Below are 54,275 nucleotides of genomic sequence, written 5' to 3'. Positions count from 1 at the left end.
AAGCCCGGAAAGAGAGAGTTAAGTTGAAGACCTCAGGCGGCTTTTTTGAGCTTGCCGTTCTCGCGGTAAATCTGCTCGGCAGCTGTCGTGATCGGTTCGACCGCCCTGTAGACGGCAGGTTCCTGAATGTTCAGAAGCGAGCGGACTTCGGAGAGCGGCTTCGCGAGCATCGATTCCCAGTCCGTCTCCGGCAGCCATCCCGCCTGCTTGCCATGCCGGTAGCCCTCACGCACCACGCGCCAGATACCTGCGTTCGGAACGTGTTTCGCCGTGACGCGGGCACCCACCAGAACGATGAAGCCGATGCCGCGATTGCGGGTCTGTGCATAAGTGAAGGCAAGCAATGCGAGTTCGCCGAGGCCGTCGCGGCCATAACCGGTCGTCACGTGCCAGAGATCGTGCTGATCGCGCAGGCGCTCGCCGAAAATGCGCTGCGCCTCCGGACGCTCTTCGAGAACACGCACTTCCTGACTTGCGGCAACGAGACCGTCGGCCGTGAGGTTTTCCCCGGCCATGAATTCATAATAGGTCCGGCCCAGCGTGCCTTCCGGCAGGCTGGAGAGATAAGCGCGGTCGTTGAGCGCGGCGATGAGATCGCGCTTCTCGGCGACGATACGGCGGCCGTTTTCCGTCGCGATGAAACGCTGGAACTGCCTGTCGATGGCGCCGCCGGAAAGGGCATCGATGATCTTGAAGACCTGACCGGTATCTTCCTTGTCAGCGATAAGGGCGCGGATCGCGCGCAGAGCCTTCAGCGGCTCGATGCGCTTGCGGCGAGATTTTGCCACAACCTTGCCGTCAAACTCTGTTGGGCTTGCAATCGTCATTGAGAGTATCCCGTTGCTATAATGGTTCTACGCCATCAGCCTTGAGCAAGAAATAAGATATACTGACATTGTTGTCAATATAAATCGGACCTGAAAAGGAGCCTTGTGTGTCCAGCGTTGCGAAAAGTCCTGCCGCAAAAGCCGCTCTGCCTGAAAAAACGGCGGAAAAGGCGCCTAAAAGGGTCCGGCGCACGGCAGAGGAAGCGCGCCGTCTGATCCTGGATGCCGCCGAGGAGCGACTGGCAAAGCAGGGCCCGGAGGGGCTCCGCCTGCAGGATATCGCTCGCGATGTCGGCATCTCGCATCCGGCGATTCTCCATCATTTCGAAAGCCGCGAAGGGCTGGTCCGTGCATTGATCGCGCGGGCCAACAAACAGCTTCGAGACACGATGCTGACGGCGCTCGGCGGCGGGCATGTCAGCACGGACGCCGCCGACCACATCGACCATGTCTTCAGAGCCCTGAGCGATCGCGGCACGGCCCGGCTCCTGTCCTGGCTGCTGCTTACCGGTCGCGCTTCGGAAAGCTCGGATGCCCACAACATCATGGGGGAGATCGTCGCGGCACTTCAGGCGCGGCGCGAGGAATATGCCGAGATGAAAGGCAAGCCCGCACCGGACAAGGAAGACACATTGTTCATGGCGATGCTGACGGCGAATGCCGCTTTTGGAGAAGCGATCGTCGGCAGGCAACTCGCGGAAGGCGCCGGCCTGGATCAGGATGGCATAAAGCGCTTTCGCGCCTGGTTCGCCAAGCTGCTGAACGACCATTGGGACGGCGACAGGTAAGGCGGCCTTATTTTCCCTTCCGCCCAAGCAGACGGCGCATCGCCGCCACGAGCCGTTCGGAATCGAGTTCCGGCCTGATCACGCGCGCGACCATCAGGCCGTCGAGAAAGACAGACACCAGACTTGCAAGCTCGGCAGCCTCCGGCACGGCGATATTGCCTTCCTGCCGAAGGGCGCTCGCGAGCAACTGGACTTCCGTGTCGTAGAAGCGGGCGATCGCTTCATCCGTCCTGGGCGAACGCCGGCCTGAATGCGCATAGTCCAATATGATTTTCAGAAAGCGCGTGATCTCGCCGAACAGAAGAAGATTGCTCGAAAGCCAGGCATCCAGACTGTCGATGCCGCCGCGCTCGCGCCTTATCTCTTCATAGGCGGAAAGCGCGTCCGCCAGCGCCTTGCGCACCACGAACTGGAAGAGATCGTCCTTGTCCTCGAAATAATAATAGATCAGCGCGGGATTGATGCCCGCCGCTTCGCCGAGCTCCTTGTTCGATACAGCGGCGAACCCCGACTCCGAGAACAATTTGAGAGCGGCCGCCGCAATCGAATCGCGGCGTTCTTCGTTCGGGCTTTCCACAGGCGGCCTACCTGCCTTGCGGGCTTTTCCACTCCCGGCTGCTGTCGCGATATCGGACTTCCGACCAGGCTTCTTCATGACCCGTTTCTTCTCGTTGGACGGCGAGGCGCATCATCGCATTGCGGGACGAGGGATGGCCGGCCATGCCTCTTCCTCGGCTTGCTTCAGCATAGTTTCGAGGTCCTGGATGAGTCGGTCCAGCATTTCCCGGCCCACGGCGGCGGAAGAGCCCGAGGGCTGCCCGACGACGCCGTTCGGGGTCACCGCCGGCATGGCGTAGCGCCATATCAATCCCACCGTGACGTCCTCTACATCCTCCGCCCTTTCCATCTGGACGCTGTCCGGATCGATGGCCATTACCATCGAGGTCTCCGCCACATTCGCGTGAATGTCGGCGGCGTCGGAGGTGTAGAGACGAAGAGCCTCGTCGGAAATTTCCCAAAGCCCCCGCGTCGCAAACCGCGCATGGGGATATTCATAGCGAAGCTGCAGAATGGCGCTTTCGATGGAAGGTCCGTTCGTCGCGTGTCCCGAGATGAAAAGAAGCCGGTCGATGCCCGAATTATCGATGGCCCAGCGGGCGAGCTCGCAAACCACCCTCGTCAGCGTCTCCGGCGAGAGCGACAGCGTGCCCGGCCATGCGTTGGTGTGGCCATAGGAACAGCCATAGGGAAGCGCCGGCAGCATCGGCACGCCGCGCCTCCGGCACGCTTCCCGGCAGATCGTGTCGGCGAGAAGCGTGTCGGTGCCGGTTGCAAGGTGAGGCCCGTGCTGCTCGGTAGCGCCGATCGGCAGGACCGCAAGCGAACGTCCTTCGGTTTTGACCAGATCGCCCAACTGGGGACCTGTCAATTGCGCCCAGGAAGTCATTGTCGCGCCTCCTCTTTCGATCTCTCAGACAAAAGTCAGGTATTGATCCCGTTCGGCGGGCGAGACCGCATAGAACTGCGCCTCCCATTCCTTCTTCTTCTGCGCGGCGAAGATATCGACGAAGGCGTCGCCGAGCATTTCCCGCGCAAAGACGCTCGCCTCGAATGCTTCCGTCGCCTCCAGCAGGGTGCGAGGCAGCCGCCGGACATTCCGGCCCGCCCTGAGCGACGCTTCCAGATAGAGATTGTCGTTGAGCGGCTGACCGGGGTCGATCTTCCGATCGAGACCATCAAGCCCCGCATAGAGGCTCAAGGCGGAAGAGAGATAGAAATTGGCGCTCATGTCCGGGGCACGGTTTTCGATGCAAGGCCGGTTCATCGGCAGTCGCAGCATCGCTGAGCGGTTGTTTCTGCCATAGGCCTGCAGCACCGGCGCCCATGACATATCCGGCATGTCGCCGCGCGCGATCAGGCCCTTGTAGGAATTGTGCGTTGGACAAGTTATCGCGCAAAGCGCTTCGGCATGTGTGAGCAACCCGCCGGCGAAATGGAGCGTCTCGTCCGTTGCGTCGAGACCGTAGCCGCGCGCGATCTCACCGGCCTGGCGCGCCTTGGCATCGAACAGATGTTCGCCCGTCCGCGTATCCATCAGCGACATGTTGTGATGCGCGCCGGACCTGAAATCGTTGCTGAAGGGTTTGGGCATGAAGCTCGCGACGGCGCCATGCGCGCGGGCGAGACTCTTCACCATGAAGCGGAAGAAAGTGAGCCGGTCCGCCGTCGTCAGTGCATCGGCATAGCCGAAATCGATTTCGAACTGGCCGTGTCCGCCTTCCTGATCGAAAGAATAGAGCCCCCAGCCCAAATCTTCGACATAGCGCGTCAACTGTTCGAGAAACGGCCCGGCGAGAGATATCTGGTGGAGATCGTAGGCGGGCGTCGGACCGTGAAAAGCCTCGTGCTGAAGAGGCGCGAGACCTTCCGGCGTTCGCCGGTAGACATAGAACTCCGGCTCGATGCCGAGATTGAATTTCAGGTTCTTCGCCGCGGCTTTCGCCAGCGCCTTCTTGAGAATGATGCGGCTGCAATTCTCGTAGGGCGCGCCGTGGAAATAGAGGTCGGATGCAAACCAACAATACTTCCTGTCCCATGGCAGGATCGTCGCCGTCGCGAGATCCGGAACGGCGGCGCATTCATCGAAATGCGGCCCGACAAGCCCCATGCCTTCGAGCGCGCCGACGGTAAAAAGCTCCGATCCCCGCACCATGTCGGCAAGATGACTGATGGGAACGCATTTCGTCTTCGAAATGCCGTGCACGTCGACATAGGTCGCAAAGCAGTATTCGACACCCTCGCGGGCGAGACGTTCTTGCAGGTCCGTTGCTTGTTGCGGGTCGGTCATCGTCAGTCCCTTTGTCGGCCGCTTACGCTGTTGTGCACTCACCCCAGACGCGCCCGGGCCGAGGCGTATCGATCTGGTAGTCGGTGGCGTGTCGTGTGAAAAAATCCCGTCCGAATTGTTCGGCGCTTGCCAGTGGCCGATGCGGATCCCGTCCGACGTCGCCGCGCGCATTGCCGTAGCCGTGAACCGTTCCGGTGAAGGTCGATTTCGTGTAGCGGCTGTATTCCTGAATCTGGTGGACGATGCCCGCCGCAACCGTCGGGAACGTCTCTTCGGAACTCAACAGAAGCCCGACCCGCTTTCTCGTCATCCGCTCGACGACCGAAGACGACTGCGGATGAGACGCCGCGACGTAACAGAACATTCGGTCGAAGAAAGCCTTGAGCTGAGCCGACATGCCGTACCAATAGACGGGTGTCGCCACGATAAAACCGTCCGCAGGCAGAAAGTCCTCGAGGAAAATCGCGCGGAAGCCATCGTCGATACCGCATTCGCCGTCCGCTCTGCGGCACTGACGGCAGTCCCTCAGGAAACGCGCGACGGCATCGTCAGCGAAAATGAACTTCGTCTCGTGGCCGGCTTCGATCAGTCCCTTTTTCACGGCCTGCGCCAGCGCGGCCGAATTGCCGTTCCGCCGGGGGCTGCCATTGAGGATGAGGGCTTTCATCGCTTCTCTCCGAATTCCGTCGCCGGTTTCGGAGTCGTATTCTAATTTAATTAATCAGTCAATTAAATATATGACCGGCTTCTGCAAGGTTGATTCAGGGGACGTTTGGCCGAGTTATCCCGCGACTGTCATCAAACTGTCATCGAACTGTCACAAGTACACTTCCATCCGTGCACAGATGATATTTCGGGGATAAACCCTGCTCGAAACCGGCCCGCCGGACCGCCGCGCCCGCCGGCAAAAACCGGGGACAAGTTTCATTCACGGAAACTTATCCAGCAAAAAGACCGTCTCCTGCCAAACCGGGTGGAATGCGGTCAGAGCGGCACGGGGAAAAATCCGGATGGGCCCGGACGAATGGCGAGCCACGGCTCGAACCATCGAAAGGATTGGTGCCCCTGGCCGGACTCGAACCAGCACGTTGTTGCCAACAACAGATTTTGAGTCTGCCGCGTCTACCATTCCGCCACAGGGGCCCTGAGCGCGGGCGCATCATAATGGGCTGGCCCGCGCCTTCAATCGAAAAGAAGGCGGGGCCGATATGCGGCGACAAGGCACGGGACAAGGGGCGGGGCCCGTGCTTGAATGCCGCCCATGACGGAACGCATCCCCTCGAACGCCATCCCCTGGATCCTGATCGCCGTGAGCGTCGCCACCCTCGCGGGCGCGCTCTTTTTCGAGCATGTGCTTGGATATGTGCCCTGCTCGCTCTGCCTGCAGGGCCGCCAGCCGCATTATTTCGCCATCGGGGCGGCGCTGATCGCGGGCATCCTGTCGCGCGAGGCGAATATCGGCATCGGCGTCCTGGTCTTTCTCGGGCTCTGCCTGCTGGCCTATCTCGCCGGGGCGGGCCTGTCGTTTTACCATGTGGGCGTCGAGTACAAATGGTGGCCGGGACCCGACACCTGCGGCGCCGGCGGCCTCGTCGCCAACTCGCTCGAGGATTTGCAGTCGGCACTCCATGGCGGCGCGAAGGCACCGCGCTGCGACGATGCCGCATGGCGGCTGTTCGGCATTTCGCTGGCGGGGTTCAACATGCTCATCACTTTGGCGCTCGCCGCCCTTTCCGCCCTGCCCCTGCTGCGCTATTTCCGTGAGAGCAGAGGAGAGGTCTGATGCCCGCCACGCCGAAAACGCCCCGCGTCTCCGCGCAGCCCGGCCGCGCGCGCGATGCCGCCATCGAGGAAATGATCCGTGTCGACCACGCGGGCGAGTATGGCGCGGTGCGCATCTATGAAGGCCAGCGCGCCGTCTTCCGCTACCTGCCCCACAAGCAGGAAATCGCCGCCGCGCTCGAGCGCATGGCGAAGGACGAGGAAGTCCATCTCGCGCGCTTCAGCGAAATCGTGAACGAACGCGGCGTGCGGCCGACGGCCTTCGCGCCGGTCTGGCATGTGGCGGGCTTTGCGCTCGGCGCAGCAACGGCGCTGCTCGGCGAGAAGGCTGCGCATGCCTGCACCGCCGCCGTGGAAGAAGTGATCGACGAACATTATCGGTCGCAGGTGAACCGGCTCGACCAGATGGGCGAAGAGGAGGAGCCGCTTCGCGACACGATCGAGAAGTTCCGCCTGGAAGAAGTACAGCATCGCGACGAGGCGATAGAAGCCGGCGCGAAGGAAGCGCCCGCCTATCCGCTGCTGTCCGGCGCGATCAAGGCCGCCTGCCGGCTTGCGATCAAGGTCTCCGAAAAAGTCTGACGGGCCTTACGGCTCCAGCTCGCTGTCCCAGTAGAGATAGTCCTGCCAGCTCTCATGCAGATAGTTGGGCGGGAACGCGCGGCCGTTCTTGTGCAGATCGCTCACCGACGGCCGGAACGGCGCCTGCATCGGAAACATCGCCGCCTGCTCCGGCATCTTGCCGCCTTTTTTGAGATTGCAGGGCGCGCAGGCCGTGACGACGTTTTCCCACGTCGTCTGCCCGCCGCGCGAGCGCGGGATCACGTGATCGAAAGTAAGCTCGTGCCGCGCGGTGCAATACTGGCAGGTGAAGCGGTCGCGGAGAAAAAGATTGAACCGCGTGAACGCCGGAAAGCGCGTCGGCTTCACATAGGATTTCAGGGAGACGACGCTCGGCAGTTGCATTTCGAAGGTCGGAGAGCGCACAAGCGTTTCGTAGGACGAGACGATGTTCACGCGGTCGAGAAACACCGCCTTGATCGCGTCCTGCCATGACCAGAGCGACAGAGGGTAGTAGCTGAGCGGCCTGTAATCCGCATTCAAGACAAGAGCCGGACAAGCATCCGGCGCGGCAAACGTTCCGTGCACGCCACCCTCCTGAGGCCATAGGGCTTCAAAACGACCGGCCTCTCAACTGCCTGATCTTACTATATCTGGTGCGACGGCTTTGTGAAGCCGCCAACTCCTGGTCCCCGGCTCAACCCGTTACAGCCGCGCCGGCCAGCCTGCCGGCAAAGGCGTCGGCAAGGAAACGCCCGCCGAGGTCGAGCCCTGTCTGGTCGATGCTGTGTCCGAGGCCCCGCGACACATGCCATTGCACCGAAAGCCCCGCCTCTCCCAGCGCCTGAACCGCCTGATGCATGCGCGAAACCGGCAGCATGTCGTCGATATCGCCATGGACCATCAGGACCGGCGGACGGCACCTGAGGTCGGCGGCGAGACGCTCGGGAGCGGCAAGGGCGCCCGAATAACCGAGGATGCCGACCGGCGCGATCTCCCGCCGCAACCCCACATGAAGCGCCATCATGGTGCCCTGGCTGAACCCAACAAGAGCGAGTTGCGACCCGTCGAGCCCGCGCAGCTTCAACTGATCGTCGATGAACCGGTCGAGCAGCGGCGCGGCCGCATCGACCCCGCGCTCGATCTCCGACGGATCGAGCCGCGAGATCGGAAACCATTGGTAGCCCATCGGATTGCCGTCGCAGCGCGCGGGCGCGTTGGGTGCGACGAAGGCGGCGTCGGGCATCAGCCGCTGCCAATAGGGCGCGAGCGAAATGAGGTCGTCGCCATCCGAGCCATAGCCGTGACAGAGGATGACAAGCTGCTTCGTCCGGCCGCTTGCCGCCGCCACGCCCGGTCCGCTCAACGTCATCGTTCCACGCCTCCTCTTCCGCCACGCGCCCATGCGGGCTATCAATGCGGCCCACACTAAGCCTCTCGAAGCCGGGGTTTCAATGCAGGAGAAGACAGGCGGGCCCGAGGTTCTGCGCTTTGCGCCGAGCCCCAACGGCTGGCTCCATCTCGGTCATGCCTATTCCGCGCTTTTCGCCTTCGATCTGGCGAAGACGCTCGGCGGACGCTTCCTGCTTCGCATCGAGGACATCGATACCGGCCGCTGCCGCCCGGAATACGAGCAAGGCATTTACGACGACCTCGCCTGGCTCGGCATCGAATGGGAACGGCCGGTACGCCGTCAGTCGGAACATTTCGACGATTACGAAAAGGCGCTGAGGCGCCTGCAGCAACTCGATGTCGTCTATCCCTGCTTCGCGACGAGAAAGGAAATCAACGACGCCATCGCCGCCTCCGGCATTCCCCTCCGGAACTGGCCGGTGGACCCGGACGGCGCGCCGGTCTATCCGGGCATCTACAAGGAAATTTCGCGCGAGCGCCGCAACCATCTGATGTGGGAAGGCCGCAGCTATGCCTGGCGGCTCGACACGGAGAAGGCGCTTCGCATCGCGGAAACGATGACGGGTGCGCCCGTGACCTTTCACGAGGAAGGCATCAGTCCGGGCGGAGACAACGGCACGCTGGAGGTGAAGCCCGAACTCTTCGGCGACGTCATCGTCGCCCGCAAGGATGTGCCGACGAGCTATCATCTGGCGGTCACGGTGGACGATGCGTTGCAGGGCGTGACGCTCGTGACGCGCGGCCAGGACCTGTTTCCGGCAACCTACATTCACCGCATCCTGCAGGTGCTGCTTGGCCTGCCCGAGCCCCGCTATCGCCATCACGGTCTCATCCGCGACGAAACGGGGCGGCGCCTGTCCAAAAGCGCGAAGGACATGGGCCTGAGGGAACTCCGTTCCGCCGGACATACACCGGTGGAGATCCGGCGGATGGTAGGTCTTTAAGCCGCCCTTAACCATGAACGCCCGGCCCGCCCGTCTGGCGCGAAAGCTGCTTCTGAAGCTTCAAGAACCGGTTTTCATCCCCCAAAGGGACAGAAACCGTATTTTTTCGAGCCTCAGGAGCCCTCAATGGCCGGCGCAAGCACATCGGTTGTTTCGAAACAGCGCATTAACTGGATCGATACGGCAAAAGGCCTGACGATCATTCTGGTCGTGATGGAACACACGACCTTCGGCGTTTCGAATGCCATCGGCCATATGCCGCTCGTTTTCGGTGCGATCGCGGAGTTCGCGAAACCTTTCCGGATGCCGCTCTTCTTCCTCGTCGCCGGCCTCTTCGCCTACAAGGCGCTGTTCGGCGACCTGCGGAAATTCGTCGACGGCAAGATCGTCCATTTCGCCTATTTCTACGTGCTCTGGTCGGTCATCCAGATCGGCATCAAGATGATCCCCCATGAAGGCGCATGGCAGGTCACTTATGTCGACCTGCTGATGATCCCGATCCAGCCTTTCGCCGTGCTCTGGTTCATCTATTCGCTCGCGATGTTCTTCGTCACCATGCGGCTGCTGCGCGAGGCGCGGCCTTTCTTCGTCTTCTTCTTCGCTCTCGCGCTTTATTTCACGCGGCTCGATACGGGCTGGATGCTGCTGGACGAATTCGCCTGGCGCTTCATCTGGTTCGTTACCGGCGTCTATGGCGCAAAGCAGATATTCCAGATCGCGGACTGGGCGCGCGTCTACCCGGCGAAGTCGGCGGGTCTTGCGGGCCTCATGCTTGCCTGCGTCGGCACCGTCGTCTTCTCGCATCTGGTCGACATCCGCGCGCTCGAGTTGCTGATGGGCTTCGCCGGCGCGGGAAGCGCGATCATGCTGGTAAGTCTGCTCGCATCGCGCGGGCTTGCCGGACCGATCGCCTATGTCGGCCGTCATTCTCTCTATGTCTTTCTCACGTTCTTCCTGCCCATGGCGACCATGCGCATCGTCCTGACCAGGCTCGGCCTCGACAATGGCGATCTCATTACGCTGATCTCGACGACGATAGCCGTCGTGACGCCGATCCTCGCCTTCAGGCTGGTCGAGAATACGCCGCTCGGTTTCGCCTTCGTCCGGCCGGACATGTTCCGGCTGACGACACCGCGCGCCCGCAAGCCGAACATCGTGATGGCGGCCGGCGGCGACTGAAATCAGCCGAGGAAATATCCGAGCAGGATCGTCAGCGTGACGAGACTGATGCCGGTCGAGAGCACCACGGTGCTCGACGCCGCGCCCGGCGCCGCCCGGTATCGGTTGGCGAGGATCGAGGAATAGACCCCGGTCGGCATGGCGGCAAGCAGCGTCGCCGCCGTGACCCAGAGCGGCTCCAGCTCGAACACATACTGCGTCATCGCGAAGACAAGCGCGGGATGAACCGTGAGCTTGAAGAAGGTCGTGATGGAGGCGGCGCCGACCGAGCGGCGGATGCTGTAGCGCGTGAGCATGGCGCCGAGCACGAACAACGCGCAGGGAATGGCCGAGCGCGCGATCATTTCAAGCGTCGTGTCGACGATGCCGGGAAGCGGCACGCCGAGTTGGCCGTAAACGACACCGCAGGCAATGCCGATGATGACGGGATTGCGCGCCGTGTTGACCAGACCCTCTTTCAGAATTGCCCCGAAACTCGGCAACTCCTCGCCCTCGCGCGTACGCGTCAATTCCAGCAGGAAGGTCGCGATGGTGAAGAGAATGATCCCGTGGAAGGCGAGAATGAGGAAGACCGGCGTGCCCGCTTCCGGTCCGAAGCCGGTGAGGATGATCGGCAGGCCGAGCATGATCGTGTTGCCCTGGCCGCAGCCGAAGCCGAGCATCACCGCATCGGAAGCCGGACGGCGAAGAATGAAAAGCGCGATCAGCGACCCCGCCGCCCAGACGGCGAGCATCGCGCCGTAATAGGAAATCCAGAGACCCCAGGGCAGCGACGATGGAAATTCCGTTCCCGCGAGATTGCGGAACAGCAGCACCGGCATGGCGAAGGTGAAGACATAGGTGTCGAGCCCGTCGACACCCGCATGGCTGATGAGCTTCGTGCGGGCGCCGAAATAGCCGAAGGCGATGATGCCGAAGATCGGCAGCACGAGGCTGAGGGCAACATTCATCGGGTGTTCCGGGCGGCGGGTGAAAGGCGGGCGGACCTTATAGGCCGCCATTCATGCCGTCAAAACACTACCAGTCGTAGAGACCCGTGAACTTGCGGAAGCCCGCCGCCTCGGCCCAGCCCGCCCATTGCTCTTGCACGCGCCTGGTGACGGCGGGGCTGCCGCCGCCCTGCCCGACACCGAGCATGAGAAGTTCGCCGCATCCGGCAAAGATCGGTTCCGGCTTCGGCAGCGAAGCGCCGCGCTGCATACGGGCGATCGTCGAATCCTCGATACCGTCCGTCAGCAGGATGAAGCGGACATCGCCCGCCGAGCAGTCGACCTGCTGCGACATGGTTTCCATGAAAGACACGATATAGGTCCAGTCCTGTGCCTGGAGCTTGCCCTCTTTGACGAGCTGCGGCATGGCCGCGACAAGCGCGGATACGCCTTCGGCCACCGTCTCCGGCCGGGCGCGCGCCGAAATCACCTCGTCGATCTTGAGCGGATTGGCGCTTGAATCGTAAGCGCCGAAAGTCCGCACCATGAGGCGCGAGCGAACGGGCAGCTTGTCGATCTCGGCGGTGAGGCGCTTGGCGACACGCGCCGCATAGGCCGGATCCTCGACCAGCGGATTGCTCTTTGAAATATCGAGTCCGACCACGACGGTCTGCGGCGGCGCGGGCGCATCGACGGCCGCGGCGGCGCCTGTCAGCGCCCATGCAAACAGCACCCCTGCAAACAAGGTCCGCCCGTGACGCATGCTCATTCGCCGGCCGTGAAGCTGGTTGTCTGGCCCGGAATGCGGCGCGGTCCGCTGCTTGGCGGCAGCAGTTCGCCGATCGGCTCACGCACCGCCTCGAGACGCGCGGGCCCAGCCTTCATGGCATTGCGCGAGCGCCGCGCCCACCAGTCGTCGAACAGCTTTTCATAACGCGCGAGATGCCGCGATTCCTCGCAGGCCTTCATCCGGTCGGAGAATTGCGAGGCCGCGCCATTGAGGAGCGCAGGCTCCTTGCGCCGGCCGAGGAAGCCGCGGCCGCCGGAACCGTTCGAAAGCGCCGTCTTGCCCTGCCGCCGCGCCTCTTCGAGGCCCTGCTCGTAGCTCCGGCATTCGCGCATGAGGCCGGTCCACAACAGATGCCGCCGGTTCTCGGGGCCTTCCATTTCGGAAAGCGAATGGCGATTGCCGTCATACTCCGCTTCCAGTGCGGCGAGCCGCTCCATCTCGACGCGGCGGTGCTTGAAATCGCGCGCCTGGAATACGCGGCGAAGCGACTGCACCGCATAGTGGATGCAAAGAGCGGCAACGCCCGTGACGACGAGGAAGACGATGCCGAGAGAGGCCATCCACGCAAGAGGCTGCCAGCCGCGCATCTGATCGACTTCGCTGGCCGTGCGCGCCGTTTCCTGCGTCGCCTCGGTCGCGATGCCGAGGCCGGCCAGCGCGTTGCCGAGCGACGAGCCGACGCCGCCGTCGCTTGTCGCCGCGACGCCGTTCGGCAGCGACATCAGCGCCAGCAGAAGGCCGACGCCGAGCAGCATGGCGAGCGCGAGCACGAAGACGATGCGCACGAAGAGCGCCTTGCCGAAGGCGCCGAGCTGCTCGTAGAGGATATGCGCCGCGACGGTGGCGAAGAGAACCTGCATCGACTTGAAGGCGACGGAGGAACCGAGCGCGCCCGGCAGTTCGAGGAATTCGTTGGCGAGCGCCCGCGTCCAGAATTCGCTGACGATCATGTAATCGACGACCAGCGCGCCGAGCGCAATGAGACCGACGATCAGGAAGGCCAGAAAATGGAAACTGGCGAACCGCGCCTCGCGCTCGCTCGCCACGTAATTGCGCGTCATCTGTCCGCGCATGTCTTCGGAGATGAGAGAGACCCGGCTGTTCATGCCTTCGCCCTCCGGCCGAAGAAGCCCTTGCGCTTGGGCGCCTCCGCGACCGCCCCTTCGAGCGGCGCGGCGAGACGTTTCGCGAGTTCGAGAATTTCCCTTTCCAGTGTCTCCTGCCGCGCGCGACGCCGGGCAAGCTCGGAGGCATAGGCGGAGTCGAGTTCCGAAAGGCGGGAGAACACGTGAAGCTCGGGAAGAGGCTCGACGCTGCGCCCATAGGCCCATGCCGTCTGGTTCTGGCCCGTCTGGTTCTGGCCTTGGGGGCCCTTGCCGCTACTCGTCTCGAAGCCGTCGCTCATCAGCCCGGTCCTTTCCTGACACATCCCGCGTTAATACCCGAAAAGTGTAACACCGGAAGAAAGGCAAGCGGACTCCGCGAAAAATCGGATCGTCGAGAGAGGAGAAGCCCGCCACACCTTAACAACCTGTCCCATTGAAGGACTCCAATGCGGCGGAAACATTATGGGAATATGGCAGGAATGTGATCGCGTCCGGGACGCGTCACGCCGCCTCGTCCGTGTTGTAGTCCACGAGGCGGACCACATCGGCCATGATGTCGTTGATCTGGAAATCCTTCGGCGTGTAGATCGCGGCAACGCCGGCGGCGCGGAGTATCTCTTCGTCGTCCGGCGGGATGATGCCGCCGACAACGACCGGGATGCCGGAGAGGCCCGCCTCGCGCATGCGGTCCATCAGTTCCGTCACCAGCGAGACATGGCTGCCCGAGAGGATCGAGAGGCCGACGACATGGACCTCGCCGTCCTGCGCCGCTTTCACGATCTGCTCCGGCGTGAGGCGGATGCCCTCATAGACGACATCCATGCCGCTGTCGCGGGCGCGCACAGCGATCTGCTCGGCGCCATTGGAGTGGCCGTCGAGGCCCGGCTTGCCGACGAGGAATTTCAGCGGGCGCCCGAGCTTGGACGAAACCGCCTCGACCATTTCACGCACCTTGTCGAGATCGCCCGGTGCATTGCGCGCGGCCTTCGAAACACCCGTCGGTGCGCGGTACTCGCCGAAGGTCTCGCGGAGCGCCGTGCCCCACTCGCCGGTCGTGACGCCCGCCTTGGCGCAGACGATCGAGGGCTCCATGATGTTGCGGCCTTCTTTCGCCGCGCGGCGAAGATCGGCAAGGGCGGCTTCGACCGCGGCGGCGTCGCGCGTCTCGCGCCACTTCTTCAGCGCCGCGATCTGCTCCGCCTCGACGCCTGCATCGACCACATGGATCGAGCCCGCGCCCGTGGAGAGCGGCGACGGCGCCGATTCCTCGTATCTGTTGACGCCGACCACGACCTGCCGTCCGGCCTCGATTTCTTCGAGCCGCGCGGAATTGGATTCGACGAGACGCTCTTTCATGTAGGCGCTCTCGACGGCGGCGACCGCCCCGCCCATCTCCTCGATGCGCGCCAGCTCCTCGCGGGCCTCGGCCTTCAGCGCCTCGACCTTCGCATCCATCACCTTCGACCCGTCGAAGATGTCGCCATATTCGAGAAGGTCGCTTTCATAGGCGAGGATCTGCTGTGCGCGGAGCGACCATTGCTGGTCCCATGGACGCGGCAGGCCGAGCGCCTCGTTCCATGCCGGAAGCTGCACGGCGCGGGCACGCGCGTTCTTCGACAGCGTGACGGCCAGCATTTCGAGCAGGATGCGGTAGACGTTGTTCTCCGGCTGCTGCTCGGTGAGGCCGAGCGAATTCACCTGCACGCCATAGCGGAAGCGGCGGAGCTTCGCGTCCTCGACGCCGTAGCGGTCGCGGCAAATCTCGTCCCACAGATCGACGAAGGCCCGCATCTTGGCGATCTCGGTGATGAAGCGCACGCCCGCATTGACGAAGAAGCTGATGCGGCCGACGACCTGCGGAAAATCCTTCTCCGGCACCTGCCCGCCTGCCTTGACGCGGTCGAGCACGGCCTGCGCCGTCGCCAGCGCAAAGGCGAGTTCCTGCACCGGCGTCGCGCCCGCTTCCTGCAGATGATAGGAGCAGACGTTGGTGGGGTTCCACTTCGGCACTTGCGTGTAGGTGTAGGAGACGATGTCGGTGAGGAGCCGCATCGAGGGATCGGGCGGAAACACGTAAGTGCCCCGCGAGAGATATTCCTTGATGATGTCGTTCTGCACTGTGCCCTGGAGCTTCGCGCGGTCCGCACCATGCTCGTCGGCGACGGCGATATAGAGCGCCAGCAGCCAGGCCGCCGTCGCATTGATCGTCATGGAGGTGTTCATCTGCTCCATGGGAATGCCGTCGAACAGCGCCCGCATGTCGCCGATATGGGAGACAGGCACGCCGACCTTGCCGACTTCGCCCTTCGCGAGAGCATGATCGCTGTCGTAGCCCGTCTGCGTCGGCAGATCGAAAGCGACCGATAGACCCGTCTGGCCACGCGACAGGTTCGTCCGGTAAAGCTCGTTCGAGGCCTTGGCCGTCGAATGGCCGGCATAGGTGCGGAAAATCCAGGGCTGGTCCTTTTTCGGACCGCCCGCGCCGTTTTCACTACCCTTGCTCATCGCCTGACCTCGCGTCCCACACATCTTTGTCATGCCATTATCACAGGCTTTGCTGCGCTGCAAAAGAGCCAAGGGACAGCCCCGTCCGGCAATCGGCGGAACGCGCGCCGCAATAAATTCCTTATCGCGTCCTGAAGCGCTACCCTGCGCAAATCAGAACTGAAATCACAATGAATGGACGGAATTCATGTCAGACCTCGACCAGGACCTGTTTCAGCTTGCCATGTCGGAAGAGGCGCGGCCTCTCATGGCCGCCGTGCAAAAGCACATCGCCGAAAACGTCGATCCCATCACGGAGGAGTTCTTCCGCCTCCAGGACGAAAAGACCGACCGCTGGAGCTGGCATCCGCGCCAGCTCGAACTGCTGGAAGGCGCGAAGAACAAGGCCAAGGAATCCGGCCTGTGGAATTTCTTCCTGCCGGACTCCGAAATCGGCTCCGGTCTCACCAATCTCGACTACGCCTATATCGCCGTCGAACTCGGAAAATCGCCGCTTTCTTCCGAATCTCTGAATTGCAGCGCGCCCGACACGGGCAACATGGAAGTGCTGGAGCGCGTCGGCACGCCCGCGCAGAAGAAGAAGTGGCTGGAGCCGCTGCTCAACGGCGAAATCCGCTCGGCCTATGCGATGACCGAGCCGGATGTTCCGAGCTCCGACGCGAAGAACGTGCGCACCAGCGCCGTGCTCGATGGCGACGACTGGGTCATCAATGGCGAGAAGTTCTATATTTCCGGTGCCGGCGACCCGCGCTGCAAGATCATGATCGTGATGGTGCGCACGAGCCCGGACGCCCCGCCCAGCAAGCAACAGTCGCAAATCCTCGTGCCGATCGACACGCCCGGCGTCGAGATTCTCGAAGGCATGAAGGTCTTCGGCAAGGATCACGCGCCCTGGGGTCACATGCACATCCGCTTCAACAATGTGCGCGTGCCGAAGGAAAACATCCTGCTCGGCGAAGGCCGCGGTTTCGAAATCAGCCAGGTGCGCCTCGGCCCCGGCCGCATCCATCACTGCATGCGCTCGATCGGCAAGGCGGAGAAGGCGCTGGAACTGATGGTGAAGCGTTCCGCGACGCGCCAGGCGTTCGGCAAGCCGATTGCGAAACTCGGCGGGAACCTCGAGATCATTTCGCGCGCCCGCATCGAAATCAACGCGATGCGTCTCGCCGTGCTTCAGGCCGCGAGAGCCATGGACGTATTGGGCAACAAGGAAGCCCGCGTCTATGTGAGCGCGGTGAAGGCGATGGTGCCCGAGAAGGTGTGCCTCATCATCGATCAGGCGATCCAGATGCACGGCGCCGCCGGCATCTCACAATGGACGCCGCTCGCCGACATGTATACCGACATGCGCCACCTGCGCTTTGCGGACGGGCCGGACGAAGTGCATCACATGGTCGTCGGCCGCGCCGAAGTGCAGAAGCACGGTCTCTGGTAAGACCGGCCCGCCAACCGGATATCCGCCGGAAAAGCCGCTATGTGGAGAGCCTCCGCATAGCGGCTTTTTCGCAGATTTCCGCCATATTCTACCGCCTCTCACAGTTTCCGTTGCATCGCGCCTCAAGATCGGAAGAATAGAAAAAAATAAACTGACAAATTATCATATTGGAAACGCCCCGATGAACACGACGACAGAGACCACCGCGCCCGCCCGCACCCCGTTCGACAAGGAAGCTCTGCTTGCGCGTTACCGTGCGGAACGCGACAAGCGCCTGCGCGACGACGGCAACGATCAATATCTTCAGATCAAGGACCAGCTCGCGCATTACCTCGACGATCCCTATATGCCGCGCGTCGAGCGCGAACCGAAAACGGATCACGTGACGTTCGCTTTTGTCGGCGGCGGCTTTGCGGGTCTCGTCACGGGCGCGCGTCTGGTCGAAGCCGGCATCACCGATGTGCGCATCATGGAGAAGGGCGGCGATTTCGGCGGCACCTGGTACTGGAACCGCTATCCGGGCGCGCAATGCGATACGGCATCCTTGATCTACATGCCGCTGCTCGAAGAAACCGGCCATATGCCAAGCGAGAAATACGCCCACGCCCCCGAAATTCTCGCCCAGTGCCAGCGCATCGGCAAACAATACGGGCTTTATGAAAACGCGCTGTTCCATACCGAGGTGAAAAACCTGACATGGGACGGCGAAGGCTCCCGCTGGGTCATCGAAACCGACCGGGGCGACCGTTTCACCGCCGACTATGTCGGCATGGGCACGGGGCCCCTGCATGTGCCGAAACTGCCTGGCATTCCGGGCATCGAGGATTTCAAAGGTCATTCCTTTCATACGAGCCGTTGGGACTACAACTACACGGGCGGCGATCCCAAGGGCGCGCTGATGGAGAAGCTCGCGGACAAGCGCGTTGCGATCATCGGCACAGGCGCAACCTCGGTTCAGGCCGTGCCGCACCTCGCCAAGGCATGCAAGACGCTCTATGTCGTCCAGCGCACGCCCTCATCCGTCGATGTGCGCGCCAACAAGCCGCTCGATCCCGAATGGTTTGCCTCCATCGCGACGCCCGGCTGGCAGAAGCGCTGGCTGGAAAATTTCACCGCCAACCAGGGCGGCGATCCGGCCGAGGAAGATCTGGTGCAGGACGGCTGGACGGATCTCTCGCGCCGCATCCGCAACAAGATCATGGAACTGCCGCGCGACAAGATGACTCCCGAAAACATGATGGCGGCGTTCGAAGATTCCGATTTCGAAAAGATGGAAGAAATCCGCGCCCGCGTGGACCGGATCGTTTCCGACAAGGAGACGGCGCAGAACCTGAAAGCCTGGTATCGCCAGTTGTGCAAGCGCCCCTGCTTCCACGACGCCTATCTGCAATCCTTCAACACGCCCGGCACGCACCTCATCGACACGGACGGCAAAGGCGTCGAGAAGATCACGGAAAAAGGCTTCGTCGTCGGCGGCGTCGAGTATGAGGTCGATTGCATCATCTACGCATCGGGCTTCGAAGTCGGCACGGAATATACGCGCCGCGCGGGCTTCGACCTGACGGGCCGTGACGGATTGAAACTCTCCGAGGCCTGGGCGGACGGCATGCGCTCCAAGCACGGCATCCATGTTCATGGCTTTCCGAATGCCTTCTTCGTGCAACCGACGCAGGGCGCGAACCTCATTTCAAACGTCCCGCACAATCTCACCGAAGCCGGCGCGACCATCGCCGCGATCATTTCCCACGCTCAGAAGACCGGCGCGAAGGAAGTCGAGGTGACGAAAGAAGCACAGGACGAATGGGTGGCGCTCCTGCTGACCGGTATCGGCCGGATGCTCGGCTCACCCGACTGCACGCCGGGCTATTACAACAACGAAGGGAAGGCCGCAGGACCCGCCGCCAAATACAATGTCGGCTATCCGGCGGGCGCGACGGCCTATTTCAAATACCTGGAAGGCTGGCGGAACTCGGGAACCTTCGACGGCATTGCCTTTCGCTGAGGCGGCCGGAAAACGAAAGCGCCGGAGCCAACCCGATGGTTCCGGCGCGCACGCACAGACCGAATTCAGGCTCGACCGAGCCCAGCCTTAGTGGACGGATGTCAGAATGTCGACGATGACGCCCGTGGCGATGGCGACGAGGATCAGATCGTTCCCCGCGAGATAGTAGCTATAGCCATCATAGGCGGGAAGCCGCTTGAGAAGCGGCGGCGGCACATCGCGATATTCCACCCGGAGCGGACGCTTCTGCCCGACGATCAGCTTTGTGCCGCGAGGCAAGGGAACCGGCGTCTGCATGTTCTGGCGGAAGTAGGTGCGGACCGCCTGCGAATCCTGCGCCCTGAATTCCGGCGGCGCTGCCTTGGCGCTCCGATTCTGCTGCGAGATATGCGGCTGACCCTGCTGCGGCTTCTGTTGCTGGCCTTGCGATCCGCCCCGAGGCTGCTCCTGCTGCTGACCGTGAGACGGCTGCTGGCCCTGCGTCTGACCGTGAGATGGCTGCTGGCCCTGCTGGGGACCGGCAGGCTGCGCCAGGGCGACCCCGGTGGCGGCAACAAAGAATGCCAAGGCCAGAGAAAGAGCTCGGACGGATGTTTTCATGAGTGTACGGAAGCGAGGCTCCCGCCTCCTTGGGAAAAGGGAAGACTTCCCTGTTTAAACGGTCCCGCCACCGCATTCCGTCGCGCGAGCCTCGCCCGCCTTTACCCTTCATCCGTTCATAGAACGTCTTCGAGCAGATCGACGATGATACCTGTCGCGAGAGAAACGAGCAGGATGTCGCCGCCCACGATCAGCCGTTCGTAACCCGATCGCGACGGCAGGCGCGCCGATAGATCCTGAGGCAGATAGCGTTTGGCGATGCCGGGCGGCAGGGGCTTGCCGCGCGCCAGGTTCTTTGCGATGCCCGGCGGCAACGGCTTCGTTTCCATGGGATTGGTCGCGAAATAGTCGCGGATGAGCCGCGTCTCGTCCGCTTCGAATACCACGGTTACATTGACGCCGATGTCGGCCTGGGAACCGGCTCCGTCAGGCTTCCCGGGCTTGTCGTTCCTTGCCTGTGCCGGTGCGGATGAAAGAATGAGCGCGGCGGCGATGCCGGCCGTAATGAAACCATGTCGCATCTCGTCCTCCTCTGGTGAACCCTTCCATGGAGACGGACCCGTATGGCGAGAATGAGGCCCATTGTATGGGCCAAAGAGAAAACGCCGGGCATTGCCCGGCGTTTCCCCGATTGTCGCGCGGCAGCCTATTCGGCAGCCGTTGCCGCCATGCCGTTCGCACGTGCCGCCATGCTCTCAATGTGGCGGCGGCGGGCATCGAATTCGAGCGCGATGCTCTCGTCGTCGGACTGCATCCGGTCGACGTCCTGATCGGCATAGTCGAGAACGCCCATCTCCCCGTAACCCTTGCGGATGCGCGGACCCCAGAGGCCGACATCCTTGACGATCGGCACGATGCGCTGGAAGAGCGAACTCCGGAACTTCGTCATGAAGCCCGAATTGTACATGTGTTCGCCACAGGCGACGGGATCGAGGCCGAGGTTTTTCCAGACTTCGACCGCGTCGAACCGGTCGCGCATGAGGTAACTCGCTTCGAGCAGGAATTCCTCTCGCTCGTCGCGTTCCTTTTCGGTGAGCTGCGGATAGTAGTCGCGCAGCGCAAGACGCCCGAAAGCGACGTGGCGGCTTTCATCCTGCATCACATAGGCATTGACCGCCGCGGCGAGCGGGTTCTGCGCGTTGTCGCGGATCTGCGCGAACGACGCCAGTGCCAGCCCCTCGATCACCACCTGCATGCCGAGATAGGTCATATCCCAACGCGAATCGAGCAGCGTTTGCTCGATCAAATCCTGCAGCGGCTTCGTCATCGGATAGGCGAGCTGGAATTTTTCGAGCAGGCGCTTGTAGCTCTCGACATGGCGCGCCTCGTCGATCACCTGCGTCGAGGCATAGAATTTCGAATCCATGTCCGGCACCTGCGTCACGATCTTTGCGGTGCAGATCAGGGCACCCTGTTCGCCCTGCATGAATTGCGAAAGCTGCCATGCCTGAAAATGCTTGCGCACATTCGCCTTTTCCTTGCGCGACATCTTCTCGAATTGCGCCATGCCGTTGATCGGCAGCATTTCGTCGGGCAACTGTTCGGGATTGTCTTCGTCGAGTTCCTGGGACCAGTCGAGACGCGTGTTTGCATCCCACTGCATCTCGACGCCCTTGCGATAGAGCCCCATCATCGCGTTGCGTTCGGGATCGTAGTTCCAGTTGAACATCGCGTCGAAATTCTGCGGCACCGGCCAGTGGCTGTCCTCAAGCGCTAACGCATAGGTGTCCTTGATCTTCTGCATCGGGTTCTCCTCCCTGCCGAGCAATGTACGTAGTATAACTCCGCAATTCCAGTGACGCTACGTCAAATAACCCGCGGGATTCCAGCGTTTCCGCCCGCAAACTTTCTATATTGCAGCGCAAAAGTTTCTTGCATCCGTAGCGTCAAATGCCAATGATCCGCGCCAAAGCGGCACCCGAAGCGAGCGAGGCGCAATATGACGCACACGGAGAAAAAAGACCTCTACGAAGTCGGCGAGATACCGCCCGTGGGTCACGTGCCGAAAAACATGTATGCGTGGGCGATCCGCAGGGACCGGCAGGGACCGCCGCAGCAGGCGATGCAGGTCGAGGTCGTGCCGACCTGGGAGATCGACAGCAACGAGGTGCTCGTCCTCGTGATGGCGGCCGGCGTCAACTACAACGGCGTCTGGGCCGGCCTCGGCACGCCGATTTCCGTCTTCGACGTTCACAAGCAGCCCTATCACATCGCGGGATCGGACGCCTCCGGCATCGTCTATGCGGTCGGCGCGAAGGTGAAGCGGTGGAAGGTCGGCGACGAGGTCGTCATCCATTGCAACCAGGACGACGGCGACGACGAGGAATGCAATGGCGGCGACCCCATGTTCTCGCCGACGCAGCGCATCTGGGGCTACGAGACACCGGACGGCTCCTTCGCGCAGTTCTGCCGCGTGCAATCGCAGCAGCTCATGGCGCGCCCGAAGCACCTCACCTGGGAAGAGAGTGCCTGCTACACACTCACTCTCGCGACCGCATACCGCATGCTGTTCGGCCACCGGCCGCATATTCTCTCGCCCGGACAGAACGTGCTTGTGTGGGGCGCGAGCGGCGGCCTCGGCTCCTTCGCCGTGCAGCTCTGCGCGACGGCGGGTGCCCATGCCATCGGCGTTATCTCCGACGACAGCAAGCACGACTTCGTCATGTCGATGGGTGCGAAGGGCGTCATCAACAGAAAGAATTTCAACTGCTGGGGGCAGTTGCCGAAAGTGAATTCGGAAGAGTTCAACGACTTCATGAAGGAAGCGCGCAAATTCGGCAAGGCGATCTGGGACATCACCGGCAAGGGCATCGACCCCGACATCGTCTTCGAACATCCCGGCGAAGCGACGTTCCCGGTTTCCTGCATGGTGGCGAAGCGCGGCGGCATGGTGGTGTTCTGCGCCGGCACGTCGGGTTTCAACCTCACCTTCGACGCACGCTTCGTGTGGATGCGCCAGAAGCGCATCCAGGGTTCGCATTTCGCGCATCTGCAACAGGCATCCGCCGCGAACCAGCTCGTCATCGAACGCCGCATCGACCCGTGCATGTCGGAAGTCCTTCCGTGGGCGGACATTCCGCTGGCGCATACCAAGATGTGGAAGAACGAGCACCTGCCGGGCAATATGGCGGTGCTGGTATCGGCCGCGCGGCCGGGCCTCAGGACCATCGAGGACGCGGTCGAAGCGGGGACAAGTCAGGCGAAATAGCCCCGAAAACGGGCGTCTGTCACCGAACTGTCATCGTTTTGTCACACACAATTTCGGGACGGAAAACGAACGCAAAGGGCCGGGTTATCCCCGGCCCTTTTCATGTCGTGCAGAGGCTCGCCGGCCGGCCCGGAAAAAGTAATCCCCGCTTTCCGCTTCGCCCGCGCGCCGAGGTGAGAGCAAAAAATTTATCCCCGGTTTTTCCGGCTGCCTCAGGCGGCGGATTTTTCGGTCTCGGACGGTTCCGGTTCGGCCGCCGCCACCTCATGCGCGGGGGCCTGCTCCGGCTCTTCGCCGGAAACCTCCGGAGCCGCTTCGACAGACGCGACCGGTTCGGGCGCCGGCACCTCACAGGCGGGAGCCGCCTCCGCCTCGACAGGTTCCACCGTCTCCACCGTTTCGACGGCGGCTGCCGGCTCGACATGAGCCGCGGGACTCATTTCCTCTGTAGACGGAGCAGGTTCGTCGGGCACGGAAGCCGCAACGGCCGCGGCGGCGGCTATCGGACGCCGCGCGGCGAGACGGTCCAGCGACAACCGGTCCTCATCGTAAAAGGCGAGCGGCAACAAGGCGGCCACGGCCAGCGCCGCGAGCAGAAGAAAGAAGCTGACGCCGCCCGAGACGAGATCGATCGGCGCGGAGGGAAACGGCCATGCCGCGACGGCGGCGGCAACGAGACCGGCAAGAAGGAGCGGATAGGCGGCAAGCCGGAAAAAGCCGGTGAGAACCAGAAATGCGACAAACGCCGCCAGCCCGCCGGCGAGCCGCACCGAAAGCGGATCGAGCGCGACGGAAGGAAACCAGACATCGAGGGCGGGCACGCCCCCCTCCGGCGCGGCGATGCGCGCCGCCGCCCAGACCGCGACAAGCCCGGACAGGGCAACACGCAGCAACAAGAGGCCAAAAGCTTTCATCCGCATCCCTCCCTTTTTCCGAAACCGGCGGCAGTTTGGCGGCAGGAAGGCAGACACACCAAGCACAGTTTTATGACGTCGTTACAAATCATGTCCGATGCCGCCGCACCTCAAACGAAGATCAGCACCCCCTGCCCCGCGACATAGAACCCGATCGCGATGACGAGGATGGCGAAGAGGCGGGTGAGGAGGGCCTTGCGGGTGGCGAGGCGGCGGGCGAGCGCCGCGCCGAGGCCGGCGCCGGCGAGGCCGCCGAGGAGGAGAAACGCCGCCGCGTGCCAGTCGACGAGACCGGCCAGCGCGTAGGAGGAGGCGGTGGCGAAGCCGAAGGCGGAAACCGAGACGAGCGAGGAGCCGACGGCATAGAGGATCGGCATGTTGGTGGCGCCGATCAGCCCCGGCACGATGAGGAAGCCGCCGCCGATGCCGAAGAAGCCGGAGAGAAGGCCGACCGCGAGCCCGTAGCCGACGAGCGACGGCAGCAGCTTGCGCGCCGATGCGCGGTCGAGATGGACATCGGCATTGCCGCCATCGCCCTTGCGGAGAAACATCGAGACGCCGACCGCGATCATGACGAGGCCGAAAAGGCCGAGCAGCAGATCGCCGTCGACCATCTTGCCGAGCCGCGCGCCGAGAAAGGCGCCGGCGACGCCCGAGCCCGCGAAGACGAGCGCGCAGGGCCATTTGACCGTCTTCGCCCGCGCATGGAGGAAGACGCCGGCCAGCGCGTTCGCCGCTACCGCGATGGCGCCGGTGCCGATGGCGACATGCGGCGAGGCGACGCCGACGACATAGACGAGAAGCGGCACGGCGAGGATCGACCCGCCCGCGCCGACAAGACCGAGCGTGAGCCCGACCAGGGCGCCGGAGGCGAGCGTCAGAAGATCGGCGGCGGCGAACTCCATGATGCGGGTTTCACACTCAGGCGCGGAGCGCGCGGTTCCACGGCATCAAGGTGAGGACACGCGCCATGCCGCAAAAGCCGGAGACGCCGGCAAAGACGAGGCCCGCGCCGACGAAAGCCGAAAGCGCGTAGAAGCCCGGATGCACGCCCGCGCCGAGCGCCACGCCGAGCACGACGAGCGAGCCCGCCGCGATCTGCACCTGGCGCATCAGCTCGATGGGCTGCGCGGCATCGGCCGCGACGGGCAGCTTCGCCGCCTTCCAGGCATCGATCCCGCCTTCGAGGATATAGGCCTCGCAGGTTTCCGGCGCCGCGAGCTTCGCCACATTGGCTTTCGTGCGCATGCCGGACTTGCAGTGATAGACGACGATGTCGGCGCCCGAGGCGGCACGATGGCCGCCAAGCTTCGAGAGCGGCTCGTTCACCGCGCCCGGAATATGCTCGCGGGCGAACTCGTCCGGCTCGCGAATGTCGACGATGACGGCGCCGCGCGCGGCCATTGCCTTCGCTTCTTCGGGGGTCAGGGTCCTGAGGCTCATCTTTCGTTCTCCTTGTGGGCGCGGAGCGCAAATCGCTCACGCGCAATAAATGTCTTTCAGCGTCTTCAGTATCTTCGCCGCATCGGGATCGGCGATCCGATAGTAGACCGTCTGCGCCTCCTTCCGCGTCGCCACGAGACCGTCGGCGCGGAGCTTCGCCAGATGCTGCGAAAGCGCCGACATGCCAAGCTCGGCTTCGGCGGCAAGCTCGGTAACACTCGCCTCGCCCTTCACCGCCAGCGCGCAGAGCACCAGCAGGCGCTTTTCATTGGCAAGCAGGCGGAGCATCCGCGCCGCCTCGCCCGCGCTTTCGGCAAGCTTCGAAATATCGCTTTTCATCATTCGCATCGCCCGGCCTCCGGCCGATCTTCGTTTTAGGTATTGCTAAATTAGGGAATGCTAATATATATGTCAAGAGACAGACCGGCCCGATGTTGAAAACCGGCCGGAAACGAAGAAGGAGATACCCCATGAGCAACGCAAAAAAGCCGGAAATTCAGGGCTTTTTCGACGAGGCCACCAATACGGTGAGCTATCTGGTGGTCGATCCCGAAAGCCGCGCCGCCGCCTTTGTCGACCCCGTGCTCGACTACGATCCGAAGTCGGGCAAGGTCTCGACGGCGAGCGCCGACAGGCTGCTCAACGCCGCCGAAAAGGCGAAGGCGCGAATCGAATGGATCCTCGAAACCCATGCCCATGCCGACCACCTGTCCGCCGCGCAATATCTGAAGGCGAAGACGGGTGCGAAAATCGGCATCGGCGCGCATATCAACGATGTGCAGAAAATCTTCACGCCGGTCTTCAACCAGAAGGGCCCGACCGACGGCCGCGAATTCGACCGCCTGTTCAAGGAAGGCGAGAGCCTCGCCATCGGCGGGCTGACGGTGGAAGTGATCGGGACGCCCGGCCACACGCCCGCCTGCGTGAGCTACAGGATCGGCGATGCGGTGTTCGTCGGTGACACGCTCTTCATGCCGGATTACGGCACGGCGCGGGCCGACTTCCCTGGCGGCGACGCGCGCACGCTCTACCGCTCGATCCGGAAACTGCTGGCGCTGCCGCCCGAGACGCGGCTCTTCATGTGCCACGACTACAAGCCGGAAACCCGCGACCACTATGTGTGGGAAACGACGGTGGCGGAGGAACGCGCCCGCAACGTCCATGTCCATGACGGCGTGGACGAGGACAGCTTCGTCGCCATGCGCGAGAAGCGCGACGCGACACTGGCGGCGCCCGTGCTGCTTCTGCCCTCGATCCAGGTCAACATCCGCGCCGGACACGTTCCGCCGGCGGAGGACAACGGCAAGCGCTATCTGAAGATACCGTTGAACGTGCCGGCGAATGTGGAGGAGAGCCTTTAGGGGCTCTCCTACGCGGGGTAGGAAGGCACGCAGATCGAACCAGTCACGTATCAAAGGGCTTTAACGGTAGCCCGGCTGAACAAGGACGCCCTGTATAGCGCATGTTAGACTGTTGTGATTCTACCATGAAGTTGAAATGCCGGGCCGATGACGACCGAAGAAAAACCAAACGTAGTTGAATTCTTCTGCCGACATCTTGTGGGATTGTGCATTACATTCCGCCACAAGACACACGAAGATTCCGTTCAGCCACCACGATTTGCGACATGTTCCGGAACGCTCATCGTAGTTGACGATATGTTGTGTTTCTTGACGGCGGGTCATGTCCTGAAAAAGCTCGATGAATTGCGCGCTTCCAGCAGCGTCGAGATAGTGAGTACGGCTTGGGCAGACACTTTCGGCGATAAGCGAGTTAGCGACATCCCGATTCCGTTCAACCTGAGGGATGCCCGGTTCTTCTACATCGACGACGAGGACCAAGGCCTTGACTTCGGCGTTGTCCGAATTGAGCTTCACCACGCCCGGTTGCTCGCGAAGAACGGAGTGGTCGCGCTTCAGGAAGCAAATTGGGCGCACCAATGCGATGTGTCGTTCAACAAATATGAGATGCTCGGCTTTCCAACGGAGCTCGCATCGGACCGCGTCTCATCGTCTGGCGCAGGCACCGTTTCTCCCACAATGCTTGGTGTGAGAAGGGTCGACGCGCTGCCGATTGAGCATCCCCCTACTCGCTATCCTCGGTTCGTTGGGCAGATCGAGACCGACTTGCCGCACAACATAGAGGGAATGAGTGGTGGTCCAATTTTCGGATTCAGATTTGAACCGGATGGCGAATGCCGGTACTGGATCGTCGCATTGCAAAGTTCATGGAACCGCAATTCCCGTACAGTCTACGGATGCTCGCTGCCCGTCCTGGCGTCGTTAATGACGCGATGGGCACAGAGGAGCATGGAGAAATAAACAGGAACCCCTAGCAACTCTCGTTTGCGAGGCTGGCGCTTAGTCAGTCAGAGGAAGCACTCTCCGCACGGCGGCTGCAGAATGCGTCTTCTCCTGCCCGGCGCGGACACGCGCCAGCACGTCGGCAGCCAGCCAATAGTCTTCACTGTCTTCGATCCCCCGTCTGACGATTTCGCGCAGCAACGCGGTCTTGCTGCGGCCGGTCCTTGCGGCGAGCATGGCGAGGCGTCTTTCGGTTTCTGCGTCGAGGCGAATTGTCGTCGGCATGGAAGCACGCTTCGCTGAGGCGGCAAATCTTCGTCGAGTCTTGGCGACGCAGCCCGGCAGGTCAAGCGGCGCGAAATGAAGAAAAGAAAGACCCGGCTTTCGCCGGGGCAGGCGTGGATGACCCGCCTAAAGCGGACCATGACGGCTTATGTCGTATCTAAATCTGCTATTCACACCGGCAACGCCTGCCCGTTCCTTAAAAAGGCACCATCGCAACGAGCAAGGTCGAAACGTAGAGGCCGATGCCGAAGACGGTGTGGGAGACAAGGCTCCGAAGACGCGCCGCATTTGGTTTCGGCGTTTTCGAAGCGGCGATCCCCGCGCCCATCCCCGGCTGCAGGATGAAGAACGGCGCTGCAACCGTCAGAACCCCGACGATCAGGGCCGGCAGCAATGTCGGCTGACGCGCCCAGTCGAGGCCCCAGATCGCCAGAAGAAAGCCGGCGAAGGCGATGCCGATCGCATAATGCGTGCTCCAGCCGAGGAGACGCTCGCCGCGAACCGGCAACGCCGCAGCCATGCTGACATGCCGGAAGCGTCCGCGCGGCAAATGCCCGATCCAGCGGCCCACCATTGCCCAATCGGGCCCGGAGATGCCGAGCACCCGGGTCGCAAACAACACCCACAGATCGAGAACCACGGTGGCACCGACACCGATCGATACCATGCGCAGGAAAAATTCCATTTCCTCGCTCACTTCTCCCAGTAATCCTTCGAGAACATCACCAGCACCGTCAGCAGTTCGAGGCGGCCGAGGAGCATTGCGAAGGAGAGGATAAGTTTGGGGCCGTCGGGGAGCGAGGCGAAATTGCCGGCGGGGCCGACGATGGGGCCAAGGCCGGGACCGACATTGGCGAAGGCCTGCGCGGAAGCCGAAAGCGCCGTCACCATGTCGATGCCGAAGGCCGAAATGGCGAGCGCGCCCACCAGGATCGATCCCATGAAGACGAAGACGAAGAGCGCGACGGAGAAGACGATCTCGCGGCTCACCGTGCGGTCGGCATAGCGCATGGTCTGCGCGACATGCGGATAAAGCGTCTGGCGAACCTGGCTCTTGAAAAGAAGGCCGAGAATCTGCAGCCGGAACATCTTGAGGCCGCCCGATGTCGAGCCCGTGCAGCCGCCCAGAAAGATGAGGATGAAGAAGGCCATGACAGAGAAGGGCCCCCAGAGCGTGTAGTCGGTGCTGGCAAAGCCCGTGGTGGTGACGACCGAGGCCACGTTGAAGGTGACGAGACGCAACGCCTCGAAGAAGCCGTAGTCGCCGCGCGCGGCAAGCCAGAGCGACATCGTTACCGACACGGCGGCGATGAGCGTGAGAAAGGCGCGCACCTGCGGATCGCGCCACAAGGTTTCGCCGGTGCCGCGCAGCGTCTGCACATAAAGGACGAGCGGCAGCGCGCCCGAGATCATGAACACGATCGCGGCCCAGTGAATGAAGCTGCTGTCGAAATAACCGAACGAGGCGTCGTGGGTGGAATAGCCGCCGGTCGAGATCGTCGTCATCGCGTGGTTGAGCGCATCGAAGGCGGTCATGCCGCCGAGGATATAGGCGAGCGCGCAAAGCAGCGTGAGCAGGAGATAGACCTCGCCGATGGCAACCGCGATCTGCCCCGGGCGCGGCAGCACTTTTTCCGAGCGGTCGGAACTCTCGGTGCGGAAAAGCTGCATACCGCCGACGCGCAGGAAGGGCAGAATGGCCACCGCCGTCAGAATGATGCCGACGCCGCCGATCCACTGGATGAGCGAGCGCCAGAGGAGAATGCCGGGCGGCGTGGCGTCGAGCCCGGTCATCACGGTGGAGCCGGTGGTGGTGACGCCGGACATGGCCTCGAAGAAGGCATCCGTATAATTCATGTCGACCTGGGAGAAGGCGAAGGGCAGCGCCGAAAAGGCACTGACCGAAAGCCAGCCGAGCGTGGTGACGAGGAAAGTGGCGCGGTGGCCGAGATCGCGGTCCTCGGTCTGGTTCGCCAGCATCAGCGCGCCGCCGACAAAGCCGGTGACGACCGCGCTCGACAGGAAGGCCTCCCAGTCGCCGCTCTTGGCGACGATCTCGGCCAGCACCGGCACGAGCATCACCGCCGACAGCGCGATGAGAAGCGCGCCGATCACGAGGCCGACCACCTTGGTGCTGTCGCCGACCGATGTTCTGGCGCTGTCCATGAAAACCCCCCGTGAGGCCCCGATACACGAAAAACCGAATCGCCCCGTCCGGCTGGCCGGAGCGGAGGGTTCGAGATATATAGACATTGACGGGCCCATGCCATTCCCCCCGGGCCTGTTGCGAAATTCCGGTTTTCCTTGTCCCGTCCGCGCTTTCCGCCCCTTTTCAAGCGCGTCACACCAGTGAGTTCATCCCATGAGCCAAGCCCAGAGCGCCCCCTCCGGCTCGAAAGCGGGGGCCGACATCCCGCTCGCCGACCTGTTGCCGCTGACCGCCAAAGCCGTCGAGGCGGCCGATACCCTGCTCGCGAAGGCGAAGGCGGCGGTCTTCGCCATGGTCGCGAAGGACGGCAAGGTTTCGGCGGCCGCGATCGAGCGCGAGCAATTCGCGGTGCACGGCTTCGCCTGGCTGGCGACCTATGTGGAGGCGCTGCGCCAGCTCGCCTCCTATGCGGCGCGGATGACGGAGGAAGGACGCTTCGGCGAGTTCGAGGCGCTGATCGTGCAGGCGGGCTTCGGCGAATATCTCTCGCAGATCGCGGGCGGCATTCCGATGAGCCAGGGCGAGATCGTGCGCCTGCGCGATCTTGGCGTCACGCACGAGGAGGGGCAGGTTCTGTTCAACGACGCCGTGCGCAAGCTGATGATCGCCGGCAACACGCGGGCGACGCGGGCGCGGCTCGCCGAGCTGATCGCGGCCAATGCGGGCGCCTCGACCTATGGCGATACCGGCCTCGAGGAAACCTACGACGCGATCCGCGACCAGATGCGCCGCTTCGCCGACGCGGAAGTGATCCCGCATGCGCATGAGTGGCACCTGAAGGACGACTACATTCCGATGCCGGTCGTGAAACAGATGGCGGAACTCGGCGTCTTCGGCCTGACGATCCCGGAAGAATTCGGCGGGCTCGGCCTCGGCAAGGAATCCATGTGCGTCGTCTCGGAGGAACTGAGCCGGGGCTATATCGGCGTCGGCTCGCTCGGCACGCGCTCCGAAATCGCGGCGGAGCTGATCCTTGGCGGCGGCACGAAGGAACAGAAGGACAAGTGGCTGCCAAAGATCGCGTCCGGCGAAGTGCTGCCGACGGCGGTGTTCACCGAGCCGAACACGGGCTCCGACCTCGCCAGCCTGAAGACGAGGGGCAAGCGCGACGGCGACGTCTACAAGATAAACGGCAACAAGACCTGGATCACGCATGCGGCCCGCGCCGACGTGATGACGCTGCTCTGCCGCACCAATGACGAGCCCGGCTACAAGGGCCTCTCGATGCTGCTCGCCGAAAAGCCCCGTGGCGACGATAACGAACCCTTCCCGGCCAAAGGCATGTCGGGCGGCGAGATCGAGGTGCTCGGCTATCGCGGCATGAAGGAATTCGAGATCGGCTTCGACGATTTCGAGGTGAAGGCCGAAAACCTGCTCGGCGGCGAGGAAGGCCAGGGCTTCAAGCAATTGATGCAGACTTTCGAAAGCGCGCGCATCCAGACCGCGGCGCGCGCGGTGGGCGTGGCGCAGTCGGCGCTGGAACTGGGGCTGCGTTACGCGCAGGACCGCATCCAGTTTTCGAAGCCGATCTTCGATTTCCCGCGCGTCAACGGCAAGCTCGTCATGATGGCCGTCGAAATCATGGTGGCGCGCCAGCTCACCTATTTCGCCGCGCGCGAAAAGGACGGCGGCAGGCGCTGCGACCTCGAAGCGGGCATGGCGAAACTTCTCGCCGCCCGCGTCGCCTGGGCGGCGGCGGACAATGCGCTGCAAATTCACGGCGGCAACGGCTTCGCCCTCGAATATCCGGTAAGCCGGGTGCTGTGCGATGCGCGCATCCTCAACATCTTCGAGGGCGCGGCGGAAATCCAGGCGCAGGTGATCGCCCGCCGCCTGCTTGAAGGGGGAAACTGATGGCTGACGTCTTTGCCTGGCTCGGGCCCATCGCCCTCGCGGCGGTCCTTGTCGTGTTGGTGCTCGGGCTTTTCAACATGATGCGGGGCGGCTCCGCGAGCCGCTCGCAGACGCTGATGCGCTGGCGCGTGGGACTGCAGTTCCTCGCCATCATCGTCATCATGGCGGGGCTTTACCTGACGAGCCGCTGACGAGGAACCGGACGGAACGCCGCGCGTTGATGTTCGCCCGCGAACCGCGACGGCGGGCGTTCATCAAGAGGGGAATTCCGAAGGTGACGTTCAAGAAACTCGCTCTCGCCGCTGCGACGGCGGCATCGCTCGCCTGCCTGCAATCTCCGGCATCCGCCGAAAACTTCATCACCGAGATCCGGGGCGGCATCTACGATCACGACGCAAGCATGTTCGGCTCGCGCTACGAGACCGCCAACCCGGACATCAATCTGGAAGTGCGGTTCACCACGCCCGATTTTCTCTCCTGGGCTTTTTCGCCCAACCCGGTGCTGGGCGCCGACATCAACACCGGCGACGGCACCAGCCTCGCCTATCTCGGCCTCGGCTGGGATATCTACTTCACCGACCACATCTTTCTCGACTTCACGCTGGGCGGCGCCGTGCATGACGGCGAAACCGACAGGCGCACCGCGGACAGCGCGAACTACGGCTGCCGCTTCAACTTCCACGAAAGCGTGTCGGTGGGCTATAATTTCGACGGCTCGAACAGCATCATGCTGAGCGTCGACCACATGTCGAACGCGCGGCTGTGCGAGAAGAACGACGGCCTGACCAATTTCGGCATCCGCTACGCCTACCGGTTCTGATCCGTCACCCGCCCGCCGGAACAAGGGGAGCGGCCAGCGACCGCTCCCTTTAATGTGTCGTTTCCATCTCGGCCTTTTCGCTTGGTCGTAGCCCCGCGAGCCTTATGATGCGGACCCGCCTTCTCCTCACGGGAGACGGCAGGACGAGAGGAGGCCAGACGATGACAGCGCAGACGATTTCCGCCGCCGAGCTCCCCAAGAAGAGCATCACCATCGCGGGCCGCTCCATGGCCTATAGCGAGATGGGCGAAGGCGATCCCATCGTCTTCCTGCACGGCAACCCGACCTCGTCCTATCTGTGGCGCAACGTGATGCCGCACCTCGCCGACCAGGGCCGCTGCATCGCGCCCGACCTCATCGGCATGGGCGACAGCGACAAGCTCGAACCCTCGGGCCCCGAGCGCTACACCTTCCGCGAGCATCGCCGCTTCCTCGAAAGCTTCCTCGAGGCGATGGGCATCAAGAAGAACGTGACGCTGGTGATCCACGACTGGGGCTCGGCGCTCGGTTTCGACTGGGCGAACCGCAACCGCGGCGCCGCCGAAGGCATCGCCTATATGGAAGGGATCGTCCGCCCGCTCGAATGGAGCGAGTGGAGCGAGGCGGCCGTCGGCATCTTCAAGGGCTTCCGCTCGGAAGCGGGCGAAGAGATGATCCTGAAGAAGAACCTCTTCATCGAGGCGGTGCTGCCGGGCTCGATCCTCCGCAAGCTGACGGACGAGGAGATGGCGGTCTATCGCCGCCCCTTCGCGGAGGAAGGCGAGGACCGCCGGCCGACGCTGTCATGGCCGCGCCAGATACCGCTCGGCGGCGAGCCGGCGGACGTGGTGGCAAGCGTCGCCGACTATGCGCGCTGGATGTCGGAAAACGACCTGCCGAAGCTTTTCGTCAACGCGGAGCCCGGCGCGATCCTGACGGGCGCGCAGCGCGAATTCTGCCGAAGCTGGAAGAACCAGACGGAAGTGACCGTGAAGGGCAGCCATTTCATCCAGGAAGACAGCCCCCACGAGATCGGCGAGGCCGTGGCCAAATGGCGCCGGTCCTGGAGGAAATAGCGCTTCCCCTCTCGTCATGTCGCCGTAATGATGCCCTGAGAGCTTGATCCGGCCGACTTGATTCCCACGGCGCAACGGGCGACTCTCGCACGATGCACACCCATAGAGGGACACGCACATGAAAGAGACCGCTTCCGTCAATTCGGGCTTCGCCACACGCATGAAAAGCCTGCACTGGGCCATCGCCGTGCTGGTGCTCATCATGCTTTATGGCGGTTTCACCTTGAGCCGCGAGACGGCGACGTTGCATTTCGGCACCGGCCTCGTGGTCCTCGTGCTCATGGTGATCTGGCTTGCCGTGCGTCGCACAAGCATCCGGCCGGCCTACACGCCGATGCCCCGCTGGCAGGAGATTGCCGCGAAGGCGACGCATCACGGCCTTTACGCCTCCGTGACCTTGCAACCGGTCTTCGGCCTGCTGATGGTGACGACCTCGAAGGGCGAGCCGGTCGCCTATGGCGTGATTCCGCTGAAAATCGTGCAGAACGACACGATCAACGAGATCGGCCATGTGCTGCACGGCGTGAACGGATTTCTTCTGACCGCGCTCGTCGCCGTTCACATTCTTGCCGCGCTCTACCATCACTTCATCGTGCGCGACAATGTGCTGAAGCGGATGCTGCCCTTCGCGAAGGCCTGACCCGAAAGGACTGCCGAGACTGAATGGTCACGCTCAACAAGATCTACACGCGGACCGGCGACAAGGGCACGACCGCGCTGGCGAACGGCGAGCGGGTGCCGAAGCATGCGCTCCGCATCGAGAGCTACGGCACCGTGGACGAGACCAATTCCGTCATCGGCATCGCCCGGCTTCACACCGGCGGCATGGCGCGGCTCGACGCCATGCTGATGCGCATCCAGAACGACCTCTTCGACCTCGGCGCCGATCTCGCGACGCCCGACCGCGGCGAGAAGCTGGGATATGAACCCTTGCGGATACTGGACGCGCAGGTCGACCGGCTGGAAAAGGAAATCGACGAATTGAACGGGGTGCTGGAGCCGCTCCGTTCCTTCGTGCTGCCGGGGGGAACGGCGGCCGCCGCCCATCTCCACCTCGCCCGCACCGTCTGCCGCCGCGCCGAGCGGCTTGTGACGGCGCTGATGGAGGAGCCGGAGGAAAAGGTAAGCGAGGCGGCGCTCCGCTATCTGAACCGGCTTTCGGACTTCCTGTTCGTGGCGGCGCGCTACGTCAATCGCGGCGAGGACGGCAAGGGCCCCGGCGACGTGCTGTGGGTGCCGGGCGGCAGCCGGTAGAGACAGCGGCGAGTCAGCGACTCCGCCCCAAACGGCTTGCAGCCGTTTGACCCTCCCTCAAGGGGAGGGTGGAAGAAGAAAGAGACAAGGGCGCCGATCCTCAACTTGCTCGAATCCCAATTCGTTGACAGGGGCGGACGGGGCCTCTAGGTTCCCGCACCGCAACAGCAGCTATGTGGCAGCGGGCGCGTTTGGCTTGGTTTTTCCCGGAAAACAGCCGTTTTCAAGGCAGCCAGCCGCCCCCAGACCTACACCAAGACCGGCGCCAAGGTTTCCGCGAGCCGGGGGCTTCCATTCCCCGGGTCCGCGCCGCCAAGGCAATGCGCAGGGAGTCCGCCTCGATGAAAGTCCTCGTCCCGATCAAGCGAGTGGTCGATTACAACGTGAAAGTCCGTGTGAAATCGGACGGCAGCGGCGTCGATCTCGCCAATGTCAAAATGTCGATGAACCCGTTCGACGAGATCGCCGTTGAAGAAGCGGTGCGCCTCAAGGAAGCGGGCAAGGTGACGGAAGTCGTCGCCGTTTCGATCGGCGTCCAGCAGACCACCGAAACCATCCGCACCGCGCTCGCCATGGGCGCCGACCGCGGCATCCTGGTGAAGACGGACGAAACCGTCGAACCGATCAACGTCGCCAAGATCCTGAAGGCGGTGGCCGAGCAGGAACAGCCCGGCCTCATCATTCTGGGCAAGCAGGCGATCGACGACGATTGCAACCAGACGGGCCAGATGCTCGCCGCCCTCCTCGGCTGGGCGCAGGGCACCTTCGCCTCCAAGGTCGAGATCGACGGCGAGACGCTGAACCTGACCCGCGAAATCGACGGCGGCCTGCAGACGCTGAAGCTCAAGATGCCCGCCGTCATCACGACGGACCTGCGCCTCAACGAGCCGCGCTACGCCTCGCTGCCGAACATCATGAAGGCGAAGAAGAAGCCGATCGACGAGAAGGCGCCGGCCGATTACGGCGTCGACGTGAAGCCGCGCCTCGAAGTACTGAAAGTGAGCGAGCCGCCGCAGCGGCAGGCCGGTATCAAGGTCGAATCGGTTGAACAGCTCGTGTCGAAGCTCAAGGAAGCGGGAGTGATCGGATGACCACGCTTGTTATCGCAGACCACAACAACAAGGCGCTGAACGACGCCACCGCGAAGACCGTGACCGCCGCGTCGAAAATCGGCGGCGACATCCACGTGCTCGTGATCGGACAGGATTGCGGCGCCGCCGCCGAAGCCGCCGCCAAGCTCGACGGCGTGAAGAAGGTGCTGGTCGCCGACGACGCGCTTTACGCGCATCCGGTTGCAGAACCGATTTCCGCCCTCGTGGTGAGCCTCGCCGGCAGCTACGACGCGATCGTCACGGCCGCCACCACCATCGGCAAGAACTTCATGCCGCGCGTGGCCGCCCTGCTCGACGTGGCGCAGATCTCGGAAATCACCGCCGTACAGGGCCCGGACACGTTCGAGCGTCCGATCTATGCCGGCAACGCAATCCAGACCGTGAAGTCTTCGGAAGCCAAGAAGGTCATCACCGTCCGCACCACCGCCTTCCCGGCGGCCGGCCAGGGCGGCTCCGCCGCGGTCGAGAAGATCGGCGCCGGCGAAAACCCCGGCCTCGCGGAATTCGTGGAAGAGAAGCTCACGAAATCCGACCGCCCGGAACTCACCTCCGCCAAGGTCATCATTTCCGGCGGACGCGGCATGCAGAACGGCGAGAACTTCGCCATGCTGGAAAAGATCGCCGACAAGCTCGGTGCCGCCGTCGGCGCCTCGCGCGCGGCGGTCGATGCGGGCTTCGTGCCGAACGACTACCAGGTCGGCCAGACCGGCAAGGTGGTCGCGCCCGATCTCTACATCGCCGTCGGCATTTCCGGCGCGATCCAGCATCTCGCGGGCATGAAGGACAGCAAGGTCATCGTCGCGATCAACAAGGACGAAGAGGCGCCGATCTTCCAGGTCGCCGATTACGGCCTCGTGGCGGACCTCTTCAAGGCGGTGCCGGAGCTCGAAGCCGAACTCGGCAAGATCGGCCTCTGATCCCCACCCGCCCGGCAACGGGCGGCTGAACCATCGAACGGCGCCCCGGGAAACCGGCGGCGCCGTTTCCTTGCCGATTACTTCGTTATCCTGTGTTCACCGCCTCATTCTTTGCTACGTTATTCGCCGGACGGCCCCCGCGACGGCGAGGGCAAATGACAGCAGCAGATACGAAAGACCGGTAATGACATTTCGCAAGGTGGGCGTGATCGGCGCGGGACAGATGGGCAACGGCATCGCGCATGTCTGCGCGCTGGCGGGTTACCATGTCGGTCTCTACGACGTCTCGGGCGACCGCATCCAGAAGGGCCTCGCCACCATCGACGGCAACCTGTCGCGGCAGGTGACGAGCGAGCGCATTACCGCCGCCGAGCGCGATGCGGCGCTGGAACGCCTGACTGCCGCCGATACGATGGAAAGCTTCGAGGACGCCGACATCGTGATCGAATCCGCCGTCGAGAACGAGGCGGTCAAGCGCAAGATATTCGCCGAACTCTGCCCGCATCTGCGCGAGGACGCGCTGATCGCGACCAACACCTCGTCGATTTCGATCACACGCCTCGCGGCATCGACCGACCGGCCCGAACGCTTCATGGGCATGCATTTCATGAACCCGGTTCCGGTGATGGAACTGGTCGAACTGGTGCGCGGCATCGCGACCGACGACGACACTTTCGACAAGGTCCGGCATTTCGCCGAGACGCTGGGCAAGAAGATCGCCAACGCGGAAGATTTCCCGGCCTTTATCGTCAACCGCATCCTGCTGCCGATGATCAACGAGGCCGTCTACACGCTTTACGAGGGCGTAGGCTCGGTCGAGAGCATCGACAAGGCGATGAAGCTCGGCGCGAACCATCCGATGGGGCCGCTGCAGCTCGCGGACTTCATCGGTCTCGACACCTGCCTTTCGATCATGCAGGTGCTGCATGACGGCCTGTCGGACTCGAAGTACCGCCCCTGCCCGCTTCTGGTGAAATATGTCGAGGCCGGCTGGCTCGGCCGCAAGACACAGCGCGGTTTCTACGATTATCGCGGCGAAAAGCCGGTGCCGACACGCTAGGGCGGCGACCCTTTCTTAACCCGCGCCATGCGACGCTTGCCGGAATGCGGCATAGAACGCAAACGGGTGGATCAGTGACGGATAGTTTCAGGCAAGACGAGAATGCCCGGAAAATGGCCGAGGAGCCCCAGTTTCTCGACGCGCCCGAACACCCCTCCGTGATCGAACTCCACGCCTATCTCGAAAGGAAGCGCGGAGACCGCGAGATGCCGGACCGCGCCGACATCGACCCCGCCGAAATCGTGCGGTTCCTGCCCAACATCATCATTGCCGAAGCCATAAACGGCGGCGAGGACTTCCGTACACGTCTCTTCGGCACGGCGCTCGTCGAACTGCTGGGCGAGGAGCGCACGGGCAAGCTCCTCTCGGAATTCGGCGAGGAGAGCAGCCTCTCCACCGACCCGGAGGCCGTTCAGAGGCGCTGGCTGCATATCTCTCGCCGCGCCTTCACGGGCCGCAAGCCGGTCTTCGTGCGCGTGCCCTTCGCCGCCTCCGACCGCCTCTATCTCGTCGGCCACGCCATTTCGGCGCCACTGACGGCAGGCGGCACTGAGCCCGCGCAGACGATCGGCGCGATGTTCGTCGTGCATACCGACAGGCAGCCCGGCCTCTAGCTATCGATTGACGGCGGCAAGGACGCGCGTATTCTGGCCGGCTTCGCGACGGGCGAAGCGCGACCGGAAGGAACGCAGCCATGTCCGCCGAAGCAACAGACGATCCGCTTGCTGACAATCTTGCGCGATGGGAAGAGCAGGTCGATATCCACCTCGCCTCCGGTTTTTACCGCGTGAAGGAATTTCTCGGCGGCGAAACGAGCCTCGATCCATTGGTCCTGTCGGAAATCGGCGATGTGGCCGGAAAGAAGCTCCTTCACCTGCAATGCCATTTCGGCCTCGACACGCTTTCCTTCGCCCGCATGGGCGCGAAGGCGACGGGCCTCGACTTCTCGCCGAAGGCAATCGCGGCGGCACGGAAGCTCGCGGCCGAAGCGGGGCTCGATGCGCGCTTCGTGAACGCGCGGGTGGACGAGGCGGCAAAGGCGGCGGGCACCGGCTACGACATCGTGTTCGCAAGCTGGGGCACGCTGATGTGGCTGCCGGACCTGACGGTCTGGGCGGGCAACATCGCCGAATGCCTCATGCCCGGCGGCACCTTCTATCTCGCGGAAGGCCACCCGCTTCTCTGGACCCTGGACGACGAGGGAAAGACGGTGGCGGAAAATTTCCGCATCGTGCGCTCCTATTTTCTCGACGGCCCGCAGCAATGGGAAAACGCGCATGACTATGCCGAGCCCGGCATCGCGCTGACGCATTTCAAGAGCCATGAATGGCAACACACGCTGGGCGAGGTGGTGACGGTGCTGGCGGAAGCCGGGCTTCGCATCGACTTCCTGCATGAGCACGACAGGCTCGTCTGGGCGGGCGTGCCGAGCCTCGAATGGGACGGCACGTTCTACCGCGCGCCCGAAGGCGCACCGCGCCTGCCGCTCAGCTATTCGGTGAGGGCGAGGAAGGCCTAGCCCGTTGATCTCTCTTCCACCCTCCCCCTGTGGGAGGGTCAAAATTTGCGAAGCGAATTTTGGGGAGGGGTCGCGGCGCTCGATATAAATCCACCGGCCAATTCTTCGCCTCTACCCCTCCCCAAACGGCTTGCAGCCGTTTGACCCTCCCACAGGGGGAGGGTGGAGGAAGAGCTCGGGGAAAGGTGAAGAGAGTTCAGTAGCTCGCCAGCGCCGCCTCGATCAGCGCCTGCGCGTCTTCGCTGTCCCAATGGGCGGGACCGACCATGCGGCCGATCTCCTCGCCCTCCGGCGAGATCAGGAGCGTCGTCGGCAGGCCGAACGCCTTGAAGGTGAAATTGGCCTTGCCGGTGGGATCGTTGAAAAGCGCCAGATGCTCCGTTCCCACCTCCTTGAGGAAGGCGGCGGCGAGGCCGAGCCCGTTCCGCTCGACACTGAGCGCGACCACCTGGAAGCGGTCGCCGCCCATCCGGCCCTCCAGCCGGTCGAGCGCGGGCATTTCCTCGCGGCAGGGGCCGCACCAGGTGGCCCAGAGGTTGAGGAGGACGAGTTTGCCCCGGAAATCGGCCAGGGTCCGCTCCTTGCCTCCGGCATCGACGAAGGCGACCTCCGGCAGGGCCATGGGCGGACTTGCCCGGAAATTGGCGACTTCGCCCGTGGCGGCTGCATTGAGGGCTGCGGCAGAGCCGGAAAGGGTCGCCCCATCGTCCGGGTTGCCGCCCCCCCGGCCGATCAAGTATACCGCCCCAGCGGCCAACAGAACCGCGCCGGCCAGCATGGCAATAAGTTTCGGCTTCACCTGAACCATCCGCTAGCCTTCTTCACCTCGGTTTGGGGTGGCCGCCGCCGCCCCGGAGAACGACATGAGCAACAAGATGTGGGGCGGCCGCTTCGGCGAGGGCCCCGACCGGATCATGGAGGAAATCAACGCCTCCATCGGCTTCGATCAGCGCTTCTTCGCCCAGGACATAAGGGGCTCGAAGGCGCATTGCCGCATGTTGGCCGAAACGGGAATTATCTCAAGGGAAGATGCCGATCAAATCGTCGCGGGCCTCGACGCGGTGCTCGCCGAGATCGAAGGCGGCGCGTTCGAATTCAGGCGCGAGCTCGAAGATATCCACATGAACGTGGAGGCGCGGCTTGCCGAGCTGATCGGCGCGGCGGCGGGCAGGCTCCATACCGCCCGCTCGCGCAACGACCAGGTGGCGACCGATTTCAAGCTCTATGTCCGCGACACCATCGACCATCTGGACGGGCAGCTTGCCGATTTCCAGCGCGCGCTGCTCGACAGGGCGGAAGAGCACGCCGACACCATCATGCCGGGCTTCACGCATCTGCAGACCGCGCAGCCGGTGACCTTCGGCCATCACTGCATGGCCTATGTGGAAATGGCGGGACGCGACCGGGGACGGTTTGCGGATGCAAGGCGGCGGCTCAACGAATGCCCGCTCGGCGCCGCCGCGCTGGCCGGCACTTCGTTCCCCATCGACCGCCACAGGACGGCGGCCGAACTCGGTTTCGACGGCCCGACGCGGAACTCGCTCGACAGCGTGTCCGACCGCGACTTCGTGCTCGAAACGCTTTCAGCGGCGGCAATCTGCGCGACGCATCTCTCCCGGCTCGCGGAGGAAATCGTCATCTGGTCGACGCCGGGCTTCGACTTCGTGCGCCTGACCGACGGCTTCACCACCGGCTCGTCGATCATGCCGCAGAAGCGCAACCCCGACGCGGCGGAACTCGTGCGCGCGAAATCGGGCCGCGTGATCGGCGACCTGACTTCGCTCCTCATCGTGATGAAGGGCCTGCCGCTCGCCTATTCCAAGGACATGCAGGAAGACAAGGAAGCCGCCTTCGACGCGCTCGACGCGCTGTCGCTGTCGCTTGCGGCCATGACCGGCATGGTGACGACACTGACGGTGAACGAGAAATCGATGAGGGCCGCCGCCTCGCGCGGCTTCTCGACGGCGACGGACCTTGCCGACTGGCTGGTGCGGGCGCTCGGCCTGCCCTTCCGTCAGGCGCATCACGTCACCGGCGCGCTGGTGGCGAAGGCGGAGAAGAGGGGCGTCGACCTCGACGGGCTGACGCTCGCCGAGATGCAGGAAGTGGAGCCCGGCATTACCGATGAGGTATACTCCGTGCTCGGCGTCGACAATTCGGTCGCGAGCCGGACGAGCTTCGGCGGCACGGCGCCCGGCAATGTGCGGGCCGCGGTCCGCCGGTGGCGGGACGAACTCGGCTCATAGAACGGGGATTTGGGATGACCACGCGACACCTGACGGCGGCCCTGCTCGGCCTCGCTCTCCTGACGGCGCTTTCCGCCTGCGGAAAAAAGGGTCCGCTCGAACTGCCGCCGAATGCCGACACGGCGAAGGCGGAGCCCGCCAAGGTGGAATCCGTGACCGACATTCCCGGCGAGACCGAACCTATCGACCAGCGGCCGCTCGAAGATCAAATGCAGGATATCTCGCCCCGCAATCTGCCCAACTATTGACCGCTCAGCCGGCCCGACCGCGGGGCCCGAGGCGAGCCGGAAGCCGAGCCGACCGATGCATCATTTCGAGTACCGCAATGGCGTTCTCCATGCCGAGGATGTCGCCATTCCCGACATAGCGGCCGCCATCGGCACGCCCTTCTACTGCTATTCGAGCGCGACGCTCGAACGGCATTACGAGGTTTTCGCGGGCGCCTTCAAGGGCCAGCCCGCGCGCGTCTGCTATTCGGTGAAGGCGAATTCGAACCTCGCCGTGGTGGCGACGCTGGCGCGGCTCGGCGCGGGGGCGGACGTGGTGTCGGAAGGCGAACTCCGCCGCGCGCTCGCGGCCGGCATTCCGGCGGAGAAGATCGTCTTCTCGGGCGTCGGCAAGACCGAAGCCGAAATGGCCTTCGCGCTCGAGACCGGTATCGATCAGTTCAACGTGGAATCGGAACCGGAACTCGAACTGCTGGCCGAACTCGCCGCCGCGCGCGGCCTGACGGCGCGTGTCGCCATTCGCGTGAACCCCGACGTCGACGCGAAAACGCATGAGAAGATCGCGACCGGCAAGGCGGAGAACAAGTTCGGCATTTCATGGAAGCGCGCGCCCGCCGTCTATGCCCGCGCACGCGAGCTGAAGGGCGTGAAGGCGAGCGGCATCGACGTCCATATCGGCAGCCAGTTGACGGCGCTCGAACCCTTCGCCGCCGCCTTCGAGCGTGTGGCCGGCATGGTGGAAGCGCTGCGCGCGGAAGGCCACGAGATCACCCATATCGACCTCGGCGGCGGCCTCGGCATTCCCTATCGCGGCGACAATGACGTGCCGCCCCATCCGGACGAATATGCCGCCATGGTGAAGCGCACCATCGGATATCTCGGCTGCGAACTGACCTTCGAGCCCGGACGCCTGATCGCGGGCAATGCGGGCATTCTCGTCAGCCGCGTGATCTACGAAAAGCAGGGCGACGACCGCGCCTTCCTGATCGTCGACGCCGCGATGAACGACCTGATCCGCCCGACGCTTTACGACGCCTTCCACGAAATCCGCGCTGTCGCGGAACCGGCGGAGAGCGGCGAGCGCGCCGCCTACGACGTGGTGGGCCCGGTATGCGAAACCGGCGACTTTTTCGCCAAGGCGCGCGACCTGCCGCGCCTGAAGAGCGGCGACCTCGTGGCCATCATGTCGGCGGGCGCCTATGGCGCGGTGCAGGCATCGACCTACAACACAAGGCCGCTCGTGCCCGAGGTGATGGTGAAGGGCGGCACTTTCCAGGAAGTGCGGGCGCGCCCCAGTTATGACGCAATGCTGAAACAGGATATTATTCCCTCTTGGCTCGAATAGGCCGCGTGCCCGCGCGCCATGCGGGCCGCAACGACAGGTTGAGGGTTTCAGGCGTTGTTCGGCCGAAAAGGCGATAATCAGGAACGGAAGCGAAAACCGGCGGAGGGAACCATGCTTCCCCGCCGGGTGGAACGGCGTGTGCGCATCTCGCGAGCGCTGCTCGTTCTGGAAGCGCTGCTGCCCGCGCTGTGGCCGGCGGCGGGGCTCGCCGGATTTTTCATCGCGCTCGCCCTTTTCGGTCTCTTCGCCGACCTGCCGCCGCTGCCGCACTGGCTGCTGCTCGCCTGTTTCGGCGGGACGACGGTCTGGCTGCTGTGGCGCGGCTTCCGCGGTTTCGGCTGGCCAAGCCGCGACGACGCGCTGCGCCATCTCGAAAAATCCTCAGGCCTGCCGCATGCGCCGCTTTCGGCCTATGAGGACGTGGCGGCGGAAAATACCGGCGATCCGGCGCTCTGGGCCGCCCATCGCCGCTGGATCGGCGAGCGGCTGAAGCGGCTCCGCATCGGCTTTCCGGCATCGCTGCTGGCCGCGCGCGACCCCTTCGGCCTTCGCGCCATCGTGCTGCTGCTGCTCGTCGTGGGCGTCGCGGGAACGGGACCCGGCCATTTCAATCGCATCGCGGATGCGCTGCTGCCGGGCGCGAGCGGTGCGCGCGCCGCGAGCATCGAAGCCTGGATCACGCCGCCCGGCTATACGGGCAAGCCGCCCGTCTATCTCGAACGCCGCGCGGGAAGCGAGGCGATGGCGGCCCTCACCGTGCCGGAAGGATCGAAGCTTTCGCTCCGCGTCCACGGACTGAAGAATGCGCCGCTGCTCGAAAGCCACGGCGACGAGCGCGGCAAGCCTGAACCGCTGAACACGGTGAGCGAGGGCAATTATTCCATCGACGCGACGCTGACGAAAACGAGCGACGTGGCGCTGACGGAAGGCGGCCGCATGATCCGCGCCTGGCATGTCGAGGTGACGCCGGACGCAGTGCCGTCGATCGAGTTCAACGGGCCGGTCGAACGCTCGGCATCGAACGCGCTGCGCCTCCCCTACAAGGTGGCGGACGATTACGGCGTCGTGTCGGCGGAAGCGCGCATCGCGCTCGACGGGGACGAAGCCGCCGGCGCGGAGAAGGCCGACGTGCCGCAGCCGCGCGTGACAGCGCCGGACGTGCCCCTGACGCTGCCCTCCGCCCGCCCGCGCGAGGCCGAGAGCGCGACCTATGCAGAACTGAGCGCGCATCCCTGGGCAGGACTTCCCGTCACCATCACGCTCGCCGCGACCGACGACAAGGAACAGGTGGGACTGTCCGAGCCGCTGCATATTGTCCTGCCTGCGCGCGAGTTCACCGATCCGCTGGCGCGCGCCATCGTGGAACAGCGCCGCCGCCTCGCGCTCGATCCGCGCTCCGGTACGAGCGTTGCCCGCTACATCGACAATTTCACGCAGGACGCGGACCGCTACATCGACGACAAGTCGGTCTACCTGTCGCTGCGCGCCGCCTATTGGCGGCTGACGGAGGCGAAGCGCGACACCGATCTCACCGGCATCTACGACCTTCTCTGGTCGATTGCGCTGAGGATCGAGGACGGCGACCTGTCGCTGGCGGAACGCGACCTGCGCGATGCGCGCAAGGCGCTGGCCGACGCGCTGGCGCAGGGCGCCGGCAACGACGAAATCGCGAAGCTGATGGACGCACTCAAATCGGCCTTCAATCGCTACATGGAAGCGCTGGCGGCGCAGCAGCCCGGCGACATGCCGATGACGAGCCAGTTTCCCGACGGCGACGTGCAGACGATAAACCAGTCGCAACTCGAAGACATGATGAACGCCATCGGCGAACTGGCAAAGAGCGGCGCACATGAGCAGGCGAGCGCCATGCTGCAGCAGCTTCAAAACATTCTCGAAAATCTTCAGGTTCCCAAAAGCAACGCGCAGATGAGTCCCGGCGACAAGGCAATGAGCCAGGCGATCGACAAGATGGGAGACCTGATCGGCAAGCAGCGCGACCTGATGGACCGCACCTTCCGCGAAATGGAGAAGCAGCATGCCGACGGCGAACAGGGGATGCCTTCCGGCATGCCCGGCGGCGAGCGGGCGCCTGCGCTCGACGGGCTCGGCGCGGAGCAGCAGGCGCTGCGCGAGGAGCTGAACAAGATACTGGGGGCGCTGCGCGAAGCGGAGACCGAAACGCCCGACGCCCTGATGGAAGCGGACGGCGCGATGAAAAGCGCGGAGGACCGGCTCGGCATGGGCCGCGCCGACCGTGCCGCCGGTTCGCAGGGACAGGCGATCGAACGGATGCAGGCGGGCGCACAGGCGCTGGCCGACAAGCTGATGGAAGGCAAGGGCGGTCAGGGACGCGGCCAGGGCCAGGCGGGCACGGACCCCTTCGGACGGCCAAGGGCGCAATCGGGCACCGATTACGGCAACGACGTCTCCGTGCCGGACAAGATCGACATGCAGCGCGCGCGGCAGATTCTCGAGGAGCTGCGCAAACGCGCCGCCGACCTCGGACGGCCACAGATCGAACTCGATTATCTCGACCGGTTGCTGAGGCGGTTCTAGGCGGTCTTGTCCTCAAGCACCGCCGCCACGCGCGTCACCAGTTCGTCGAGCGTGAAGGGTTTCAGCAGAATGTCCTGAATGATGGCGTCGAGGCCGTGCGCGCGTTCGCGCTGGCCGGAATAGCCCGTCATCAGCATGATGCGGAGCGAGGGAGCATCCCGCGCCGCAAGCAGGGCGAGAGAGACGCCGTCCATCACCGGCATCAGAATATCCGTCAGCAGAAGATCGTGAGGCCTGTTCGCGGTGCGCGCCCGTGCAAGCGCCTCCAGCGCGTCGCTGCCGTCGGCGACCGCGTCGACATCGTGACCGGCACCGCCAAGCGCCCGCATGACGAAGGTCCTGACATCCGGCTCATCTTCCGCAACGAGAATGCGCGCCATGCACATCAACGCTCCACATAGCCGACAAACGGCAACTGCCGGTAGGCATGAGCCACGTCCATACCGTAGCCGAGGACGAACCGGTCCGGACAGTCAAAACCGACAAAATCCGCTTCCAGTTCTACTGCCAGCTTGCCGGGCTTGCGGAGCAGGACGCAGGTCCGGACACTGCGCGCACCGCGCGCGGCCATCAGATCCTTGGCGAAGGCGAGCGTGCGGCCGGATTCGAGAATGTCGTCGACGAGAATGACGTCGCGGCCCGAGACGACCGTTTCAGTGTCGCGGACGATACGGACTTCGCCGAGCGAATGCGTGCCGGCGCCATAGCTCGACAGGCTGATGAAATCCATGTCGGGTTCCACGCCCGCTTCATGCAACGCGCGCAAGAGGTCGGCGGCAAAAATGAAACTTCCCTTGAGGACCGGAATGACGAGCGGATTGCGCCCGGCCGTGCCGGCGATCTCTCCGGCAAGCGCCCTCACGCGCGCGGCGATTTCCTCAGCCGGGTAGAGAACGGCGATGCGGACATCCTTGGCGGTAGGGGCGCTCATCCTATTCTTCCGCCGCCGCCGGGTCGGCGGGCGCTTCGGCCGGTGCATCTTCGGCCGGCAGATCGGCGGACGGGACTTCCTCGCTCGCGGGCGCGGCTTTGTCCGTCTCCGCAGGATCGGTCTTCGGCATGAAGCGCACTTCGATGTCGCGCGCCTCGGGCGGCGGGCTCGACAGACGCGTGATGAAAGATGCCGCTTCGTTCGGCGGCAGCTGCGTTTCCTGGAGGGCGAAGGTCCAGTGATAAAGTTCCTTCTGCGTGCCGTCGAGAAGCCCGACGCGCAGGCGCGGCAGCGTGACACGTTCGCCGCTCACATTGACGACCTCGCCGCTGACCGCAAGCACCGGCAGGCCTTCCTCGGTCTGGCGCTCGTAGGAGACGTTGCGGAATTCGAGACCGCGCAGGTTGATCGGCTCGCCGAGCGCGGCATAGACCTTTGTCGTCGCGGGCCAGAGCGCCGCGATATCTATGCGATAAAAATAACCCGTGCCGAGCGTCGCGGCGACGAAGAGGATCAGCACCACCCAGCCAGCGGCTGTGAGCGTCTTGCCCCGGCGGAGCGTTGCGGCGCGGCGGATTTCGGCGCGAAACCTGTTGCCGATATCGGCGGCCATGCCGGTGGCTGCCGCATCGGGCTCGCCGGCATCGGCCTTGTCGCTGAAGACGACGTCGTCCTCTTCAACCGCCTTCGCGGTCCGGGCCGGAGCGGCAGGCGCTCCGGCGGCGGCTTTCTCTCCGAAAACCTTCTTGCGGACGGGTTGCGACGGCAGGACGGGCGCGGGCGCCTCGGCGACACCTTCCTGATCGACCGGCTGCGCCGCGGCGATATCGAGATCGGCGGGCGGCGACTGGTGCCAGCTATGGCCGCATTTCGCGCAGCGCACCTTGCGGCCCGACGGCGCGAACGAAGCCGCGTCCACCGGGTAGCGCGACGAGCAGGATGGGCAGGTGATGATCATCCGGGGCAATCGATCTTGTATCGTGGACGGTGAACGGCGGACCCGACGCCGACCTGAAAGGAGGCGCGGAACCGGGCTCCGGTACGAGCCTATTGAAAGATCGCGCATGGTTAAAGGCGCGTTAAAAACAGTGCCGCGAGAGCCGTTATTTCGCGGAAATGTGCGGCTTCCCCGCCTCCCGGCCTCCATAGCACGGCTGGTTCCATGTTACCGTCGCAGCCATGATTCGCTTCGAGAATGTGGGCCTGCGTTACGGCATGGGGCCGGAAGTGCTGCGCGACGTGAATTTTCACCTCGCGCCGGCCTCCTTTCATTTTCTGACCGGTCCGTCCGGCGCGGGCAAGACCTCGCTGCTGAAACTGATGTTTCTCGCGAACCGCCCTTCGCGCGGGCTCATTACCATGTTCGGGCAGGACATCGCGACGCTGCCGCGCGCGGAACTGCCGCCGCTCCGCCGGCGCATCGGCGTGGTCTTCCAGGAATTCCGGCTGCTCGATCATCTGACGACCTACGAGAACATCGCCCTGCCGCTGAAAATCCAGGGCCGGAAGGAAGAGAGCTACCGCGCCGACGTGGAGGAGCTGCTCGCCTGGGTCGGGCTCGGCGACCGCATGAACGCGAAACCGCCGACGCTTTCCGGCGGCGAGAAGCAGCGCGCCGCCATCGCGCGCGCCGTCGTCGCGCAGCCCGACGTCCTGCTTGCCGACGAACCGACCGGCAACGTCGATCCGGAAATGGGCCAGCGCCTGCTCCGGCTTTTCGTCGAACTGAACCGGCTCGGCACCTGCGTCCTCATCGCGACGCATGACCGCGCGCTGGTCGAGGCGGCAGGCGCACCGGAACTCGTACTGCGCAACGGAGGGCTGACGGTCCGTGGCTGATCCGCTTCGCCATAAGGGCCCCTCGGGCCGGAACCGCCGCGCCGATCCGGCGCCGACGTTTCACGACGAGGAACGCGGCCTGGGCGGCGCCCTCTCGGCGCTGCTGGTGGAAACACGGAGCGTGATGCCGGCGGCGGGCGCAACCGGCGCATCGCTGATGCTGGTCGTGGCGGCGATGTGCTTCCTCGCCAGCCTCGCGCTCGGCGCCGCGATGTCTGTGGGGGCGAAGACGAACGAATGGTCGAGCGACCTGTCGGGCGCGCTCACCATCGAAATCCGCCCGTCGCGCGACATGGCCCCCGACGAGCAGATCGACGCCGTGATGACGGTGCTGTCGAGAACGCCGGGCGTCATTTCAGCCTCGCCGCTGCCGCTCGACGACACGAAGGCCCTGCTCGAACCATGGCTTGGCCGGGGCATGGTGACGGAAGACCTGCCGCTGCCTCGCCTGATCGACATCCGGATCGACGCGGCCACTCCCCCCGACCTTTCGGCGCTCGCCATCGACGCGGCCGCCGCCGCGCCCGGCGCTTCGCTCGACACGCACAGACAATGGCGCGCCGAACTGATGAGCGCCGCGCGCTCCGCCGAATGGCTCGCCTATGGCATTCTCGCAGTGGTGGCGGGCACGACCATCGCCATCGTCGTCTTCGCCACCCGCGCCGGACTTTCCGCCAACCGCGAAGTCGTGGAAGTGCTGCATCTCATCGGCGCCCGCGACGGCTTCATCGCGGCGGAGGTGCAGCGTCATTTTCTTCATCTCGGTTTTCGCGGCGGATCGATCGGCACGGCGCTCGGCGCGGCCACCTTCTTCGCGCTCGGCCTCGCAGGCGGCGCGGGCGACATGTTCCTGATCGCCGCCTCGGGCCTCGCGCCGGAGCACTTCCCGGTTCTCCTCGCGATCCCCTTCGCCGCCGCACTCGTGACCCTGGTCACGGCCCGGTTAACCGTCTTCAGCACGCTGGAGCGCATGCTTTAGCCAGGTCAGGCCGCGCTTTACATGGGCCCGCCGGGTCATATCATGTGCGCCAACTTGGCTGTGATAGGGTAAAACCGGGCAAACGATCCCGGCAACAGGGCGGACCGACATGGCGGCCAGCGAAACGCTGCGGCAACGGACAGGGCAGCGCAGTCTTCGTATCGTCGTGGGCTTCGCGGCGCTGCTGGCGGCTGCCTATGTCGGCGGCTTCTTCCTGTTCACCGCAGAACTCGAACGCACGCCGCCTGCCCGCGTGCCCGTGGCCGACGGCATCGTGGCGCTGACGGGCGGGCCCGACCGCATCACCGCGGCCTACAAGCTGCTGCAGGACGGCAAGGGCAGCAGGCTGCTGATTACCGGCGTGCATCCGGATGTGAGCGTCGCCTCGCTGAAGGAGATCGTGCCCGGCGGCTCGGCCAAATTCGATTGCTGCGTCGATGTCGGCCACATGGCGGAGGACACCATTGGCAATGCCGCCGAGACGGCCGAGTGGGTGCGCGAGAAAAATTATCGCTCGATCATCCTGGTGACGAGCACCTATCACCTGCCGCGCGCGCGGCTTGAACTTGCCCGCGCCATGCCCGATGTCGAAATCAGTCCCTTTCCCGTCTTCCAGGATACGCTTCACCTCGACGGCTGGTGGGCTTATCCCGGCACCACGCGGCTGCTGATCTCCGAGTATACGAAATACCTGCTGGCGCTGACCTATGGCCGTCAGTCGTCGATGCAGTCGTGAACGGGAAGGACCGCTCCCCTTGCTCTGGCTCCGCTCCGCCGCCTTCAACCTGACCTTCTACGCGGCATCGGTCGTGATCGTGATCGCGGCGACGCCCTGCTTCGTGCTGCCGCGAAGCTGCACCGTCCGCTCAATGGCCGCATGGTCGCATATGACGCTGTGGCTGCTGCGCGTGCTGGCCGGCACACGCTACGAGGTGCGCGGCACGCTGCCCGAAGGCGGCGTTCTTCTCGCCTCCAAGCACCAGTCGATGTGGGACACGATCGTGATGACCGCGATCCTGAACAACCCCGCCATGGTGCTGAAGCGCGAATTGCTGTGGATTCCCTTCTATGGCTGGTACGCGCAGAAATCGCGCATGATCGCCATCGACCGGGGCGCCGGCTCCAACGCCATCCGCCGCCTCGTCGCGCAGGGCAAGGCCGCCATCGCCGAAGGCCGCCCCATCGTGATCTTTCCGGAAGGAACCCGCGCTGCACCGGGCAGCAAGCTCGACTACAAGCCGGGCGTGGCCGCGCTCTACCGCCAGCTCGGCGTATCCTGCGTGCCCGCCGCGGTGAATTCCGGCCTGTTCTGGGGACGGCGCGGCTTCGCCCGCAGGCCCGGCACCATCGTCCTCGAATTCCTCGAGCCGATCCCGCCCGGCCTCGACCGCAGGAGCTTCATGGAAACGCTCGAAACGCGCATCGAGACGGCAACCGCCCGGCTGCTCGCCGAGGCAGGCGCGAAGGGCGCCGGGGCCCCTGTGGAAAACCGGACCGCGACCTCTCTGTGAAATCCGGGGATATCTGGAATTCCTTAAGCATTATAACCATTTAATAGAGCTCGCATTGTGACGAAATGCGGACAAAACCGGAACATTGATTTGCGCCCGGTGCGCGCCTAGGCTGCCCCCATGAAAGCAATCGCCGAACAGATCTGGGACATGAAATACCGCCTGCACGGGCAGGACGGGACCCCTGTCGACATGACCGTGGACGACAGTTGGCGGCGCGTGGCGAAGGCGCTGGCGGAAGCCGAGGCGCCGGAGGTCCGGGACCGCTGGGCGGCGCGCTTCCACGAGGCGATGGCGGGCTACCGCTTCCTTCCCGCGGGACGCATCCTCGCAGGCGCCGGAACGGGCCGCGACGTGACGCTCTTCAACTGCTTCGTGATGGGCGAAATCCCCGACACGATGGAAGGCATTTTCGAGCAGTTGAAGGAAGCCGCGCTGACCATGCAGCAGGGTGGCGGCATCGGTTACGACTTCTCGACGCTGCGCCCGAAAGGCGCGCCGGTGATGGGCGTCGGCGCGGATGCGTCCGGTCCCCTCTCCTTCATGGATGTGTGGGACGCGATGTGCCGCACCATCATGTCGGCAGGATCGCGCCGGGGCGCCATGATGGCGACGATGCGCTGCGACCACCCGGACATCGAAGCCTTCATCGAGGCAAAGCAGGAGCCCGGACGGCTCACCATGTTCAACCTCTCGGTGCTTGCGACCGATCCTTTCATGGACGCGGTGAAGGCGGATGCCGACTGGGAACTCACCTTCGGCGGCACGGTCTACAAGGTGCTGAAGGCGCGCGCGCTCTGGGACCGCATCATCGCCGCGACCTACGCCTATGCCGAACCCGGCGTCATCTTCATCGACCGCATCAATGCCCGGAACAATCTCTATTACGCAGAGACGATCCACGCGACGAACCCCTGTGGCGAACAACCGCTGCCGCCTTACGGCGCCTGCCTTCTCGGCTCGATCAATCTCGCGGCGCTGGTGAAGGAGCCCTTCACGGAGAATGCGCATATCGACGGGAGCGAATTGTCGGAGCTCGTGCACGTTGCCGTGCGCGCGATGGACAACACGATCGACGTGTCGCGCTTTCCGCTGCCCGAGCAGCGCCATGAGGCGACGGCGAAGCGCCGCATCGGGCTCGGCGTCACCGGCCTCGCGGACGCACTCATCATGTGCCGCACGCGCTACGGCTCGGACGCATCGTTGAAGCTGATCCGCACATGGATGAAGACCCTGTCGCGCGAGGCCTATCTCGCTTCCGTGGAAATCGCGAAGGAGAAAGGGCCCTTCCCGCTTTTCGTCGCCGATGCCTATCTCGCGGGCGAAACCGTGTCCGCGCTCGACAAGGACATTCGCGACGCCATCGCCGAACACGGCATCCGCAACGCGCTCGTGACCTCCATCGCGCCGACCGGCACGATCTCGCTCTTTGCCGGCAATGTCTCCTCCGGCATCGAACCCGTCTTCGCCTATGGCTACAGGCGCAAGGTGCTGCTGCCGGACGGTACGAGGCGCGAGGAGCATGTGCGCGATCATGCGGTGGAAAAATTTCACGAGATGTTCGGCGCGGAAGCCGCGCTGCCGGATTATTTCGTCAACGCGCAGGAACTGTCGCCCGCCGATCACATCGCGGTGCAGGCTGCCGTGCAGGACTATATCGACAGCTCGATCTCTAAGACGATCAACGTGCCGGCCGATATTACCTTCGACGATTTCAAGAGCGTCTACATGGACGCCTACGAAAAGGGCCTGAAGGGCTGCACGACCTACCGGCCGAGCGATGTGCGCGGCTCGGTGCTGTCGCTGGACGAAGCCCCCGCGGAAGCGCCGCAGACGGCCCTGCCGCTCGATGCGCCCGCGCAGACCGGGCGCTATGAGAAGGACGGCGTCGTCTATATGTCGAAGCCGCTCGAACGCGAAACGGTGCTGCCCGGCTTCACCTACAAGCTGCAATGGCCGGAAAGCGACCACGCGATCTACATCACCATCAACGACATAATGCAGGACGGCAGGCGGCGCCCCTTCGAGATTTTCATCAACTCGAAGAACATGGAGCACTACGCCTGGACGGTGGCGCTGACGCGGATGATCTCGGCGGTCTTCCGGCGCGGCGGCGACGTGACCTTCGTGGTCGAGGAATTGAAGGCCGTGTTCGATCCGCGCGGCGGCACCTGGATGAAGGGCCGCTATGTACCGAGCCTCCTCGCCGCCATCGGCGGAGTGATCGAGCAGCACATGATCGACACGGGCTTCATCGCGGCGACGGACGGCCAACCGGTGACGGAAGCCTTGCGCGCGGTTGCAGGCGACCCGCCGCCGCTTCAGAACCCCGCCATGACCGCCCTCAAAAGCTGCCCCCGCTGCGGCGAGCGCGGCATGGTGCGCCAGGAAGGCTGCGAAACCTGCACCTCCTGCGGCTACTCCAAGTGCAGTTGACGCCACCCGCGCCCTTTTCCTGACTTAATGCCCTTCTAGAGAATTCCTTGTCCTGGAATTTACGGGAAGGAACCGCATGCCGATGCCCGCGCAATTCGCAGTGCGCAAACTCCTGCTGCTGGAGAACCCGCATAGCGGCGGCGGCAGCGGCTGGGACAGCGAGGCGTTTTCGACGGCGGTGCGCGACCTGGGTATCGGGATCAGACACGAAAAGCCCGGCAGCCCCGAACTCTGTACCCGCCTTCTGCAGACCGCAGACGATGTGGATGCGGTTGCCGTGGCCGGTGGCGACGGCACATTGAGCCCGCTGATCGAGTGCCTTGTCGCGCGCAAACTGCCGCTTCTCGTGCTGCCCGCTGGAACCGCAAACGATTTCGCCCGTTCACTCGGTATGCCGGAAAAGGTTTTCGAACTGGCGTCGTTGTTGCGCGAGGGACAGGTGGCCGAAGTCGATGTCGGCTATGCCAACGACCGGCCTTTCCTGAACGCCGCGAGCATCGGCATGACAAACACGATCAGCCGGCTGCAGAGCAAGGAACGCAA

At 63.9% G+C, this 54,275-nt stretch carries 57 protein-coding genes and 1 tRNA gene; 31 read left to right on the top strand and 27 right to left on the bottom strand.

Annotated features, from left to right (window positions below; all coding sequences use genetic code 11):
* Window positions 1–32 precede the first annotated feature (32 nt).
* Complete coding sequence (locus tag Q8S60_RS08865) at window positions 33–827, bottom strand: Coq4 family protein (RefSeq protein ID WP_305274915.1); 795 nt, start codon at window positions 825–827, stop codon at window positions 33–35.
* 107 nt (window positions 828–934) lie between these two features.
* On the opposite strand from Q8S60_RS08865, the gene Q8S60_RS08860 reads away from it, so the two are divergent.
* Window positions 935–1,615, top strand: a complete 681-nt coding sequence (locus tag Q8S60_RS08860; protein WP_305274916.1) for a TetR/AcrR family transcriptional regulator — start codon at window positions 935–937, stop codon at window positions 1,613–1,615.
* 7 nt (window positions 1,616–1,622) lie between these two features.
* On the opposite strand, the gene Q8S60_RS08855 is transcribed toward Q8S60_RS08860, so the two are convergent.
* From Q8S60_RS08855 to Q8S60_RS08835, 5 genes are all read right to left on the bottom strand, one after another.
* Window positions 1,623–2,270, bottom strand: coding sequence for a TetR/AcrR family transcriptional regulator (locus Q8S60_RS08855; protein ID WP_305274917.1), 648 nt, complete (start codon window positions 2,268–2,270; stop codon window positions 1,623–1,625).
* A gap of 33 nt (window positions 2,271–2,303) precedes the next feature.
* Complete coding sequence (locus Q8S60_RS08850) at window positions 2,304–3,062, bottom strand: creatininase family protein (RefSeq protein ID WP_305274918.1); 759 nt, start codon at window positions 3,060–3,062, stop codon at window positions 2,304–2,306.
* Between the two features lie 24 nt (window positions 3,063–3,086).
* The gene (locus Q8S60_RS08845; protein ID WP_305274919.1) at window positions 3,087–4,463 is read right to left on the bottom strand and encodes a glutamine synthetase; all 1,377 of its coding nucleotides are present in this window, start codon (window positions 4,461–4,463) and stop codon (window positions 3,087–3,089) included.
* Between the two features lie 22 nt (window positions 4,464–4,485).
* Window positions 4,486–5,130, bottom strand: coding sequence for a flavodoxin family protein (locus tag Q8S60_RS08840; RefSeq protein WP_305274920.1), 645 nt, complete (start codon window positions 5,128–5,130; stop codon window positions 4,486–4,488).
* A gap of 390 nt (window positions 5,131–5,520) precedes the next feature.
* Window positions 5,521–5,606, bottom strand: a tRNA-Leu gene (locus tag Q8S60_RS08835).
* A 118-nt stretch (window positions 5,607–5,724) separates the two neighbouring features.
* Here Q8S60_RS08835 and Q8S60_RS08830 point away from each other — a divergent pair.
* Both Q8S60_RS08830 and Q8S60_RS08825 read left to right on the top strand, forming a co-directional pair.
* Window positions 5,725–6,246, top strand: a complete 522-nt coding sequence (locus tag Q8S60_RS08830; protein ID WP_305274922.1) for a disulfide bond formation protein B — start codon at window positions 5,725–5,727, stop codon at window positions 6,244–6,246.
* Window positions 6,246–6,827 (top strand): demethoxyubiquinone hydroxylase family protein, encoded by a 582-nt coding sequence (locus Q8S60_RS08825; RefSeq protein ID WP_305274923.1) that lies wholly within the window; start codon window positions 6,246–6,248, stop codon window positions 6,825–6,827. Before Q8S60_RS08830 ends, Q8S60_RS08825 begins: the two co-directional genes overlap by 1 nt.
* A 6-nt stretch (window positions 6,828–6,833) precedes the next feature.
* Here the strand turns inward: Q8S60_RS08825 and Q8S60_RS08820 are convergent, their stop codons facing one another.
* Window positions 6,834–7,394 (bottom strand): HNH endonuclease, encoded by a 561-nt coding sequence (locus Q8S60_RS08820; RefSeq protein WP_305274924.1) that lies wholly within the window; start codon window positions 7,392–7,394, stop codon window positions 6,834–6,836.
* Between the two features lie 109 nt (window positions 7,395–7,503).
* Window positions 7,504–8,178 (bottom strand): alpha/beta hydrolase, encoded by a 675-nt coding sequence (locus tag Q8S60_RS08815; RefSeq protein WP_305274925.1) that lies wholly within the window; start codon window positions 8,176–8,178, stop codon window positions 7,504–7,506.
* An 82-nt stretch (window positions 8,179–8,260) separates the two neighbouring features.
* Here Q8S60_RS08815 and gluQRS point away from each other — a divergent pair, with 82 nt between their 5' ends.
* Both gluQRS and Q8S60_RS08805 read left to right on the top strand, forming a co-directional pair.
* Window positions 8,261–9,163 carry a tRNA glutamyl-Q(34) synthetase GluQRS gene (gene gluQRS / locus Q8S60_RS08810; protein WP_305274926.1) on the top strand — a complete coding sequence of 301 codons (903 nt, stop codon included), beginning with the start codon at window positions 8,261–8,263 and terminating at the stop codon, window positions 9,161–9,163.
* Between the two features lie 126 nt (window positions 9,164–9,289).
* A complete protein-coding gene (locus tag Q8S60_RS08805; RefSeq protein WP_305274927.1) occupies window positions 9,290–10,342 on the top strand; it encodes an acyltransferase family protein in 1,053 nt (350 codons plus the stop codon).
* A 2-nt stretch (window positions 10,343–10,344) separates the two neighbouring features.
* Here Q8S60_RS08805 and Q8S60_RS08800 read toward each other — a convergent pair whose 3' ends face one another.
* The 5 genes from Q8S60_RS08800 to Q8S60_RS08780 form a co-directional block, all read right to left on the bottom strand.
* Window positions 10,345–11,292 carry an AEC family transporter gene (locus tag Q8S60_RS08800; RefSeq protein WP_305274928.1) on the bottom strand — a complete coding sequence of 316 codons (948 nt, stop codon included), beginning with the start codon at window positions 11,290–11,292 and terminating at the stop codon, window positions 10,345–10,347.
* Window positions 11,293–11,359: 67 nt separating this feature from the next.
* Window positions 11,360–12,040, bottom strand: coding sequence for a hypothetical protein (locus tag Q8S60_RS08795; RefSeq protein ID WP_305274930.1), 681 nt, complete (start codon window positions 12,038–12,040; stop codon window positions 11,360–11,362).
* Entirely contained in the window at window positions 12,037–13,167 is a 1,131-nt protein-coding gene (locus Q8S60_RS08790; RefSeq protein ID WP_305274931.1) for a hypothetical protein, read from the bottom strand. The genes Q8S60_RS08795 and Q8S60_RS08790 overlap by 4 nt, the downstream gene beginning before the upstream one ends.
* Window positions 13,164–13,466 carry a hypothetical protein gene (locus Q8S60_RS08785; RefSeq protein ID WP_305274932.1) on the bottom strand — a complete coding sequence of 101 codons (303 nt, stop codon included), beginning with the start codon at window positions 13,464–13,466 and terminating at the stop codon, window positions 13,164–13,166. The genes Q8S60_RS08790 and Q8S60_RS08785 overlap by 4 nt, the downstream gene beginning before the upstream one ends.
* A gap of 202 nt (window positions 13,467–13,668) precedes the next feature.
* Window positions 13,669–15,672, bottom strand: a complete 2,004-nt coding sequence (locus Q8S60_RS08780; protein WP_305274933.1) for a protein meaA — start codon at window positions 15,670–15,672, stop codon at window positions 13,669–13,671.
* 187 nt (window positions 15,673–15,859) lie between these two features.
* Here Q8S60_RS08780 and Q8S60_RS08775 point away from each other — a divergent pair, with 187 nt between their 5' ends.
* Window positions 15,860–17,107 carry an acyl-CoA dehydrogenase family protein gene (locus Q8S60_RS08775; RefSeq protein WP_305274934.1) on the top strand — a complete coding sequence of 416 codons (1,248 nt, stop codon included), beginning with the start codon at window positions 15,860–15,862 and terminating at the stop codon, window positions 17,105–17,107.
* Window positions 17,108–17,288: 181 nt separating this feature from the next.
* The gene (locus Q8S60_RS08770) at window positions 17,289–19,109 is read left to right on the top strand and encodes an NAD(P)/FAD-dependent oxidoreductase (RefSeq protein WP_305274935.1); all 1,821 of its coding nucleotides are present in this window, start codon (window positions 17,289–17,291) and stop codon (window positions 19,107–19,109) included.
* Window positions 19,110–19,196: 87 nt separating this feature from the next.
* Here Q8S60_RS08770 and Q8S60_RS08765 read toward each other — a convergent pair whose 3' ends face one another.
* From Q8S60_RS08765 to Q8S60_RS08755, 3 genes are all read right to left on the bottom strand, one after another.
* On the bottom strand, window positions 19,197–19,676 hold the full coding sequence (locus Q8S60_RS08765; protein WP_305274936.1) for a hypothetical protein: 480 nt from the start codon (window positions 19,674–19,676) through the stop codon (window positions 19,197–19,199).
* Between the two features lie 149 nt (window positions 19,677–19,825).
* Window positions 19,826–20,230 (bottom strand): anti-virulence regulator CigR family protein, encoded by a 405-nt coding sequence (locus tag Q8S60_RS08760; protein ID WP_305274937.1) that lies wholly within the window; start codon window positions 20,228–20,230, stop codon window positions 19,826–19,828.
* A gap of 125 nt (window positions 20,231–20,355) precedes the next feature.
* A complete protein-coding gene (locus Q8S60_RS08755; RefSeq protein ID WP_305274938.1) occupies window positions 20,356–21,453 on the bottom strand; it encodes a ferritin-like domain-containing protein in 1,098 nt (365 codons plus the stop codon).
* Between the two features lie 195 nt (window positions 21,454–21,648).
* On the opposite strand from Q8S60_RS08755, the gene ccrA reads away from it, so the two are divergent.
* Complete coding sequence (gene ccrA / locus Q8S60_RS08750) at window positions 21,649–22,917, top strand: crotonyl-CoA carboxylase/reductase (RefSeq protein ID WP_305274939.1); 1,269 nt, start codon at window positions 21,649–21,651, stop codon at window positions 22,915–22,917.
* A 212-nt stretch (window positions 22,918–23,129) separates the two neighbouring features.
* Here the strand turns inward: ccrA and Q8S60_RS08745 are convergent, their stop codons facing one another.
* The 4 genes from Q8S60_RS08745 to Q8S60_RS08730 all read right to left on the bottom strand — a co-directional run bounded on the left by Q8S60_RS08745 (window position 23,130) and on the right by Q8S60_RS08730 (window position 25,622).
* The gene (locus Q8S60_RS08745; RefSeq protein ID WP_305274940.1) at window positions 23,130–23,831 is read right to left on the bottom strand and encodes a hypothetical protein; all 702 of its coding nucleotides are present in this window, start codon (window positions 23,829–23,831) and stop codon (window positions 23,130–23,132) included.
* 110 nt (window positions 23,832–23,941) lie between these two features.
* Entirely contained in the window at window positions 23,942–24,736 is a 795-nt protein-coding gene (locus Q8S60_RS08740) for a sulfite exporter TauE/SafE family protein (protein WP_305274941.1), read from the bottom strand.
* A gap of 16 nt (window positions 24,737–24,752) precedes the next feature.
* Window positions 24,753–25,274 carry a rhodanese family protein gene (locus tag Q8S60_RS08735; RefSeq protein WP_305274942.1) on the bottom strand — a complete coding sequence of 174 codons (522 nt, stop codon included), beginning with the start codon at window positions 25,272–25,274 and terminating at the stop codon, window positions 24,753–24,755.
* Window positions 25,275–25,310: 36 nt separating this feature from the next.
* Window positions 25,311–25,622 carry a metalloregulator ArsR/SmtB family transcription factor gene (locus Q8S60_RS08730; RefSeq protein WP_305274943.1) on the bottom strand — a complete coding sequence of 104 codons (312 nt, stop codon included), beginning with the start codon at window positions 25,620–25,622 and terminating at the stop codon, window positions 25,311–25,313.
* 122 nt (window positions 25,623–25,744) lie between these two features.
* Here Q8S60_RS08730 and Q8S60_RS08725 point away from each other — a divergent pair, with 122 nt between their 5' ends.
* Both Q8S60_RS08725 and Q8S60_RS08720 read left to right on the top strand, forming a co-directional pair.
* Entirely contained in the window at window positions 25,745–26,635 is an 891-nt protein-coding gene (locus Q8S60_RS08725) for an MBL fold metallo-hydrolase (RefSeq protein WP_305274944.1), read from the top strand.
* A gap of 147 nt (window positions 26,636–26,782) precedes the next feature.
* Window positions 26,783–27,595 (top strand): hypothetical protein, encoded by an 813-nt coding sequence (locus Q8S60_RS08720; RefSeq protein WP_305274945.1) that lies wholly within the window; start codon window positions 26,783–26,785, stop codon window positions 27,593–27,595.
* A 39-nt stretch (window positions 27,596–27,634) separates the two neighbouring features.
* On the opposite strand, the gene Q8S60_RS08715 is transcribed toward Q8S60_RS08720, so the two are convergent.
* The 3 genes from Q8S60_RS08715 to Q8S60_RS08705 all read right to left on the bottom strand — a co-directional run bounded on the left by Q8S60_RS08715 (window position 27,635) and on the right by Q8S60_RS08705 (window position 30,028).
* On the bottom strand, window positions 27,635–27,862 hold the full coding sequence (locus tag Q8S60_RS08715; protein WP_305274946.1) for a ribbon-helix-helix protein, CopG family: 228 nt from the start codon (window positions 27,860–27,862) through the stop codon (window positions 27,635–27,637).
* 196 nt (window positions 27,863–28,058) lie between these two features.
* Window positions 28,059–28,547 (bottom strand): DUF2938 domain-containing protein, encoded by a 489-nt coding sequence (locus tag Q8S60_RS08710; RefSeq protein ID WP_305275118.1) that lies wholly within the window; start codon window positions 28,545–28,547, stop codon window positions 28,059–28,061.
* A gap of 8 nt (window positions 28,548–28,555) precedes the next feature.
* Window positions 28,556–30,028, bottom strand: coding sequence for a TrkH family potassium uptake protein (locus Q8S60_RS08705; RefSeq protein ID WP_305274947.1), 1,473 nt, complete (start codon window positions 30,026–30,028; stop codon window positions 28,556–28,558).
* Window positions 30,029–30,224: 196 nt separating this feature from the next.
* On the opposite strand from Q8S60_RS08705, the gene Q8S60_RS08700 reads away from it, so the two are divergent.
* From Q8S60_RS08700 to Q8S60_RS08650, 11 genes are all read left to right on the top strand, one after another.
* Window positions 30,225–31,925 carry an acyl-CoA dehydrogenase family protein gene (locus Q8S60_RS08700; protein ID WP_305274948.1) on the top strand — a complete coding sequence of 567 codons (1,701 nt, stop codon included), beginning with the start codon at window positions 30,225–30,227 and terminating at the stop codon, window positions 31,923–31,925.
* Window positions 31,925–32,116 (top strand): twin transmembrane helix small protein, encoded by a 192-nt coding sequence (locus Q8S60_RS08695; protein WP_305274949.1) that lies wholly within the window; start codon window positions 31,925–31,927, stop codon window positions 32,114–32,116. Before Q8S60_RS08700 ends, Q8S60_RS08695 begins: the two co-directional genes overlap by 1 nt.
* Before the next feature lie 83 nt (window positions 32,117–32,199).
* Window positions 32,200–32,745 carry an acyloxyacyl hydrolase gene (locus Q8S60_RS08690; protein ID WP_305274950.1) on the top strand — a complete coding sequence of 182 codons (546 nt, stop codon included), beginning with the start codon at window positions 32,200–32,202 and terminating at the stop codon, window positions 32,743–32,745.
* 161 nt (window positions 32,746–32,906) lie between these two features.
* Window positions 32,907–33,800 (top strand): haloalkane dehalogenase, encoded by an 894-nt coding sequence (locus Q8S60_RS08685; RefSeq protein WP_305274951.1) that lies wholly within the window; start codon window positions 32,907–32,909, stop codon window positions 33,798–33,800.
* Window positions 33,801–33,918: 118 nt separating this feature from the next.
* On the top strand, window positions 33,919–34,440 hold the full coding sequence (locus Q8S60_RS08680) for a cytochrome b (RefSeq protein WP_305274952.1): 522 nt from the start codon (window positions 33,919–33,921) through the stop codon (window positions 34,438–34,440).
* 23 nt (window positions 34,441–34,463) lie between these two features.
* The gene (locus tag Q8S60_RS08675) at window positions 34,464–35,054 is read left to right on the top strand and encodes a cob(I)yrinic acid a,c-diamide adenosyltransferase (RefSeq protein WP_305274953.1); all 591 of its coding nucleotides are present in this window, start codon (window positions 34,464–34,466) and stop codon (window positions 35,052–35,054) included.
* A gap of 341 nt (window positions 35,055–35,395) precedes the next feature.
* Window positions 35,396–36,145, top strand: a complete 750-nt coding sequence (locus Q8S60_RS08670; protein WP_305274954.1) for an electron transfer flavoprotein subunit beta/FixA family protein — start codon at window positions 35,396–35,398, stop codon at window positions 36,143–36,145.
* Complete coding sequence (locus Q8S60_RS08665; RefSeq protein ID WP_305274955.1) at window positions 36,142–37,083, top strand: electron transfer flavoprotein subunit alpha/FixB family protein; 942 nt, start codon at window positions 36,142–36,144, stop codon at window positions 37,081–37,083. Before Q8S60_RS08670 ends, Q8S60_RS08665 begins: the two co-directional genes overlap by 4 nt.
* Window positions 37,084–37,267: 184 nt before the next feature.
* The gene (locus Q8S60_RS08660) at window positions 37,268–38,143 is read left to right on the top strand and encodes a 3-hydroxybutyryl-CoA dehydrogenase (RefSeq protein WP_305274956.1); all 876 of its coding nucleotides are present in this window, start codon (window positions 37,268–37,270) and stop codon (window positions 38,141–38,143) included.
* Window positions 38,144–38,256: 113 nt separating this feature from the next.
* Window positions 38,257–38,757 (top strand): PAS domain-containing protein, encoded by a 501-nt coding sequence (locus Q8S60_RS08655; protein WP_305274957.1) that lies wholly within the window; start codon window positions 38,257–38,259, stop codon window positions 38,755–38,757.
* Between the two features lie 80 nt (window positions 38,758–38,837).
* Window positions 38,838–39,662: a bifunctional 2-polyprenyl-6-hydroxyphenol methylase/3-demethylubiquinol 3-O-methyltransferase UbiG gene (locus Q8S60_RS08650; RefSeq protein WP_305274958.1), complete on the top strand. Its 825-nt coding sequence runs from the start codon at window positions 38,838–38,840 to the stop codon at window positions 39,660–39,662.
* A 196-nt stretch (window positions 39,663–39,858) separates the two neighbouring features.
* On the opposite strand, the gene Q8S60_RS08645 is transcribed toward Q8S60_RS08650, so the two are convergent.
* Window positions 39,859–40,470: a TlpA disulfide reductase family protein gene (locus tag Q8S60_RS08645; protein WP_305274960.1), complete on the bottom strand. Its 612-nt coding sequence runs from the start codon at window positions 40,468–40,470 to the stop codon at window positions 39,859–39,861.
* Window positions 40,471–40,525: 55 nt separating this feature from the next.
* Here Q8S60_RS08645 and argH point away from each other — a divergent pair, with 55 nt between their 5' ends.
* From argH to Q8S60_RS08625, 4 genes are all read left to right on the top strand, one after another.
* Entirely contained in the window at window positions 40,526–41,908 is a 1,383-nt protein-coding gene (argH, locus tag Q8S60_RS08640; RefSeq protein WP_305274961.1) for an argininosuccinate lyase, read from the top strand.
* Window positions 41,909–41,922: 14 nt separating this feature from the next.
* Complete coding sequence (locus Q8S60_RS08635; protein WP_305274962.1) at window positions 41,923–42,156, top strand: lipoprotein; 234 nt, start codon at window positions 41,923–41,925, stop codon at window positions 42,154–42,156.
* Between the two features lie 55 nt (window positions 42,157–42,211).
* Complete coding sequence (lysA, locus tag Q8S60_RS08630; RefSeq protein ID WP_305274963.1) at window positions 42,212–43,480, top strand: diaminopimelate decarboxylase; 1,269 nt, start codon at window positions 42,212–42,214, stop codon at window positions 43,478–43,480.
* A 111-nt stretch (window positions 43,481–43,591) separates the two neighbouring features.
* Window positions 43,592–46,036, top strand: coding sequence for a TIGR02302 family protein (locus Q8S60_RS08625; RefSeq protein WP_305274964.1), 2,445 nt, complete (start codon window positions 43,592–43,594; stop codon window positions 46,034–46,036).
* Here Q8S60_RS08625 and Q8S60_RS08620 read toward each other — a convergent pair.
* From Q8S60_RS08620 to Q8S60_RS08610, 3 genes are read right to left on the bottom strand one after another with little or no spacing between them, the layout of a single operon-like run.
* Window positions 46,033–46,416 carry a response regulator gene (locus tag Q8S60_RS08620; protein WP_305274965.1) on the bottom strand — a complete coding sequence of 128 codons (384 nt, stop codon included), beginning with the start codon at window positions 46,414–46,416 and terminating at the stop codon, window positions 46,033–46,035. The genes Q8S60_RS08625 and Q8S60_RS08620 overlap by 4 nt on opposite strands.
* A 5-nt stretch (window positions 46,417–46,421) precedes the next feature.
* Window positions 46,422–46,967, bottom strand: a complete 546-nt coding sequence (hpt, locus tag Q8S60_RS08615) for a hypoxanthine phosphoribosyltransferase (protein WP_305274967.1) — start codon at window positions 46,965–46,967, stop codon at window positions 46,422–46,424.
* Window position 46,968: 1 nt separating this feature from the next.
* A complete protein-coding gene (locus Q8S60_RS08610) occupies window positions 46,969–47,925 on the bottom strand; it encodes a DUF3426 domain-containing protein (protein ID WP_305274969.1) in 957 nt (318 codons plus the stop codon).
* A 221-nt stretch (window positions 47,926–48,146) separates the two neighbouring features.
* Between Q8S60_RS08610 and ftsE the strand changes: the two genes are divergently transcribed.
* The 6 genes from ftsE to Q8S60_RS08580 form a co-directional block, all read left to right on the top strand.
* Entirely contained in the window at window positions 48,147–48,806 is a 660-nt protein-coding gene (gene ftsE / locus Q8S60_RS08605; RefSeq protein ID WP_305274970.1) for a cell division ATP-binding protein FtsE, read from the top strand.
* Window positions 48,799–49,785 (top strand): ABC transporter permease, encoded by a 987-nt coding sequence (locus Q8S60_RS08600; RefSeq protein ID WP_305274971.1) that lies wholly within the window; start codon window positions 48,799–48,801, stop codon window positions 49,783–49,785. Before ftsE ends, Q8S60_RS08600 begins: the two co-directional genes overlap by 8 nt.
* A 109-nt stretch (window positions 49,786–49,894) precedes the next feature.
* Window positions 49,895–50,521, top strand: a complete 627-nt coding sequence (locus Q8S60_RS08595) for a YdcF family protein (RefSeq protein WP_305274972.1) — start codon at window positions 49,895–49,897, stop codon at window positions 50,519–50,521.
* A 19-nt stretch (window positions 50,522–50,540) separates the two neighbouring features.
* Window positions 50,541–51,296, top strand: coding sequence for a 1-acyl-sn-glycerol-3-phosphate acyltransferase (locus Q8S60_RS08590; RefSeq protein ID WP_305274974.1), 756 nt, complete (start codon window positions 50,541–50,543; stop codon window positions 51,294–51,296).
* A gap of 120 nt (window positions 51,297–51,416) precedes the next feature.
* Entirely contained in the window at window positions 51,417–53,732 is a 2,316-nt protein-coding gene (locus Q8S60_RS08585; protein WP_305274976.1) for an adenosylcobalamin-dependent ribonucleoside-diphosphate reductase, read from the top strand.
* A 76-nt stretch (window positions 53,733–53,808) separates the two neighbouring features.
* Window positions 53,809–54,275 (top strand): diacylglycerol kinase family protein (locus Q8S60_RS08580; protein WP_305668482.1); only part of this gene is annotated, 467 nt, incomplete at its 3' end.

This window comes from Parvibaculum sp., assembly GCF_030694575.1.
Taxonomy (GTDB): domain Bacteria; phylum Pseudomonadota; class Alphaproteobacteria; order Parvibaculales; family Parvibaculaceae; genus Parvibaculum.
This window is presented reverse-complemented; position numbering and strand designations above follow the sequence as displayed.

Excerpts from the sequence above, each read along its gene's own strand:
- Q8S60_RS08865 (WP_305274915.1), bottom strand. The coding sequence starts at position 827 with ATGACGATTGCAAGCCCAACAGAGTTTGACGGCAAGGTTGTGGCAAAA.
- Q8S60_RS08855 (WP_305274917.1), bottom strand. The coding sequence starts at position 2,270 with ATGAAGAAGCCTGGTCGGAAGTCCGATATCGCGACAGCAGCCGGGAGT.
- Q8S60_RS08850 (WP_305274918.1), bottom strand. The coding sequence starts at position 3,062 with ATGACTTCCTGGGCGCAATTGACAGGTCCCCAGTTGGGCGATCTGGTC.
- Q8S60_RS08845 (WP_305274919.1), bottom strand. The coding sequence starts at position 4,463 with ATGACCGACCCGCAACAAGCAACGGACCTGCAAGAACGTCTCGCCCGC.
- Q8S60_RS08840 (WP_305274920.1), bottom strand. The coding sequence starts at position 5,130 with ATGAAAGCCCTCATCCTCAATGGCAGCCCCCGGCGGAACGGCAATTCG.
- Q8S60_RS08830 (WP_305274922.1), top strand. The coding sequence starts at position 5,725 with ATGACGGAACGCATCCCCTCGAACGCCATCCCCTGGATCCTGATCGCC.
- Q8S60_RS08825 (WP_305274923.1), top strand. The coding sequence starts at position 6,246 with ATGCCCGCCACGCCGAAAACGCCCCGCGTCTCCGCGCAGCCCGGCCGC.
- Q8S60_RS08815 (WP_305274925.1), bottom strand. The coding sequence starts at position 8,178 with ATGACGTTGAGCGGACCGGGCGTGGCGGCGGCAAGCGGCCGGACGAAG.
- gluQRS (WP_305274926.1), top strand. The coding sequence starts at position 8,261 with ATGCAGGAGAAGACAGGCGGGCCCGAGGTTCTGCGCTTTGCGCCGAGC.
- Q8S60_RS08805 (WP_305274927.1), top strand. The coding sequence starts at position 9,290 with ATGGCCGGCGCAAGCACATCGGTTGTTTCGAAACAGCGCATTAACTGG.
- Q8S60_RS08800 (WP_305274928.1), bottom strand. The coding sequence starts at position 11,292 with ATGAATGTTGCCCTCAGCCTCGTGCTGCCGATCTTCGGCATCATCGCC.
- Q8S60_RS08795 (WP_305274930.1), bottom strand. The coding sequence starts at position 12,040 with ATGAGCATGCGTCACGGGCGGACCTTGTTTGCAGGGGTGCTGTTTGCA.
- Q8S60_RS08790 (WP_305274931.1), bottom strand. The coding sequence starts at position 13,167 with ATGAACAGCCGGGTCTCTCTCATCTCCGAAGACATGCGCGGACAGATG.
- Q8S60_RS08785 (WP_305274932.1), bottom strand. The coding sequence starts at position 13,466 with ATGAGCGACGGCTTCGAGACGAGTAGCGGCAAGGGCCCCCAAGGCCAG.
- Q8S60_RS08780 (WP_305274933.1), bottom strand. The coding sequence starts at position 15,672 with ATGAGCAAGGGTAGTGAAAACGGCGCGGGCGGTCCGAAAAAGGACCAG.
- Q8S60_RS08775 (WP_305274934.1), top strand. The coding sequence starts at position 15,860 with ATGTCAGACCTCGACCAGGACCTGTTTCAGCTTGCCATGTCGGAAGAG.
- Q8S60_RS08770 (WP_305274935.1), top strand. The coding sequence starts at position 17,289 with ATGAACACGACGACAGAGACCACCGCGCCCGCCCGCACCCCGTTCGAC.
- Q8S60_RS08760 (WP_305274937.1), bottom strand. The coding sequence starts at position 20,230 with ATGCGACATGGTTTCATTACGGCCGGCATCGCCGCCGCGCTCATTCTT.
- Q8S60_RS08755 (WP_305274938.1), bottom strand. The coding sequence starts at position 21,453 with ATGCAGAAGATCAAGGACACCTATGCGTTAGCGCTTGAGGACAGCCAC.
- ccrA (WP_305274939.1), top strand. The coding sequence starts at position 21,649 with ATGACGCACACGGAGAAAAAAGACCTCTACGAAGTCGGCGAGATACCG.
- Q8S60_RS08745 (WP_305274940.1), bottom strand. The coding sequence starts at position 23,831 with ATGAAAGCTTTTGGCCTCTTGTTGCTGCGTGTTGCCCTGTCCGGGCTT.
- Q8S60_RS08740 (WP_305274941.1), bottom strand. The coding sequence starts at position 24,736 with ATGGAGTTCGCCGCCGCCGATCTTCTGACGCTCGCCTCCGGCGCCCTG.
- Q8S60_RS08735 (WP_305274942.1), bottom strand. The coding sequence starts at position 25,274 with ATGAGCCTCAGGACCCTGACCCCCGAAGAAGCGAAGGCAATGGCCGCG.
- Q8S60_RS08730 (WP_305274943.1), bottom strand. The coding sequence starts at position 25,622 with ATGCGAATGATGAAAAGCGATATTTCGAAGCTTGCCGAAAGCGCGGGC.
- Q8S60_RS08725 (WP_305274944.1), top strand. The coding sequence starts at position 25,745 with ATGAGCAACGCAAAAAAGCCGGAAATTCAGGGCTTTTTCGACGAGGCC.
- Q8S60_RS08720 (WP_305274945.1), top strand. The coding sequence starts at position 26,783 with ATGACGACCGAAGAAAAACCAAACGTAGTTGAATTCTTCTGCCGACAT.
- Q8S60_RS08715 (WP_305274946.1), bottom strand. The coding sequence starts at position 27,862 with ATGCCGACGACAATTCGCCTCGACGCAGAAACCGAAAGACGCCTCGCC.
- Q8S60_RS08710 (WP_305275118.1), bottom strand. The coding sequence starts at position 28,547 with ATGGAATTTTTCCTGCGCATGGTATCGATCGGTGTCGGTGCCACCGTG.
- Q8S60_RS08705 (WP_305274947.1), bottom strand. The coding sequence starts at position 30,028 with ATGGACAGCGCCAGAACATCGGTCGGCGACAGCACCAAGGTGGTCGGC.
- Q8S60_RS08700 (WP_305274948.1), top strand. The coding sequence starts at position 30,225 with ATGAGCCAAGCCCAGAGCGCCCCCTCCGGCTCGAAAGCGGGGGCCGAC.
- Q8S60_RS08695 (WP_305274949.1), top strand. The coding sequence starts at position 31,925 with ATGGCTGACGTCTTTGCCTGGCTCGGGCCCATCGCCCTCGCGGCGGTC.
- Q8S60_RS08685 (WP_305274951.1), top strand. The coding sequence starts at position 32,907 with ATGACAGCGCAGACGATTTCCGCCGCCGAGCTCCCCAAGAAGAGCATC.
- Q8S60_RS08680 (WP_305274952.1), top strand. The coding sequence starts at position 33,919 with ATGAAAGAGACCGCTTCCGTCAATTCGGGCTTCGCCACACGCATGAAA.
- Q8S60_RS08675 (WP_305274953.1), top strand. The coding sequence starts at position 34,464 with ATGGTCACGCTCAACAAGATCTACACGCGGACCGGCGACAAGGGCACG.
- Q8S60_RS08670 (WP_305274954.1), top strand. The coding sequence starts at position 35,396 with ATGAAAGTCCTCGTCCCGATCAAGCGAGTGGTCGATTACAACGTGAAA.
- Q8S60_RS08665 (WP_305274955.1), top strand. The coding sequence starts at position 36,142 with ATGACCACGCTTGTTATCGCAGACCACAACAACAAGGCGCTGAACGAC.
- Q8S60_RS08660 (WP_305274956.1), top strand. The coding sequence starts at position 37,268 with ATGACATTTCGCAAGGTGGGCGTGATCGGCGCGGGACAGATGGGCAAC.
- Q8S60_RS08655 (WP_305274957.1), top strand. The coding sequence starts at position 38,257 with ATGGCCGAGGAGCCCCAGTTTCTCGACGCGCCCGAACACCCCTCCGTG.
- Q8S60_RS08650 (WP_305274958.1), top strand. The coding sequence starts at position 38,838 with ATGTCCGCCGAAGCAACAGACGATCCGCTTGCTGACAATCTTGCGCGA.
- Q8S60_RS08645 (WP_305274960.1), bottom strand. The coding sequence starts at position 40,470 with ATGGTTCAGGTGAAGCCGAAACTTATTGCCATGCTGGCCGGCGCGGTT.
- argH (WP_305274961.1), top strand. The coding sequence starts at position 40,526 with ATGAGCAACAAGATGTGGGGCGGCCGCTTCGGCGAGGGCCCCGACCGG.
- Q8S60_RS08635 (WP_305274962.1), top strand. The coding sequence starts at position 41,923 with ATGACCACGCGACACCTGACGGCGGCCCTGCTCGGCCTCGCTCTCCTG.
- lysA (WP_305274963.1), top strand. The coding sequence starts at position 42,212 with ATGCATCATTTCGAGTACCGCAATGGCGTTCTCCATGCCGAGGATGTC.
- Q8S60_RS08625 (WP_305274964.1), top strand. The coding sequence starts at position 43,592 with ATGCTTCCCCGCCGGGTGGAACGGCGTGTGCGCATCTCGCGAGCGCTG.
- Q8S60_RS08620 (WP_305274965.1), bottom strand. The coding sequence starts at position 46,416 with ATGGCGCGCATTCTCGTTGCGGAAGATGAGCCGGATGTCAGGACCTTC.
- hpt (WP_305274967.1), bottom strand. The coding sequence starts at position 46,967 with ATGAGCGCCCCTACCGCCAAGGATGTCCGCATCGCCGTTCTCTACCCG.
- Q8S60_RS08610 (WP_305274969.1), bottom strand. The coding sequence starts at position 47,925 with ATGATCATCACCTGCCCATCCTGCTCGTCGCGCTACCCGGTGGACGCG.
- ftsE (WP_305274970.1), top strand. The coding sequence starts at position 48,147 with ATGATTCGCTTCGAGAATGTGGGCCTGCGTTACGGCATGGGGCCGGAA.
- Q8S60_RS08595 (WP_305274972.1), top strand. The coding sequence starts at position 49,895 with ATGGCGGCCAGCGAAACGCTGCGGCAACGGACAGGGCAGCGCAGTCTT.
- Q8S60_RS08585 (WP_305274976.1), top strand. The coding sequence starts at position 51,417 with ATGAAAGCAATCGCCGAACAGATCTGGGACATGAAATACCGCCTGCAC.